The organism is Sorangium sp. So ce363 (genome assembly GCF_051520435.1).
Taxonomy (GTDB): Bacteria; Myxococcota_A; Polyangia; order Polyangiales; family Polyangiaceae; genus Sorangium; species Sorangium cellulosum_B.
The window spans coordinates 4759302-4816592 of record NZ_CP150333.1 but is presented as its reverse complement, the minus strand read 5'-3'; the positions used below and the strand labels follow the sequence as shown (position 1 = coordinate 4816592).

The following is a 57291-nucleotide window of genomic DNA, read 5'->3' as shown; positions in this document are numbered from 1 at the left end:
CTCGCGGCCGCCTACCACTTCCTCGAGGGCGACGCCGAGCGCGGCACCGCCGCGGCGCGCCGGGCCATCGCCGCGCTCTCGTTCGGCCTCCGGCTCGGGCGGCGGGCGCTGCGCCCGGACCAGCCGCTCGCCTGGGGCCGGGACGCCCGCGCGCTGCTGGCGATCGACGCCCAGCTCGCGGCCGAGGCCGGTCACCCCTTCCTCGCCGGCGACCTCTGGACGCTCGTCCGCGGCCTCCTGCCGCCGGACGCAGACGACGCCGCGGTCGCGGCGCTCCTCGATCCGCTCCCGACCGGCCTCGCCGCGGTCCAGGGGCTCGACCCGCTCGTCGCGAGGACCGCGCGCTCGCTCGCCGCGGTCGCCAGGCCGCTCGCGTGCACCGAGGCCAGGGTCGAGCTCGGCGGCTACGAGGAGCCCGCCTGCGACGCCTACCCGCTCGCGCTCTCGCTGCGCATCGCCGACGTCCTCGGCAAGCTGCCGCACCTCCAACGACGGGCGCGCGCGGGCAGCGCGGCCGCGTGCCCTGCCCTGCGCAGCCTCGACGGCTTCCTCACGGCGGCGGAGCGGGGGACGTACGACCCCGACGCGTTCACGGCCGCCGTGGAGGCGCTGCGGCAGAGCGGCCGGCTCTACGACGCCGGCGTGATGCTGGCGCGGCAGCGCCGCGAGGGGCACTGCGGCCCGGTCGTGCTCGCCGCCGCGCGTGCGCTCGGCCGCGCTCCCTCGCTCGGCCCAGCCCTGCGCGCGGATCTGCTCAGCGTCGCGGTGCGCTGCGCGGCCGCGGCGCTCGACGCGAGCGTCGTCGACGACCTGATGGCGCTCGACGGCGAGACGCGCTCCCTCCCCGACCTCGGCCGCAACCTGAAGGTCGTGCTCTTCGCGACGGAGCTCGCCGTGCGCGAGCAGCGCTGGGACGTCCTCTCGCGGCTCTCGAAGCAGCCCGACTTCGTGGGTCGCTTCCGGGGCGAGGACGAAGGCGCGGCGGCGACCGCGCGCCTCATCGAGGCCGCTGCGGCCGTGCTCGCTGGCGAGCCTGCGCCGCGCGACGCCCCCGGCGACGGCGCGCGCGACGCGCCGTGCGGCGCGCCTCTCGCCGGCGATCGCGCCGCGCTGTGCGCCGAGATCCAGCGCCTGCGCCCGGGCGCGCTGCCCGAGCCGCAGCGCCGGCAGGCCGCGCGCGAGGCGCTCGCGAGCCTGCTCGCCGCCGCGCGCGGACAGGCTCGCTAGCCTGCCCGCTTGCGCGGCGCCGAGCGCCTACTTCACGCTGGCAGGCTTCGTCTCGGCCGGCTTCGTGTCCGCGGGCTTCGCCCCGGCCGGCTTCGTGTCCGCGGGCTTCGCCGCGGCGGGCGCGGCGGGGGCAGGCGCGGCGGCGGCGGGCTGCGCTGCAGCCGGCGGCGCGGCGGCGGGCGCCGGTGCGGCAGGCGCAGCGGCGGGCTTCGCGTCCGCGGGCTTGGCGGCGGCCTTCGGGTCCACCGGCTTCGCGTCGGAGGCCTTCGCGGCGCCCTTCGGCGCGGTCGCGGGCACGCCGGCCGGCTTGAGGCCCTTGGTGGCGACCGCGGCGCAGGCGAGCTCGACGCCGGTGTCCTTGCCGTCGAGCCGCATGATCTTGATCTCGACGCGGCGGTTCTTCTCCTTCGCCTCCTCGGTCTCGCCCGGATCGGTCGCGCAGTGCGCCCCGTAGCCGGCGGCCCGCACGCGGTTCTTCTCGACCCCGAGCGCGGTGAGCGCCTTCACCACCGCCTCGGCGCGCTTCTTCGTGAGCGTCACGGAGGCGGCGTCGTTGGCGAGCTTCTCGGAGTAGGCCGCGACCTCGACGAACTGGATCTCCGGATGGTCCTTGAGGACCTGCGCGATGTTCGCGAGGAGCTCCTGCGACGCGGGCTCGATATCGGGCTTGCCGGCGGCAAAGGCGATCTTCTCGTTGAGCTTCACCTCGTTGCCGAGCAGCGCGACCCGCGGGACGTCCGGACAACCGTCGTCGTCCTTGTAGTTGTTCTTGACCTCGGCCTCGGTCGGGCACTTGTCGGCCTCGGCCGCGAAGCCGTCTCCGTCCGGGTCGGTCGACTTGCAACCGTCCTTGGCGTCGGGCGGCAGGCCGTCCTCTTTCTCGGCGACGCACTTGTCAGCGCCGTCGTCGAGCACCCCGTCCGCGTCCGCGTCAGGGGGCGGCGCAGGCGGCGCAGGCGGCGGCGGCGCGGGCGGCGGTGCCGGCGCCTTCGCGGTCTGCTGCTGGGGCTCAACCGCGCAGCCGGCGCTCGCCGCGAGCAGGGACACTGCGAATGCCATTCCAAGCCATCTCGTCGTTCGCATCTCCTGGGCTCCTCTCCTTGGCGTCGTTGATGGCGCCGAGCGCCAGCGTGTTTAGACGACTACGCCGGAAACTGCGAGATGGATTCGTACGGCGGCGCGCGCCGCTCCCCCTCGGCAGCGCGTCGGCCCCCCGCTCCGGAGGCGACGGCGAGCCGTCGAGTTCGGCTCGATCTCGGCGCGTCGTTCGCCCCTTGGCGCGAGCAGCTAGAGTTTCCCCGACGGGAAATCCATCTCGTCGACCTTCGATTTCGGCGCTGCTTTCCTCGACTTGAGCATCTGTTCCTTGAGCATCTGCTCCGCGGGCACCGACGAGGTAGGCTTCTGTACGGGCGGCGGCGCCACCTTCGGGCGAGGCGTCGGCGCGGGGCGAGAGTTGCTCTCGTCCTTCTTGTCGAGCTTCTCGTTGACGGGCGCCGGGGCCTTCTCCGTCGGCGCGCGGAGCGCCTCGAGCGCGCGCTCGCGCGCCGCGGCGACCTCGGGCGCGTCGCGGCCCGCCGGGTCGAGCCGATCCGCCTCGTCGAGCTGGTCCAGGCACCGGCGGAAGGCCGCCTCGTCGCAGGCGCGCAGCGCCTCGGCCCGCAGCGACCGCGCGCGCTCCAGCGCGTCGAGCGGCGAGGGCGGCGCGATGGGCGGCGAAGGCCCGTCGGGCGGCGCGCTCGGCTGCGGCTCGGGCAGGGGCGCGATCACGGGCGCGTCGCTCGTCGATCGCAGGAGCCGGGCGACGAGGATCGCGAGGATGGCCAGCGCCGCGACCGCGGCGAGCTCGGCCATCCAGCGCTCCCGCATCCATCGCCGCATCCGCGACACGCGCTGCCGCACCCGGGCGGCGGGCACCTGCTCCTCGGCGGCGATGCTCTCGAGCTTCTCGCCTTCCCCTTCCCGGGCCATCCACGACAGCGTCTGCCGGGCGTCGCGGCTCGCGGAGGCCTGCTCTTCCGCCCAGCGCGCCAGCTCGCGCGCCTCGACGGGCGGCGGTCCGACCGGCAGGTCGGGCAGCTCCGTCGCGGCCTCCCGCGCCGAGCGCCGGTGGTGGTCGGCCACCTTGTGGCGCGCGATCCCGAGGAGCCAGCGCCGGAGCTCCGTCGGGTCGGCCGGGCGCCCCGGCGACGCGAGCGCGTCGCAGAGAACCGTCTGCACCACGTCGTCGACCTCGCCGCTCGGGACGCGCCGCCGCACGAAATCCTCGAGGGCTCGGCGGAGCCCCGGCTCTGCCAGGGGGTTCGTCGCGGGGCTGCGGTCCTCGGTGGTCATCGGCGTGCTCATCGACCCTGCATCGCGCCGCGGCCGCGGAGTGTGACGCGCCCGATCGAGAATACTGCAGGCCTCGACCGGGCGTCACACTCTCCAGCCCGGCGCCGACGGTCGGGCATGCTCCTCAGGCCCCCTCTTGTCCTCGCCGCGGCGTTGCTCGCCGCTTCCCTCACCCACACGGTCCCCTCCCTGACCGCCGCCCAGGGCGGTGCCCCGCCGGTCACCGAGATCCGGATCGACAAGAGCGAGCACACGCTCGATCTCGTCGCGGGTGGCAAGATCGTCCGGTCCTACCGGGTCGCCCTCGGGCCGGGCGGGCCGGGGCCGAAGCGCTACGAGGGCGACAGGCGCACCCCCGTCGGCACGTACCGCGTCGCGGGCCGCATCAACGGCCTGTTCCATCGGTTCCTGATCGTCAGCTACCCGAACGAGGAAGATCGCGCGCGCTTCGCCGAGCTCAAGCGGCGCGGCGAGGTCCCGCCGGGCCGCGGCGTCGGGCACAGCATCGGCATCCACGGCGTCGGAAGCGGCGGTGGGCGACAGCTCGCCGGCGTGCACAAGGAGAGCGACTGGACGCTCGGCTGCATCGCCCTCGACGACGACGAGATTGACGAGATCGCGCGTCGAACGCCGGACGGCGCCAAGATCGTGATCACCGACTGAACGGGCGGTGCTAGGGTAGCCGGTCAAATCGACGGGCTGTCCGTCGAGGATGAGAGCGCGACGGCGAGGCCGGCGCCGCCCTCGCGCCTGCCCTGGAGATCGTGCATGTCTCGCCGTTACTGGCTGATGAAGAGCGAGCCGCAGAAATATTCGTTCGCGCAGCTCGTGCGCGACGGCCAGACGATGTGGGACGGCGTCCGGAACTTCGAGGCCCGCAACAACATGCGGGCCATGAAGCAGGGGGATCTCGTGCTCTTCTATCACTCGAGCGAGGGCAAGGCGGTCGCGGGCGTTGCGCGCGTCAAGCGCGAAGCGTACCCGGATCCGACGGCCGACGCCGACGAGGACTGGAGCGTGGTGGACATCGAGCCGGTCGCGCCGCTCAAGGTGCAGGTGAGCCTCGACACGATCCGCGGCGACGAGTCGCTGGCCGAGATCTCGCTCTTGAAGCGGTCGCGGCTCAGCGTGGTGCCCGTCTCGAAGGAGCACTTCGATCGGGTGCTGAAGCTGGGCAAGACCAAGATCGCTTGACGCGCGGACCCGGGGAAACGACTAATCCCGTCGTGAACCTCCGCCCCGGAGCCCGACCCCTCGCCGTCTTCTTCCTCGGCAGCTTCCTCGCCAGCGCCGCGTGCGGCGGCCCGCCCGTGCCGTCCCCGATCGACGGGGAGCCGATCTGCCCCGATTTCGAGATCGGCGCGACGCGCGCGCACATGCGCGGGAGCCTTCGCTTCCCGGTCACGCTGACGGTGCGCGAGGGCAAGGAGCCGATCACCCGGACGACGCTCACCGGGCGCCGGTCCAAGGACGATCCGCCGAGCCGGATCCTCCTCTCCGACGAGGACGCCGAGTACGAGATCGAGTGGGCCCAGTGCGAGAACCAGCGCGCGCCCCGGACGCGCGTGGTGGCGCGCGAGTCGAAGGACGCCGCGGAGTACGCGTGCGGCAACGCGACCGTGTACAAGACCGACAAGCTCGTCACCCGGAAGGGCGACGCCGCGTCGCGCGCGGTCCACTTCGCGGCGCCCCCGAAGCCGGAGTGCTGGGAGAGCGAGCTCCCGCCAGCGCCCCCGCCGCCCGCGCCCCCCGCGGCACCCGACCAGCCGCCGCCGGACGCGGGCGCCGAGGCCGACGCGGGCGCCGCGCCGGTGGACGCGGGCGCGCCCCGAGACGCGGGCGCCGCGCCGGTGGACGCGGGCGCGCCCCGAGACGCGGGCTCAGGCGGCGCTGCGAAGCCTCGCCGCGCGGGGGCCGCGGACGCCGGCACGACCCCGCCGGGCCCCTAGTTCCGCCCGCCAGAGGTCCGGCCCGGGATCCGGAGAGAGTTTTCAACGCAAAGACGCAAAGACGCAAAAAAGAACAGATTTTTGTATTTCGCGTCTTTGCGCTCTTGGCGTCTTTGCGTCGAATCTCTCTTCGTTTGCGAGACAGATCCCTGGCGGGATTTGTGGCACGCGGAACCAGGGCCTGTTCGTATACCTCATGAGGCGATCGATCGGCGGGCTTGGCCGCCGGCGACACCCTAGCTGCCTTGGCCCTTGCGCGACGCGAGCAAGGCTTCACAGGCCCCCTCCGATCGCGCGAGGCCCGCGGGAGAGGCGTCGTAGGGGAGCGGACTCGACACGGGAGGCACGCCGGGCGCCCATCCTTGAGGCCATGACGTCGAGAGCCGGCCACGAGCTCCCTGTAGTGCCGCTTTTTCGCCCCGCGAGGCGGGCGATCTCGTGACCGATCAGGCGGCGCACGAGATCGTCGTTGCGCATCCCGAACACCGCATCATGGTCAGCGGGGCCGTGGGAGCGCCCGCGGGCCCGGCGCGCCTCCGCGGCCACCTGGACCTCGGCGGCGCGCCGTCGCCGCGCCGCACACGACCGCTGTTCTCCGGGGCGCCCGTTCCCTAGAACGTGGTCCACCGGCGCTTTCACCCCGGCGCTTCCACCGTCCTTCCAACGTCCCTTTCCGCCCCGGAACCACACACCGTCTCATGTCCGCTCCGCCCATGCCACCGCCTCCGGCGCCCCGCCCGTTTCCTTCCCCTGATTCCCCTGATTCACACGAAAGCTCCGGTGAAGCTCCCCGCGAGCCCTCTCCCCGCCTCGCGCCGCCCTCGTCGCGCGGCGGCGGGCTCGCGTCGCGCCTCGCCGAGCTCCAGGTGAAGCGGCCGGCGCTGCCGCTGCTCGCGACCGGGGTCCTCACCGTCATCGCCCTCTTCCTGGCGACGCGGCTCCATGTGCTGACCGGGTTCGAGTCGCTGCTGCCGGCGTCGCGGCCCAGCGTGCAGGAGCTCGACCGGGTCGCGGCCAAGACGGCCGGCGTCTCCACGCTCTTCGTCGTGCTCCAGGGCGGCGAGGGCACGCCCACCGCCGCGCTCCAGCGGGCCGCGGACGCGCTCGTCCCGGAGATCGAGAAGATCGGCCCCCCGTGGGTCGGCAGCGTCGAGGACGGGGTGCACGAGGCCTACCGCTTCCTCTCGCCGCGCGCCGGGCTCTACGTCGACCGCGACAGGCTCACCAAGCTCAGGGACGACATCGAGGCGCGCTACGCCTACGAGGTCAACAAGGCGACGGGCGCGCTGCTCGACGACGACGAGCCGCCCCCCGAGATCAACGCCGGCTCGATCGAGCAGAGCCTCGGCCTCCAGGGGGTCGACACGGGGCGCTACCCCGACGGCTACTACCAGTCGAAGGACGGCAAGACCGTCGTCGTCGCCATCCGCTCGAAGGTGATCGCCAGCGATTTCGCCGCCGGCTCCGAGGCGATCCGGCGCGTGAGCGAGGTCGTCGAGCGCGTGCGCCCCGCCTCGTTCGAGCCGGGCATCACCTACGGCCTCTCCGGCGATCTTCAGACCGGCATCGCCGAGTACGCGGCGATCAACGAGGACCTGACCGACGTCGGCGTCTCGGGCGCCGTGCTCATCGCCGCTGTCGTGTTCCTCTACTACCTGCGCCTGCGCACGCTCGTCGCCATGCTGATCACGATCGGCATCGGCGTCGCCTGGACGTTCGGCGCCACCCAGCTCGCGCTCGGCCACCTCAACATGGCGACCGGGTTCCTCTTCTCGATCGTCGCCGGCAACGGGATCAACTTCGGGATCATCTACATGGCGCGCTACCTCGAGGCGCGCCGCGGCGGCGCGAGCCTGCTCGAGGGCGTGCGCGTCGCCCACCGCGAGACCTGGCTGCCCACGCTCACGGCCGGCTGCGCGGCCGCGGCCGCCTACGGCTCGCTGCTCGTCACCGAGTTCCGCGGCTTCCATGACTTCGGCCTCATCGGCAGCGCCGGCATGGTGCTCTGCTGGATCGCCACGTTCGTCGCGCTGCCGAGCATCCTCGCGGTGATGGACCGGATCGTCCCCCTCGAGCAGGAGTCGCCGGGCCTGCTCGGCAGGCTGCGGCGGCGCGCCCAGGGCGGCGTCGCGTTCGGCGCGCCGTTCGCGCGGCTCGCGTCGCGGAGCCCCGTCACGCTCACGCTCGCGGGCCTCACCCTGGCCGCGGCCGGCCTCGTCGCCGCGGTGAGCTACGTGCGCGCCGATCCGATGGAGTACAACCTCCAGAACCTCCGCAACGACGAGGGGGCCCGCGCGGCGCAGATCCGCCTGAGCTCGCTCGCGGAGGAGATCACCGGCTACGTCGGCACCGACGGCATGGCGATCCTCGTGGACCGGCCCGAGCAGGTCGAGCCGCTCCGCGCCGCGCTCTACGCGAGGCGCGACGCGGCGCCCGAGGGCGAGAAGCCGTTCAAGGAGATCTACGCGCTCCAGGATCTGGTCCCGCGGGATCAGGCGGCGAAGCTCCCGCTGCTCCAGGAGATCAAGGATCGCGTCCTCAGGGCGCGGAAGCGCGGCCTCGTGGGCGACGAGGACTGGCGCCGCATCCAGGCGGTCATCCCGCCGGACGATCTCGCGCCGTTCGGGATCGACGATCTGCCGGCGGGCGTGGCGCGCGCCTTCACCGAGACCGACGGGACGCGCGGGCGCATCGTGTACATCAGCCCGATCACGCCCGAGAGCGTGCACGACGCGCACTACCTCTTCCGGTGGGCGGACGCGTACCGCGAGACGCGGCTCCCCGACGGCAGCGTCGTGCGCGGCTCGGGGCGCGCGGTCATCTACGCGGACATGTGGGCGGCGGTCATCGACGACGTGCCGCCGGCGGTGCTCTTCTCGCTGGCCGCGACGGTCCTCGTCGTGCTCGTCGCCTTCCGCGGCGGCCGCCCGGCGTTCGCGGTGCTCGGCGCGCTGCTCGTCGGCGTCTCGTGGATGGCGGGGTTGCTCGTGCTGATGGACGTGAAGCTCAACTTCCTGAACTTCATCGCCTTGCCGCTGACGTTCGGCATCGGCGTCGACTACGCCGTGAACATCGTGCAGCGGTACGCGCGGGAGGGCGCCGGCGGCGCGCTGACCGCGGTGCGCGAGACGGGCGGCGCCGTGATCCTCTGCAGCCTCACCACGACGCTGGGCTACCTCGCCCTGGTCCGCTCGCAGAACTACGCGGTGCGGAGCCTGGGCGTCGCCGCGGTCATCGGCGAGCTCGCGTGCCTCTTCGCGGCCGTGCTGGTCTTGCCCGCGGCGCTCGTCTGGCGCGACCGGCGGCGCCCGAAGGGCGAGGAGGCCTTCCTCGCGGTCGGCCGCCCCACGACCTGAGCGCGCCCGGCGTGCAGTGCGCTCGGGCGGCCGCCGTGCCGCGATGTTCGCGGCGCGGCGGCAGGATCACGCAGCGCGGCGGCGCTTCGCGAAGTACGCCTTGATCGCCGCGACCTCCTTCGCGGTGAGCGCGGCGATGGTCGGGACGACCTGCGCGGGATCGTGACCTGCCGCGACCCCGAACTCCCGTGGAAACTCGAGGAAGGTCTTACCCGGCTCGGTCGTGATGCGCCGGAGCCGGTAGGTCCCGGTGTATCGTTCGATGCCGAAGAGTTGCCCGTAGAGCCGGTAGGTGACGGTGTGCTTGGTCTCGGAGCGCGCGACCACCTCTTCCAGCGAGCTTTCCCCCGAGACGAGCGTGAATGCGAACCGCGAGGGCACCTTCTCCGCGGAGCCGCCCTCCACGTAGCCGTACTCCTTGACGTTGTCCCCGAAGACGACGGGGATGAGCTTCGTGATATCGCGGACCTCTTGCCAGACCTCCTCGATGGGGGCGTCCAGCACCGCCGAGTCGTAGACGTGATAACGCGCGTCGATCATGGCTCCCTCCTCCCGATGCCGCAGGCGCGACACCGCCATGCGCGGCGGAGCGATGCTATCAGGGGATGTCGCGGCCTCTCGAGCGCGCCCTCGTCACGGCGGCGTGCGCTCGGGAAGGCGAGATGCGCCGTCGTGAACGGACGACCCGGGTGGTCGCGCGCCAGCAGGCCCGAGCCCTGGCCGCCCCCAGCGGAGTCGATCCGTCGCGGACCCGTCGCTCGCGCCCGCTCCAGCGCACGCGATCCGTTGCTGCCGCCCGGGCGCAGGCCCCTCGCGCGCACTCGATCCGTCGAAGACCTCCGGCTGCGGGTCCCTCGCGCGCACTCGATCCGTTGAAGACCCCCGGCGGCGGGTCCCTCGCGCGCACTCGATCCGTTGAAGACCCCCGGCGGCAGGCCCCTCCCAACGGTTGCGGTCCGTTGAAGACCCCCGGCGGCAGGCCCCTCCCAACGGTTGCGATCCGTTGAGGCCCCCCGGCGCAGGCCCTTCCTAACGGTTACGATCCGTTGAGGCCCCCCGGCGCAGGCCCCTCCCAACGGTTGCGATGCGTTGAGGCCCCCCGGCGCAGGCCCCTCCAGCGGTTGCCATCGGACTCCGGCCCCCTGCTGCCATCCCTCGCGGAACCGTGGGGCTCCACCTCGGCCCCGCGCGCTCGGCCGAGGCCGCTGTGCATCACACGGAGCGGCGGCGCAGCGCGAAGTGCTCCTTGATGGCGACGATCTCCTTCGCGGTGAGGGCCGCGACCGACGGGACGACCTTCTCAGGCTCCTGGCCCGGCGCGACGCCGAACTCCCGGGGCCACTCGAGGAACGTCTTGCCCGGCTCGGTCGTGATGCGACGGAGCCGGTACGTCGCGATGTACCCCTCGATGCCCAGAACCTGCCCGAGCAGCCGGTACGTGACGGAGTGCTCGGTCTCGGATCGCGCGACCACCTCCTCCACGGCCTTGTCTCCCGACGGGTGGAGCGTGAACTCGAAGCGCGACGGGATCTTCTCCGCCGAGCCGCCGTCCACGTAGCGGTAGTCCTTGACGGCGTCACCGAAGACGATCGGCAGGAGCTTGACGATATCTCGGAGCTCTCTCCACGCCTCTTCGATGGGGGCGTCCAGCACAGCTGAATCGTAGACGTGATATCGGGCGTCGAGCATCGGTGTACCTCCTCGCGGCGTCGCACGGGCGCGTGCAGATCTCCCCGCAGCGGTCGATGCTACCAGAGCGTTGCGTGTCGCCTCGAGCGCGCCCTCACGGGGCCGCGCGCAGATCCGCGCAGCAGCGGACGCCGGTCGAGTAGTCGAAATACGTGAAGTCGTGCGACGCGACGCGCGCCATGCACCCCTCGCGTGTCGCGCGCGCATAGAACCCGCCGACGAACGTCCCCTCCGGATCGTCGATCCACTCGTCCAGATTGCCCACCATGTCGGCGACCGCGTCGTCCTCCCATGCGCTCGCGCACGTCGCGGTCTCGCCCGTCCGCCGCAAGAGCGGCGCCCCGGCGACGCGCACCAGGTTGAGCCGAGGATCGCTGTGCCCGAGCGTCACGTCGCGGTGGAGCACGCCGGCCGGGTGGTGCTCGCGGAACACGTTGCACCGCCCGTCCGCGTAGGTCGGCCCGTACGGGAACTGCTCGTCTCGCTCGCCGCGGCACGCCGTCCGCCACTCGTCGAGCGAGCAGAGCCGCTTGCCCGCGTTCCGGCACGCGAGATCCGCCTGCGCGCCGGTCGTGTAGCCCTGCGGGAGCACGCCCTTGCGCGACACCGCGCGCGGCTCGAACTCGCGCTGCTTCTGCCAGCCGGGCAGGAGCGGCAGCTCCATGCGGCGCGCCTCGTCGTCCCCGAGCTGCAGCCGCATCTTCGACCACACACGCTCGACGGACGCGGCCGCCTGGCGCGACGGAGGATAGAACGCCGAGATCTCGAGCCCCGTCTCCTTGTCGAGCAGCACCGCCTCGTAGCGATCGACGCAGAACCGGCGCGCGATCCGCACCATCTCCGGCGGACAGCGCGGCTCCGCCGGCGGCGCGAGCGCCCTCGGCCCCGGAGGCGCCCCCACGAGCGGCGGCGCCACGTCCGACGCCCCGGCCCCCGCGTCCGCCGCGCCAATTCCCGTGTCCGCCGCGCTCGGCCCCGCGTCCGCCGCGCCGCGCTCTGGCTCCGAGCGGCAGCCCGCGAGCCCCGTCCACGCGAGCGCCGCGGCGCTGACGTAGGCGAGCGCCGCGGCCGCGAGGCGGCGGCAGGCGCGGGGCCGCGTGGAGCGCTCGGCGGATCGCGCCGGCGTCGGGTCAGCGGATCGCGCCGGCATACGGGTCGATGGACGCGGGCTCGCGGCAGAAGAAGCGGCGGAGCACGAGGTAGTGATGGATCGGCAGGAGCCGCGTCTCCTCCTTCATCGACAGCCCCATCCGGCTGATCTCGGCGCCCGGGAACGGCGTCTTCGGATAGCAGCGGACGATCCCGGAGAGCGCCTCGTACTCGTCGAGCAGCCCGAGCACGTGCCCCACCTCGTGGGCGAGCACGGGCAGCGACCAGCCGGCCCGCATCGCGCTGAAGTACGGCGTCCTGCCGCACGTCGGAGAGAGCGGCACCGCGAGGTCGACCCGGAGCGCCCGCGCGCGCGCCTCGTCCGCCAGCACGAAGTCGAAGTCGTAGCGCACCGGCAGCCCGAAGGCGCGCGCGTCGCGGTTCCAGTACCCCTCGGCCTCGTCCGACCAGCGCGCGAGCAGCGCGCGGATCGCGGCCGGCGTCGCCCTCGCCGTGAACACGCCGGAGCCCGGGCAGGCGTCCGTCGATCCCGAGCGCGCATACGGCGTCCCGCGGCACGCGATCGCGCCCCCGAGCCGGGCGGAGAGCCCGCAGTCGGGCAGCTCGAGCCAGCCCGCGCCCTCCGGCGGGTCGACCGCGATCCGCACGTCGACCTCCCAGGCGCCGCTGCGCCGCCGCACGAGGTAGCTCATCGGGCCGAAGAAGAGGCCGTAGTGCGGCATCACCCCGGCGATCCGCCGCTCCCCCTCCGGCACGTCGCCGCGCGCCCCGGAAAAGACGCGGCGCGGAGCCGGCTGGCACAGGTACGCGTCCTTCGCGATCGCGTCGGCCAGGATGTCCCGGAACGTCGCTTCCCGCCCTTCGAGGACCGCGCCGCTCATCGCCTCGAGCTCGGCGGCGATCGCCTCGACCGGGAGCTCGCGCCCGGAGGCCGCATCACCCGCCGCGCCGGCCCCCGCGCGCGGAGCCCCCCCGCAGCCGGACGCCCCCAGCGAGAGCGCCGCGAGCACGGGGAGCGCCCCGCGGCGCGGGGGGACGAGGACACGCCACGGCGCCGGCGCGCCGCGCTGGACGCTTTGTCTTGCGCCTGCCGTCCGAAGCGAGTTACGTCGTGCATGGAACGCTGCACGCTGGCCGCGCGCCCCAGCCGCAGAGGCTACGCCGCCGGACGCCGTGCACGCAGGGGGGGCTCGCGTGGGCGTGGAGGTCAACCCCGCTCACTTACGGGGAGTTGAATGAAGAATCAACGCGTCCGAAGTGAAACCGTGGAACCGGCCGGGCGTAGTGACGCGTAGCCGATGGGCTCAGCGCGGTCGAGAGGCCGGCGAGACCCGACGGGCTCCAGCGTGCGGGCGCGCCATTCTGGCGAGGCGCGCGGTGGGCTCGGTGATCGCGACGAAGACGAGCGTGGAGGATCAGATGACGATCGACATGGGCAAGACGTTGGCGTTGACGGCGGTGTCGGGCATGGTGGCGGGCCTCGCGGGCTGCGCCTCGTCGCCTCCGCCCGCGCCCGAGACGGGCGCCGCCCCCGCGGCCGATGCGCCTCCGGCCGCGGCGCCGGAGAACGCCGCGAAGGCGTGCTGTGCCGGCAAGAACGAGTGCAAGGGCAAGGGCGGCTGCAAGAGCGACAGCCACGCGTGCGCCGGCCAGAACGAGTGCAAGGGCAAGGGCGGCTGCAAGCCGGCCGACTGCTCGTCGTAGGTTCGGCGCGCCCGGCCCGGCGGAATCCGGCGGATCCGCCGGATCCGCTGGGCCGTCGGGCCATGCGACGCGGATCCGCCGGATCCGCTGGGCCATGAGGCGCCGCGGCGCATCCCTCCACCCCTGAGCAAGGCTCGCGGTGAACCATGGTGAACCCCGAACGGATGCGGCTGGGACTCCCCGACCTCGGCGTCGGCGTCGGGCTGCGCATCCCGCACTACCGGCACATCTTCGAGCACCGGCCCCCGGTCGACTGGTTCGAGATCATCAGCGAGAACTTCATGGTGGACGGCGGCATGCCGATCGCCAACCTCGAGCGCGTCCTCTCGAGCTACCGCCTCGTCCAGCACGGCGTCTCGTTGTCGATCGGCAGCACGGATCCGCTCGATTTCGACTACCTGCGCCGGCTGAAGGCGCTGCTCGCCAGGGTGGGCTCGCCCTGGGTGAGCGATCACCTGTGCTGGACGGGCGCGCACGGGATCAACCTGCACGACCTGCTCCCCTTGCCGTACACCGACGAGGCCGTGCGGCACGTCGCGGCGCGGGCGCGGGTGGTGCAGGACTTCCTCGAGGTCCGGCTCGCGCTCGAGAACGTGTCGAGCTACCTGACCTTCACGGCCAGCCGGATGAGCGAGTGGGAGTTCCTCTCGGCGGTCGCGGAGGAGGCCGACTGCGGCATCCTGCTCGACGTCAACAACGTCTACGTCTCCTCGTACAACCACGGCTTCGATCCGGAGGCCTACATCGACGGCGTGCCGCACCACCGGATCGTGCAGTTCCACCTCGCCGGCCACACGCACCAGGGCGCGTACATCCTCGACACCCACAGCGATCACGTGGTCGACGCCGTGTGGGCGCTCTACCGGCGCGCGGTCGCCCGCGCCGGCGACGTCTCGACGCTGATCGAGTGGGACGACGACATCCCCTCGTTCGAGGTCCTCGCCGCCGAGGCGGAGAAGGCGCGGGCGATCCGGCAGGAGGTGGCGCGTGCGCGCGCCGCCTGACCCCGCGCCCCCGGCCGGCCTCGCCGCCCTGATGGGCCAGCTCACCCGCATGTTCACGGCCGGCGCGCCGCTCCCGGACGACGCCGAGCTCGCCGGCCTGTGCCGCGAGCACGTCGCCGGGAGCGAGCGGCTCGCGCCCGCCGAGCAGGCCGACATCTACCGGCGGCAGTTCTGGCTGCGGCACAGGGACGCGCTCCGCGAGGACTACCCCGCGCTGGCGCACGTCCTCGGCGACGACGGCTTCGACGCGTTCGCGAGGGCCTACCTCGCGGCGCACCCGCCCGCGAGCTTCACGCTGCGCGACCTCGGGCGATACGTCGCCGATTTCGCGGGCGCCCACGAGGGGTTCCCCCCTGCCCTGCGGGATCTCGCGCGCGACGTGGCGCGGTACGAGCACGCCCTCGTCGATCTGTTCGACGGCGCCTCGCCCCCTCCGCTCGATCCGGCGAAGGTGACGGGCATGCCGGCGGACGGCTGGTCCACCGCCAGGATCGTCCTTCACCCGCTGCTCGCGCTGGTGCGGCTCGGCCACCCGGCGCACGTCCTCCGGAGCGAGCTCAAGCAGGGCCGGTCGCCCGCGCTGCCCGCGCCCCGCCCCGTCCGCCTCGCCGTGTTCCGCGGCGCCGATCTCACGATCCGCTTCGAGGAGCTCGAGCCGCCGGCGTTCGCCCTCCTCGAAGCGCTCGGGCGGGGCGTACCGCTCGTCCCGGCGTGTGAAGAGGTGGCGGCCGGAGCCCACGGAGCGGAGGCCTGCGGCGACGAGACGACGGGCGGCGGAGAGGGGGCGGGCGCGGCGCTGGCCGAGCGCGTCGGCGTGTGGTTCCAGCGATGGACGAGCTGGGGGCTCATCGTCGACGTCGTGCCGGGCGCCCGCGCTGAAGGCGGCTAAGATGGCGCGGTGACCACCATCGTCCAGCGCACGCTCGAGATCCGCACGAACGGCCGGGGTTTCGTCGACATCACGCGCGAGGTCGCGCGCGTCGTCGCCGGCGCGGGCGTCGACGTCGGGCTCTGCGCCGTGTTCCTGCAGCACACGTCCGCGAGCCTCATCCTCCAGGAAAACGCCGATCCGGCCGTCCTCCGCGACCTGGAGCGCTGGATGTCCCGCCTCGCCCCGGAGGGCCGCGAGTACGAGCACGACGACGAGGGCCCCGACGACATGCCGGGCCACCTCAGGAGCGCCATCACCCGCTCGAGCGAGGTGATCCCGATCTCCGGCGGCCGCCTCGCGCTCGGGACCTGGCAAGCCCTGTATGTCTGGGAGCACCGTAGTTCTCCCCACGCGCGCCGTGTGGTAGTGACCGTGACCGGCACCACAGCCGGGGGTTGAGTGGTATACTTTGCGGCGTTCGCGTACGGACGAGCAGTGGACGAGTGCTGGATGAGCCCTGGATGAGCTCGGCGCCCCTCGGGGGCCGCTTGCCCGCCGCGTACGGCAGGGCCTGATCGGTCGCCAGCGCGCCACGCGATCCCCTCACCTTTCAGCGGAACCAGCGGGAAGAGAGCGATGAGCCTTCAGACGACGTTCATGGGAATCTTCGACACTGCCCGGATCTGCTTTCCGACCGTGGTGGACGCGATGATCGGGCGTGTGACCCTCGAGCGCTGCGATGAGCGGCTGGACTGGTGGGCGCGCAAGGTGCTCGAGGACGCGGACGTGGATCTGGTGGTGCGCGGGCGCGAGCACGCCTCGGGCGCGCGGCCGTTCGTCGTGATGTCGAACCACCAGAGCCTCTTCGACATCCCGGTGGTGTTCCGCGCGATCCCCGGGCGGCTCCGGATGATCGCCAAGAAGGAGCTGTTCAACGTGCCGATCTTCGGCCAGGCGATGAAGGCGGCGGGGTTCATCCGGATCAACCGGAGCGATCACGTCCAGGCCAGCGCGAGCCTGCAGGTGGGCGCGTCCATGCTGCAGGACGGGACCCGGGTCTGGATCGCGCCGGAGGGGACGCGGAGCAAGACCGGCGCGCTCCTCCCGTTCAAGAGCGGCGGCTTCCGGATGGCGATCGAGACCAACACGCCCATCCTCCCGGTGGCGATCGACGGCACACGGCACGTGCTCCGGGCCAAGGATTTCGTGGTGCAGGAGCACCACCGGGTGGTGGTCACGATCATGCCGCCGATCGATCCGGCGCCCTACGGCGCCGGGGGCCGCAACCGGCTGATGCGGGACGTGAGGGCGGCGATCGCAGGGGCGCTCGGCCACGATCCTGGGCTGGTCCACCGCGGCGCGGGCGTCGCGACGTCGGCGGCGTAGGGCATCGACCGGTGGGGGTACTTGGCCGAAGGTGATGTTTTTGGGCGTCTTTGGGCGCCTTGGCGGTTCCATGATTCCGGCAGGGCGGAGGAATTCCCCCGTCGGCCGTTCAGCTCGGATCACTCCGACCGCCGCTCCGACACCTGTTCGCCCGGCTTGGCCGCGCTCTCCGGGGCCTCCGCCCGGGAGCGGTGCTCCTCCGGCGGAGACGGCCGGAGCGCCCAGGGGCCGCGCGCCAGCGCCGCCCCGCCTTGGTCCCCGCCGGCCGGGAGGTGCTCCGCCGTGAGCCAGCTCCAGAAGGCCTCGGCCCAGCGCGCGCCGCCGACCTCGTTCGGGTGGATCTTGTCCTTCTGGCGCGGGAGGGGGCCCGGCACCAGCGCGTCGGAGTCGAAGAAGCGGCACGGGGCCGAGTTCGTCCGGATCACGTCGATGATGCCGGTGTCCTTGCGCCAGAGCGGCGGCGACACCCACACGCACGGACGACCGCCGATCGCCTTGACGATGCGGCGGATCGCGCCGGCGTGGGCCGGCGGGTTGACGTTCTCCACCTCGTTGGCGCCCAGGCTGATGATCACGAGGTCCGGCTGGTAGTTCGCGACCAGGAGCTCCATCCTGGAAGCCCACGTCACCGTGTACGAGCTGGTCTCTGCCTTCACCGCGTAGCGCACGCGGTGCTCCTGCATCCTCGGGCGGAGCGCCTGCGCGAAGCCCGCCACCGCGAACGAGTCGCCGACGTGGAGGACCGCCGTGTTGGGCGGAACCGCAAACTCGGGGGGCGCGGCGGCCAGCGGCGCGGCAGCGGCCTCGACCGGCGCGGAGGCCTCGGGCGGGCGGGCGGCGGCCGGCGCGGAGGCCTCCGACGACGGCGCGGGCGTCGGCACGGCCCCGGGGGATGGCGCGGGCGCCGGTGCGGCGCCGCACGCCATGCCCGCCGCGGCAACCCCGGCGAGCGCCCATCTCCTGACCCGGATCTCCCTGCCCATGCTCGCTCCCGGCGCCGCGTCCGCGCGGCCGCGTGCGCGGCGCGCACTCTACGGCCGGCCGCGTCCGCACGGCAATCATTGAGCGAACGGCCCGCACGGCTTATTACATGCGCATGAGCTTCCGTCTGTTTGGAGTCTCGGTCGACGTCCAGCTCGGGTTCTGGCTCTCCGCCGCCTTGCTCGGGTACGGAATCCTGGCCAGTCAGCAGTACCAGCTGTTCCTCGTCTGGATCCTCGTGGTCTTCCTGTCGGTCCTGATGCACGAGTTCGGCCACGCGCTCGCCATCAAGCGGCACCGGATCGAGCCGGAGATCACGCTCCACTTCATGGGCGGGACCACGACATGGCGCTCGCTCCTGCCCCTCGGGCGGCTCCAGCACGTGCTGATCAGCCTGGCAGGCCCCTTCGCCGGCTTCCTCGTCGCCGGGGTCCTCCACCTCGTGCTCAGCTATGTGCCGGCGCTCTACGCCCTCCCGACGCTGGTGCTGAACGGGATGGAGATGCTCATCAAGGTCAACGTGTGGTGGGGCGTCCTCAACCTGATCCCCGTGCTCCCGTTCGACGGCGGCCACGTCCTCGAGCACGCGCTCGGCCCTCGGCGAGCCCGGCTGACGGCGGCCATCTCGGGCATCGCCGCCGTGATCCTCGCCATCTTCTTCCTGAGGGCGGGGTTCTTCTTCTTCTCGTTCATCCTCGTCATGTCCGCGTTCCAGAGCCTGCAGCGGTTCCGCAGCGAGCCGGCGGCGCCGTCGCCCTCCGTGAACCGCCGGCGAGCGGAGTTCCAGGAGGAGTCGATGCCGCCCGAGACGGCCGTCCTGCTCCAGCGGTCGCGCCGGGCCGTGGAGGACGAGCGGACGGGCGAGGCGATGGCGCTCTCGGCGGAGGTGCTCGCGCAGTCGCCGGCGCCGCCGAAGCGCGCGCTCCGGGAGGCGCACGAGCTCATCGGCTGGTCGCACCTGCTCCTCGGCGACGCGAAGCGCGCGGGGGAAGCGCTCGCGCAGGCGCGCAAGCAGGGCGAGCCCGACCCGGCGCTGGTCGGCGCGATTCACCTCGCGCTCGGGGAGCTGAAGCAGGCGCGGAAGGTGCTCGAGGCGGCCCGGGAGGCCGGCGACGACCGGAAGGAGGTCGCGGGCCCGCTGATCCGGGTGCTCGTGGAGCAGGGCGAGGCGGCGCGGGCCGCGGCCGTGGCGCTGGACATCGTGGAGCAGCTCTCGGAGGACGACGCGCGGAGGATGGCGGAGATCGCGTTCGAGCGCGGCGCGTTCGACTGGTCGGCGCGGCTCTACGAGGCGATCTTCCGCCGCGTGGGCCTCGGCGAGGACGCGTACGGCGCGGCGCGCGCGAGCGCCAAGGACGGGAACCTCGAGGGGGCGCTCGATCTGCTCCGGCGCGCGGTGGAGGCCGGGTTCTCGGATCGGGCGCGGGCGTGGTCGGACTCGGCGCTCGAGGCGCTCCGGGGCTCGGCGCTCGAGGCGGTGCTGCCGCGCCCGTGACCGGCTAGGCTCCGCCGCGTGCGCATCCAGGTGCCTTTCCTCCGCGTGGGGCCGATCGAGGTCCCTCCCCCCGCCTACCAGTCCGAGGGAGCCGTCGGGCTCGATCTCTGCGCGGCCATCGAGGCGCCGGTGACGCTCGCGCCCGGGGAGCGGAAGCTCGTGCCCACGGGCTACGCGGTCGCCCTCCCCGACGGTCACGAGGGGCAGGTGCGGCCGCGCTCGGGGCTCGCGCTGCACCACGGCGTCACCGTGCTGAACAGCCCCGGGACGATCGATCCGGACTACCGCGGGGAGATCAAGGTCGTCCTGATCAACCTCGGCGCAGCGCCGTTCACGGTGCACCGCGGCGATCGGATCGCCCAGCTCGTGATCTGCCCGGTCGCCCTCGCGGACGTGGTCCTGGTCCCCGCGCTCGCGCCGACGGCGCGCGGCGCGGGCGGCTACGGATCGACGGGCGTGCAGCGCGAGGAGTGACAGAGCTCACAGCGACCTGAGCTCGTCGATCAGGAAGCTCCACACCGCAGCGACGCGGGGGACGTCGCGCAGGGCGCGGTGGCCGACGAGCCAGAGATCGTCCGTGGGCCACTCCGCCGCGCTCGGCTCGAGCGCGCTCGCGAACCTCAGCGGCGCGAGGGCATGCACCTCCAGGTACGGCTCGGGGACCAGCAGGGCGCCGAGCCCGATCTCCGCGGCGGTGAGCTGCGAGACGAAGAAGCTCGTGCGCAGGGCGATCTCCGCCCCGGGGGCGTGGCGCGCGAGCCAGCGCGCCGCCGGGAAGCTGGTGAGGTCGCGATCCCAGGCGATCCACGGCACGGCGTCCCACGCCTCGACGGGGCCGGCGTGCTCCACGAGCTGCTCCGAGGCGGCGGCGACCCAGCGGGCCGACGCGAGCTTCGTCACGACGAGGTCGGCGCCCTCCGGCCGGATCGAGCGGAGGGCGAGGTCCGCCTCGTGCCGGGTGAGATCGAGCACGCGGACGGACGCGTCGAGCTCGACGCGGATCTTGGGGTGGAGGGCGCGGAGGCGCGGGAGCCTCCGGACCACGAACGAGTCGGCGAAGCCCGGCGCGACGCTGAGGCGCACGACGCCCTCGGCGTCGGCCTCGGCGCCCGAGGCGTCGCGCGCGAGGCGCCGGTGCGCGGCCTCCATCGCCTCGGCGGCGGGCAGGACGAGCTCGGCGACGCGCGTGGGGACGAGGCCGTCGCGGGTGCGGTCGAAGAGGCGCGCGCCGAGCGACGCCTCGAGCGCCGTCAAGCGGCGGCTGACGGTGGACGTGTCGAGGCCGAGGCGCGCGCCCGCCTGGCCCAGGCTCCCGTGCCGATGGACGGCGAGGAAGACGCGGACGTCGTCCCATCGCGTGTCGCCCAGGTCCTGCGGCTTTGCGGGCATGGGCTGCGCTAGCGGTCCGACGAGAACAGCCGGAACACCGCGATCCCGATGCCCAGGACCACGAGGCCCACCGCGACGTGGAAGAGCCCGATCGGGCCCACGCCGCCGATGGGGCCCACGCCGATGCGCTGGCCGCCGAAGAGCAGCGAGGCGGCCGCGAGATCGACGAGGGTGATGACGACGCCCGCGCCGGCGAGCCGCACCGGCAACGCGAACATCGCCATGAGCTCCCCGGTGCTCAGGCTGGGGCGCGCGGGCGCGCGATCCATCATCGGGGGCGGCAGCCGCGACGGCGAATAGGACGGCCGCGCGAAGGGCGCGGGCGCGGGAGGAGACCAGTCGAGCGCGAGCGGCACGACCGGCTCGGTGGGGAGGCTGTGCGGCTGCAAGCGGCCGCCGCCGCGCTCCGGCAGGTGGAGCTCCCGGGCCGTCGCCTCCGCGAACGCCGCCTGCGCCGCGAGGGCGGTGCCCTGGAGGAGATCCTGCGACCGCGTCGATCCCGGCGGCGAGGGCGATGCGGGCAACACCGAGGAGCGGACGCGGGCGGCGGCCGGCGCGTGGCTCCGGCTGGGCACCGCGATCGGCGGAGCGCTCCGCGGCAGCCCGAGCGCCTGCTCGACGTCGTCCCAGAACGCACCGATGTCCCGGAAGCGCTCGCGCGGATCCACGGCCAGCGCCCGCCGGAAGGCGGCCTCCAGCGCGTCGGGCACGAAGATGCCCTCGCTCCTCGGCGTGGGGCGGCGCTTCTCGTCGAGCACCGTGCCCATCATCGCCACGTGATCCCCGCCGATGATCTCGCGGCCGGCGAGCGCCTCGACGACGGTCACGGCGAGCCCCCAGACGTCGGTCCAGGGGCCCGTCTTGCCGAAGCGCTTCGGCGCCCACTGCTCGGGCGCCCCGTAGGCGGGCGTGAACGCCGTCGAGAGGCCGCCCGACGTGGTGGCGGTCTGGCCGGCCATGACCGTCGCGGCGTCGCGGGCGCGGGCGATGCCGAAGTCGAGGATCTTGACGACCTCCGCGCCATGGATCTGGGCGAGGAAGATGTTCGCCGGCTTGAGATCGCGGTGGACCACGCACGTGGGGCCGCTCGGCCCGGGGAAATGGTGCGCCGCCTCGAGCGCGCGCGCGACCGGCGCGAGCAGCCGGATCACCTCCCCCGGCGCGAGCTGCGGCGCTCCCATCGCCGCGCGGGAGGCGATGTGGCTCGCGAGCGTGCGGCCCTCGAGCCACTCCAGCGCGATGAACGGCACGAAGGCGCCGGTCGCGGCCGAGATCACGTCGTGGTGCAGCGGCCTGACGACGGCAGGGATCGCGGCCGATAGCCGGAACAAAAGTTCCGCTTCCTCACGAAATTTTTCAAGAAACTGCACGCGCAGCTGCTCGGGCAGCGTCGCCGGGACCTTGAGGCACTTCAGCGCGACCGGCGCTCGAAACGCCTCGTGGTACGCCCGATAGACGACGCCGAACCCACCTTCGGCGACGACCCGCTCTACCTTGAACGCCCCCTGGGTCGTGCCGACGATCCCGAACACGTCATCGGCCATCCGCCCGAGGGTACACGAGCTCGACGAGGCTTCGAAAGGGCGCGGATGAACGGGCGATGCACGGACCGTGCTCGCACCACCGCCCACCCGCCCAGGCCCCGAGGCGCGCCACCCGCCCAGGCCCCGAGGCGCGCCACCTGCCCCGGCGCCGCCACACCCCCGGCGCCACCGACCGTCCGCCCAGGCCACACTCGGTGGTCCGTTTTACGCCGCATCGCGCTACGCTGGCCGCCATGCCGCCGCGCCGCCGTGAGGTCGATCGACCTCTTCGCAAAGAAGTTCGCCTGCTTGGACGCCTGCTCGGGGAAGTGTTGATCGAGCAGGAGGGAGAAGAGCTCTTCGCCATCGAAGAGCGCATCCGCACGCTCGCCATCCGCCGGCGCCGCGGCCCCAGCGACGGGCGCGCGCACGCGGCCGCGGAGCTCAGCAAGCTGCTCGCGGAGCTGCCCCACGATCGCCTCGAGCCCGTCATCCGGGCGTTCACCGTCTACTTCCGGCTCGTCAACCTCGCGGAGCAGCACCACCGCATCCGCCGCGCGCGCGCGTACGCGACGGATCCCGGAGCGCGGCCGCAGCGCGGCTCGCTCGAGGCCGCGATGCACACGCTCAAGAAGGCCGGCGTCCCCGCGGAGCGCGTGCGCGCCGCGCTCAGGACGCTCGACGTCACGCTCACCTTCACCGCGCACCCGACCGAGGCGGCGCGGCGCACCGTCCTCGAGAAGCTCTACCGCATCGCGAGGAACCTCGAGGAGCGCGATCGCTGCAAGCTGACGCCCGACGAGTCGGCGAGTAAGCTCGCCCAGATCCGCGAGGAGATCACCGCGCTCTGGCAGACCGACGAGGTGCGCCGCGATCGCCCCACCGTCGGCGATGAGGTGAAGAACGTCGCCTGGTACATCGAGGAGATCCTCTGGGATCTGCTCCCCGACCTGCCCGCGGCGATCGGGCGCGCGTTCGAGGCCGCGTACGGCGAGCCGCTGGACGCCGAGATCGTGCCGCTCCGGATCCACTCGTGGGTCGGCGCCGACATGGATGGCAACCCGTTCGTCGTGCCCGCCGTGCTCGAGGACGCGCTGTTCGCCTACCGGACCCGCGGGCTGCGCCGGCTCATCCGGGCGGCGCGCGACCTCGGCGGCGCGCTGTCGCAGTCGGTCCGGCACGTCACGCCGCCGCCCTGGCTGCTCGCCTCGATCGAGGAGGACGCCGCCGCGATGCCCGAGGTGGCCGCGCACTTCGGCCCGCGCACCGAGGGCGAGCCGTGGCGCCGCAAGCTGCACTTCATCGAGGCGCGCCTCACCGCCACGCTCGAGCACGCGGAGCACGGCCGCGCCGAGGCGCGCGCGCGCTCCGGGCAGGGCCCCACGCGCGAGGGGCGCGCCTTCGTGCGCCCGGAGGAGCCGACGCTGGCGGTCCCCTACCGCGAGCCCGCGGAGCTCGAGCGCGACCTCGCGGTCGTCGCGGACAGCCTGCGCGCCGCGCGCTGCGCGAGCTCGGGCGAGCGGCGCGCTCGGGCGCTGCTCTCGCAGGTGCGCGCGCTCGGCTTCGCGCTCGCGGAGCTCGAGATGCGCGCGCCGGCCGAGGACGCGCGCGCCGCGGCGCAGAGCCTCGCGGAGGGCCGCGTCGAGCCGGCGCAGATGACGCCCGAGGGGCGCCGCGTGTTCGAGGCGCTCCAGCGCATCGCCGCGGCGCAGCGCGACGGCGGAGAGTCGTCCTGCCGCACGCTCATCCTGTCGATGACCCAGAGCGAGCACGACGTGCTCGCCGCGCTCGCGAGCGCGAAGGCCGCAGGGCTGTGGGACGAGGCGCGCTCGTGCGCGCGGATCGACGTCGTCCCGCTGTTCGAGTCGCTCGGCGCGCTGAACGACAGCGCGAGGATCCTGCGCGCGCTGCTCGCGCACCCGGAGTACCGGCCGCACGTCCTCGCCCGCGGCGTGCAGGAGGTGATGATCGGCTACAGCGACTCCGGCAAGGAGGTCGGCCTGCTCGCGGCGAGCGCGGCGCTCCGGCGCGTGCAGGAGACGCTGCCGAAGATCGCCGCGGAGGCGGAGCTGCCGCTCCGCGTCTTCCACGGCCGCGGCGAGTCGGTGGCGCGCGGCGGCGGACCGGCGCACCAGGCGCTGCTCGCCCTGCCGGCCGGCAGCGTCGGCGGCCGCTACAAGGCGACCGAGCAGGGAGAGGCGCTCGACCACAAGTACGCGCGCCCCGAGCTCGCGATGCGCACGCTGGAGATCATGCTGAGCGGCGTGCTCCTGCACACCCTGGGCGCGCAGCCGCGGCCGCCCACCGCGTCCGAGCTGCGCTACGCCGCTGCGTTCGACGAGCTCGCCGAGACGGGCCGGCGCGCCTACCGCGCGCTCGTCTGGGAGGAGCCCAAGTTCGTGGAGTTCTTCACGGCCGTGACCCCGATCGACGAGATCGCGCGCCTGCCGCTCGGCTCGCGCCCGAGCAAGCGGCGCGCGGGCGGCCTGGAGTCGCTGCGCGCGATCCCGTGGGTCTTCGCGTGGACGCAGAACCGGGCCATCCTCCCGGGGTGGTACGGCGTCGGCAGCGGCCTGGAGGCGATGGGCCAGCGCCCCGAGGGCGCGGAGCTGCTGAAGGAGATGATGGCGTCGTGGCCGTTCTTCCGGGCGGTCATCGACAACGTCGAGATGGTGCTCGCGAAGGCCGACATGACGATCTTCGCGGGCTACGCGGAGCTCGCGCCGGCCGCCGCGCGCAAGGCGGTCGCGCCGCGGATCATCGCGGAATACAAGCGGACGCGGTCGTGGCTCAAGCGGCTCACGGGCAACCGGCGGCTGCTCGAGGGCAACCCGACGCTCCAGCGGTCCATCTCGCTGCGCAATCCTTACGTCGACCCCCTTTCATTCCTGCAAGTCGAGCTCCTGCGGGCGAGCCGCGGCGGCGACTCGGGGCGCGATCGCTCGCTCCTGCTCACGCTGAACGGCATCGCCGCCGGCATGCGCAACACGGGGTGAACGGCGCGCCCTCGACGCCACGCGCTCGCTCGACGCCGCGCGGAGCGCCACGCGGCGCGGCGCGCTCGCTCGACGCCGCGCGGCGCTGTCGTCCAACGCCGGGCGTCGTCAAACAACGAGTGCGAACGTGTGACAATCGCTCAGCCAACCTCGTCGTCGCGTGGTAGAAGGCCGGCGCCATGACCAGCATCGTCGAGTTCGGACGTCCCGACACCCTCCCGGCATCGGACAAGCGCCTGCTGCTCGTCTTCGACGGCGGCAACGCCCCTGGCTACTCCTCGGTCGCCGTCGCGCTGACCGAGGAGGCGGCGCGGCGAGGCTACGAGGTGTGGGCCGCGACCGAGGGCTTCCGCTCCCTGACCGCGGACGCGCGCGCCCAGCCCCAGTTCGAGCGCCTCATCATGAGCCGCCGCCAGCGCTACGATCTGCTCGCGCAGGGCATCCCTGCGCGCTCGATGGGGCGGCGTGTGCTCGACGCGGGCAGCGATTTCCGCAGCGAGCGCTACTCCGGCTTCCTCGATCGCGAGAAGCGCAAGCAGGCCGCCGCGACCTTCAAGGCGCAGGGGTTCACGCACCTCATCTGCGTCGGCGGCAACGGCACGTTCGAGGGCATCAAGGCGTGGCTCGACGAGTTCGAGGTGCGCCCGCAGGCCGGCTTCGTGAACGTCTCCATCGACAACGATCTGGAGGGCGATCGCGCGATCGGCTTCCTGTCCGGCGTGGAGACGGGCGCGACCATCGCGCGCGGGCTCTACGAGGACGCTTATACGCACAAGCGCATCTACATCCTCGAGATGATGGGCAATCGCAGCGGGCGGCACGCGCTGCACTGCGCGGTCGCTGCCCGGGCGCACCTCATCGTGCTCCCCTTCTTCCGCTTCCCGCAGGACGTGCTGAGCGAGCTCGCCGACGGCCTCAAGCGCGCCGACTACGCGCTCGTGATCGTCGCCGAGGGCTACGAGGCCGAGCGCCGCCGCAAGGAGCACCCCGGCATGTCGGCGAGCGACTACCTGAAGATGCAGCTCGAGGGCGCGGGGCTCCGCGACTCGCCGGACAAGCGCGTGATCGCGGAGCCGTTCAGCCGGTACATCCGCGGGATCCGCCCCGCCTTCCTCGACGTCTCGGCCGCCTTCCTCAAGGGGTCGCTGCTGCTCGCGGCCTTCGACGAGGGGCGCACCGAGGTGATGCCGTACGTGCTCGCCGCGAACGACGTCGGCGTGCTCGACTTCGCCTCCGTGCGCCGCGAGGACGGCGTGGAGCGGGCGTTCCTGCCGCTGCTCGACCGGCTCGACCTGAGCCGCTTCAAGACCTGGATCCTCGACCACTTCATCAGCCTCGGGGCGGCCCGACCGAGCCGCGCTCCGTAGCACGTCGGATGAGCTCCGCGCGCGGGCCGGGTGGACCACGCGCCGGATCGACGCGGCGCCCTCGCAGGCTCACGCGACCGCTCGGGTCAGCGTGCCCGCGAGGTGCTCGCGCGCCCAGTCCTCGAAGCGCCGCCACCCGACCTCCGGGTAGGCGGCGTGGAGCGCCCCGAGGTCCACGCCGTGACCGCCGCGCGTGAGCCAGCGGAACATGGCCGCGAGGTCCTCGCTGCGCGCGCGCACCTCGGCGAGCGGCACCTCGGCGTAGCGGATCTCGCGGCCGGCCACGCGGGACAGCGCCGAGACGGCCTCGGCGCCGGTGAGCTCGTCGGACGCGAGCTCGATCCGGTGCCCGAGGAAGTCGCGCCGGCGCTCGAGCACGAGCGCCGCGAAGCGCCCCACGTCGTCGGCCGCGATCTGCTGTAGCGGGCAGCCCGCCGGGAGCGGGGCGGCGTACACGCCGCGCCGGAGGCCGAGGAGCGCCGCGGGCGTGAGCAGGTTCTCCATCAGGCACACCGGGGCGAGGATCGTGCAAGGGACGCCGAGCGCGGTGATGTGCCGCTCGACGGTCGCCTTGCTCTCGAAATGGGGGACGCCCGTGCCCCGGTCGGCGCTCGCGACCGAGGTGTAGACGAGGTGCGCGCCGCCCGCGGCGCTCGCGCCCTCGGCGGCGGCGAGGCCGAGCCGCAGCTCCGCCTCGACGGCCGCGAGCCCGCCCTCGATCGGCGAGCCCATGGCGAAGACCGCGTCGACGCCGGCCGCCGCGCGCGCGATCGAGCGGGGCTCGTCGGCGCTGCCCTGGACGACCTCGACGCCGAGCTCGATGAGCCGCGCCGCGCTCGGATCGCCAGGCCTGGCGGAGAACGCCCGCACGCGGTGCCCGCGGGCGAGCAAGGCCCGCGCGACCGCCCCTCCCGGCGCCACCGTCGCCCCCGTCACGAGCGCCCGCATGGTCGCGTTATGGAGATCGGCGGCGCGCTTGGTAAGTCCCAGGGCGGGCCGCGCGAGCGCCGCCGCCTGGCGCGCGAGCGAGGCGCTTGCTCGCCTGCATGGCGTCACGCCGCGCGGCGCGGCGCCGCGCTCGCCTGCCCGGTCAGGGCTGGCCGCTGATGACGCTCGCGATGGTGTAGGCGACCGCGGCGAGGGCGGCCGAGGCGGGGATCGTGAAGATCCAGGCCCAGACGATGCGCCCGGCGACGCCCCAGCGGACCGCGGAGAGGCGCCCGCTCGTGGCGCCGACGCCGACGATCGCGCCCGTGATCGTGTGGGTCGTGCTCACGGGGATGCCGAGCGCCGTGGCGCTGAACAGCGTCGCCGCGCCGGCCGTCTCGGCCGCGAAGCCGCCCACCGGCTTCAGCTTCGTGATCTTCATCCCCATGGTCTTCACGATGCGCCAGCCGCCGGAGAGCGTGCCGAGGCCCATCGCCGCGTGGCAGACGAGCACGACCCAGAGCATCGGCTCCGGATCCTTGCCGCCCTCCTGGAGTCCCGCGGAGATGAGGAGCGCCGTGATGATGCCCATCGTCTTCTGGGCGTCGTTGCCGCCGTGCCCGAGCGAGTAGGCGGCCGCGGAGAGCAGCTGCAGCCGCCGGAACCGGGAGCTCACCTTCCCGGGCGTCCAGCCCCGCGCGAGCCACCGGATGGCGTGCATGAGCGAGAACCCGATGACCGCGCCGAGCAAGGGCGACACAAGGATGAACGCCGCCGTCTTGCCGAAGACCGTCGCGTCGAGCACCGACAGCCGCCCCGCGCTCTTCACCGCGGCCCCGGCGAACGCGCCCATGAGCGCGTGCGACGACGACGACGGCAGCCCCCACCACCACGTGAGCAGGTTCCAGATGATCGCGCCGAGCAGGCCGCCCAGGATGACGTTCGGCGTGATGAACCCCGGCTCGACGCCCTTCGCGATGTTCCGCGCCACCGTGGGCTCGAACAGCGCGAACGCGATGAAGTTGAAGGCGGCTGCCCAGAGCACCGCGGTGCGCGGCGACAGGACGCGCGTCGAGACGACCGTGGCGATCGAGTTCGCGGCGTCGTGAAAGCCGTTGATGTAATCAAACACCAGCGCGATGATGAGGATGGCGAGGATGTAGGTCGTCATGCGTGCTCGAGCACGATGCCCTCGATGATGTTCGCGACGTCCTCGCAGCGGTCGGTCGCGTGCTCCAGGAGGTCATAGATGTCACGCCACTTCATCACGAGGAGCGGGTCGTTCCCCTTCTTGAAGAGCGCCGCCAACCCGTTGCGGTAGTGCGCATCCGCCGCGTTCTCGATCTTGTTGATCTCGACGCAGAGCTCGAGGAGGTTCGGCTGTTTCTTCAGGTCCCTGAGCGACTGGATGGCGGAGCTCATGACGGTGCACGCGTCGACGACATCCTGCGCGAGCAGCCGCGCGTCCGGCAGGGCGCTGGTGATCTCGAAGAGCACGAGCCTCACGCTCGCCGCCTCGATGCAGTCGAGCACGTCGTCGAGGCGGGTGATGAGCGCGTGGATCTCCTCACGATCGAGCGGCGTGATCCACGTCTGGTGGAGGGCGGCCAGGCACTCGTGGGTGATCTTGTCGGCCTCGTCCTCGAGGTCGGAGATCCGCTGCACCAGGGCCGGGGCGTCGTCGAGCCGGTCGAGCATCTCCAGGAGGAGCTCGCTCGCTGCGACGCTCTTTCGCGCATGGTTGGCCAGCGCGTCGAAGAAGACTGCGTCACGGGTCAATCCCATGGGGCCGGGCGTTTACCCGTCTCCCCGCATCACGTCAACGAGTCGTCATGGAACGGACAAAACCAGGTAACGTAAGGATCTTCGCCCACGTCGCGCGCGGCGTGAGCCCGGCACGCTGGTGACATGGGTATACGAAGCAAGCTCATCGCGTTCGCGGTGGGGATCGCGATCCTCGCGGCGTTGGTGTTCGACGGCTATGTCCTGAAGACGCTCGGGGCGCAGCTCTCGGCGCAGACCGAGGACGACCTGGCGACGCGGACGGCGCTCGTCACCGAGGTCGCCGCGAGGTCAGGAGACCTCGCGGCCGAGGCGCCCGCCCTCGCGACGGCGCTGTCGAAGATCGCCGGAGCGCGCGTCACGTTCATCGATCCGCAGGGCGCGGTGCGGGGCGACTCGTCGGTCGCGCCGGAGGGGCTCGGCCAGCTCGACACGCACGCGACGCGCGACGAGGTCGCCGACGCGCGGCACCAGGGCACGGGGCGCAGCGAGCGCGTGAGCAAGACGACGCGGATGCGGATGCTCTACGCCGCGCAGCGGCTCGATCGCCCGGACGGGCCGTGGGTGGTGCGGGTCGCGTTCGAGCCGGTCGCAATCGACCGCAGCCTGTCCGCCGCCCGCACGCGCGTGGTGGAGGGCACCCTCCTGGCCCTCGCGCTCGCCGTCGCCGCGGCGCTCGCCGGGGCGCGCGCCCTCTCCGGGCGGCTCGTCTACCTGACGGGCGTCGCGCGGGAGATGCGGGCCGACCTGGGCCGGCGCGCGCGCATGCAGGGGCACGACGAGATCGCCACGCTGGGCGGCGCGCTGGACGACCTCGCCGAGAGCCTGGAGGTGTCGCGGCGCGAGCTCGGGGGCGAGGGAGAGCGCTTCGGCGCGGTGCTCGAGTCGATGCGCGAGGGCGTGCTCGTCACGGACGAGAAGGGCGACATCACGCTGGTCAACCCGGCGCTCTCGCAGCTGCTCGGCATCCGCAGGGACCCGGTCGGCCGCCCGCCGCTCGAGGTGCTGCGCTCGTCGAGCCTGCACGAGCTGCTCGAGGAGGTCGCGCTCGCGCGCGCGGCGGCGACGCGCGAGATCGAGATCTCGCCCGCGGCGCCAGGCGTGGCCGGGCCTCCGGGGCGCAGGATCCTGCTCGTGAACGCCGCGCCGCTCGCGCTGCCGGCGCAGAGCCGCGGGGCGGCGGGGGTCGTCGCCGTCTTCTTCGACGTGACCGAGCTGCGGCGCATCGAGGGCCTGCAGCGCAACTTCATCGCCAACGCGTCGCACGAGCTGCGCACGCCGGTCGCGTCGATCCGCGCGAGCAGCGAGACGCTGCTCGGCGGCGCGCTCGACGACCCGGAGGCGGCGCGCGATTTCGTCGAGGTGATCGAGCGGAACGCGACCCGGCTGCACCGGCTCGTGGACGATCTGCTCGATCTGTCGCGCATCGAGGGCGGCGAGCGGCCGCTCTCGCCGGGCACGCTCGACCTCTCGGTGCAGGCCGAGGCGGCGGTGGCGCTCCTGCGCGGGCGCGCCATGGAGAGGGACACCGACGTGAAGATCGACGTGGCGCCGGGCACGCTCGTCGCGGCGGATCCGCGCGCGCTGGACCAGATCTTGACCAACCTCGTCGACAACGCGATCCATCACACGCCGAACGGCTCGCACGTGGTGGTGCGCGCGCGGGCCGCGAACGGGCGCGTCGTCCTGGAGGTCGAGGACGACGGTCCGGGCATCCCTGCGGCGCACCAGGCCCGCGTCTTCGATCGGTTCTACCGGGTGGATCCGGGCCGCTCTCGCGCGTCGGGCGGCACCGGGCTCGGCCTGTCCATCGCGAAGCACCTCGTCGAGGCGATGAGCGGCGACATCACGGTGACGACCGGCGCGGCCGGCGGCGCGCTCTTCCGGATCACGCTGCCGACCGGCGCCCAGAAGAAGTAGGCTCGGCGGCGCTGGAGCCGGCCTCGCCGAGGGGGGCGGGAGCTACGGCGCGCAGGCGGTGCGGCAGGAGTCGAACGAGCCCTGGCACGCCGCCGGATCGGCGAGCGCGGGCAGGCCGCCGTCCGCGGGGAACTTCGGCGTCAGGCAGGTCTGGAGGATCGACTGGCACTTCGCAGCGCACGCCGCGAGCTTGGTCGAGAGCGCCCCCGCGTCGGCCGGGGTGCCGGTGCCGCCGTCCTTCGGCGCGCCGGCGTCCGCCGGCGCGCCCGCGTCCGGCTTCGGGGTCGCCGGGGCGGCTGGGGTCGGGGCGGCCGTCGTGGTCGCTGGAGGCGCGGCCGGGGTCGGCGTCGCGGCCGGCACCGTCCCGGTCGCCGCGGGCGGCGGCGCCGTCGCGGTCGGCGCCGTGACGGCGCCTGGCGCCGGGACGACCTCCTCCGGCTCGTCGCTGGATTTACATGCCGCGATCAGCAGCGCTGGCGAGGCGATCATCACGGCGAAGGCGGCGAGGAGCTTGTGAGCGCGCATGGGTGCTTCATGCTGCGCCTCCGCCGAGAACGCAACCCTTGCGCGCGCGGCCCGCGAGGCGCCGTGATGTGGCCTGCGAGGAGAGGCCGCGCGCGGGCAGGCAGAGAGGTCTCCGGCGGGAGGCTCGCTCTCGGCAGGAGGGCTATTCCGTCCTGAAGATCACGTGGAAGCCATAGCGGGTCTCCACGACGTCGCTGAGCTGCTGGATATCGAGCTCGAACGCCGCATCGGCGAAGGGCGGCAGGACGTCGGCGCGCTCCACGGTGCCGAGCGAGCCGCCGCGCGACGCCGCGCCGGCCTCCTCGCTGTACTGCGCCACCGCCTCGCCGAATTCGGCGCCGCCGCGGATCTTGTCGCGCGCCTCCATCGCGCGCAGGCACGCCTCCTCGCGTGTGCGCGTCGTGCCCTCGGCGCGATCGGCGCCGGCGTAGCGGACGAGGATGTGCTTCACGCCGATCCGCGGCGGCTCGTCGGGGCGGGCCTGCCGCGGTGCGCTGGCGGCCGCGAGGCACGCTGCGGCGCTCGAGGCGCTCTCCTCGGCAGGGGCGGCGCTGTGCGAAGGGGCGTGCGGCGCCGCCTGAGGCGCGCTGCACGCGGCGGCGAGCGCCGCGCCGAGGAAGGTGAGGAAGCCGAGAGGAGCGGATCGCTCGATCGGGCGCATCGGCCGCGGAGCATATCCAGGCGTTCACGAGATCGGAACACTGGATGGGGCGGTGGATGGGGCGGTGGCAGCGGGTGTGGCGGCCCGGTGACGGGCACGGCATAAGGAGCCGATCCACCCGCAAGCACCCTGCGAGAGGCGGCGTGCCGCCGGGTCGGCAGGCGTCCCTGGTGCACGTCGGCTGCGTCCATGATGCACGGGGTTTGCATCGCGCGTCGCATCGCTGGTAAGAAGGCAACATGCAGCGCCTCCTCCTCTCGGCGGCCCTGGGTGCCGCGTTGATCGCCGGTTGCAGCACTCAGTTCCGAGACAAACGCACGCCTTCCGGCGAGTTCTGCAGCGACATGCACGTCATTCCGGCGGGCCAGCTGCCCGATCGCGAGTACCATCGCCTTCAGCCGATCGCGAGCGATCCGACGGCCCGCACGGAGGCGGAGCGCCTCGAGTCGCTCCGCAAGGCCGCGTGCGGCGTCGGCGGCGACGCGGTCATCGAGGCGGTCAACGAGGAGATCCGCACCGAGGACGGCCGCTATGCCAGCGTCGCGAGCGGGACGGCGGTGATCTGGGTCCGCCGCACCGAGGGAGAGGCGAAGCCGTTGACGTTGCACCCGACGACGCCGCCCGCCGACTCGGCGGCGCCTGCCGAGCCGGAGGCGCCGCCGGCGGACCAGCCTGCTGCTCCTCCGGCTGCAGCCGACGAGCCGTACGAGGACTCGCCCGCTCCTGCGACCTCGGCCAAGCCAGGCAAGCCGGGGGCGAAGCCCGCGTCGCCCACCCCGCTGTCGTCGGCCAAGCCGGCCTCCTCTGCCCCGCCGTCGTCGCTCCCCCCGTCGTCGTCGGCCAAGCCCGCCACGTCATCGGCGCCCGTGAAGCCCGCGCCGAAGAAGTAAGCGCAGCAGAAGACGTCAGCGTCGCGCGGCTCCTACCGCTGTGACGCTGACGTCCGTTTGACCTCTCCTCCCCTGAGGCGCTCGGCGCTCGGAGCTCGGCAGCCTCGAGTTACGCCTGCGCTTCTCGCATGCGCGCTCGATCGCCATCGAGCCCCCATCCATCCATCTCCGCAGGCCCGAGGATCGACGCCCTCCTAGCGAGTCCCCCCGCCTCCGGGAGCAGGCGGCTGGCTCGACGAGGACGGCGCCGGTGCCGGCGGCGCGGGCGCGGGCGTACCGGATCGCGGCAGCACGCCCGTGTTGCTCGGGAGGCCGCCCGCGTTGCCGCGGTTCGGCAGGGGTGCCGCGCCGCCGGGCGCCCCGCCCGCGGGCGGGAGAGAGGATCCGCCGCTCGGCAGCACGTTCGACTTGAGGACCCCCTGCCCCGGCAGCGTGCCCTGACTGGGCAGCGTGCCCTGGGTCTTCTGCGGCAGCACGCCACCGGACGGCAGGAGCTGCTCGCCCCCCTCGGGCGCGCCGGTGAGCGGCTTCGCCCCCGCGGCGCCGTAGCGCAGGATGCGGAAGACGACGCGCCGGTTCTTCGACGTCATGAACTGGCAATCGGGCGACAGCTGGTCGTCGTGCCCCTGGCAGCCGGTGTCGTCGTAGATCGGCTGCGTGTGCCCGTAGCCGACCGCCTGGAGCCGCGCGGCATCGACGCCCTTCGCGATCAGGTACGCCATGACGCTCGCCACGCGGCGCTGGGACAGCGCCATGTTGTACAGATCGGTCGCGCGCACGTCGGTGTGGCCCTCGATCCGCACCTCGCGGATGTCGGGGTTGTCGATCAGCACCTGCGCGACCGCTTCGAGCGTCGAGTTCGAGTCCTCGAGGATGATGTCCTTGTCGGTCGCGAAGTGGACCTGCTCGGTGATCACGATCTCGTCGCCCCGGATGAAGGCGAGCGGACAGCCGTCCTTCCCGTGCGGACCGGCGGGCTTGTCGGGGCACTTGTCGTCGCGATCGAAGATGCCGTCGCCGTCGGTGTCGAGGTCCGGGCAGCCGAAGTTCTCGGGGCTCCCGGGCACGTCGGGGCAGCGGTCCGCGGCGCCGATGAGGCCGTCGCGATCCGGATCGTCGTTGTCGCGCTGCTGCAGGCGGTTGATCTCCTCCTGCTCCTGCGAGGTCTTCGGCTGCCACGTGATGACGTTGAAGAAGCGGATCGAGGGCGCGCCGAAGCCGCACGCCGCGCCGAAGCTCCCGCCGAAGGTGATCGTGATGCCGTGCTTGGTCTGCCAGCGCAGCCCGAGGAGCGCCTCCGCGGGGATCTGCCCCGGGTCGTCGGGGTAGCTCGTGAGCGAGGGGTAGCCGTACACCTCGCCGATGACCGACAGGCCCCAGCTCTGAACGACGTACTGCTCGGCCGCCACGCCGAACTGCGCCATGTCGCCGACGCGCACGCCCGCGAACTGGTTGTCGGGCCGCAGCCAGATGCCAGCGTTCGCGGCGAGGAGCAGCCCGAAGTTGAACCGGTAGTCGCCGATGAGCGTCGCGCCGCCGCTCAGCGCGCCGTCGCTGGTGAACGCGTTCTGGTCGCCCGTGGGGAAGTTGAGGTTGCCCGCGATGGCCATCCCGAACCCCTCCTTGACCTGCTCCTTCCGGTTCAGGTACGGGAGCGAGATCTTCGTGGACAGGCGGAGATCGCCGACGGAGGAGCTCTTGACCGACCCCTCGGTGCCAAAGCGGCGGAGGTTGCCGCCCTCCTGGAAGAGGACGAGCGGCATGGCCATCGTGACGTCGAACACGTCGAAGAAGCCGATGCCCGCGAGCAAGGCGAGCTCGAGCCGCCCGGAGATGGCGTCGACGGCCTGCCTCGTGTCGTCGCCCGCGACGAGCAGCACGAGCGGGTCGGCCGCGATGTCGCTGTAGAGGCCGACGGTCGGCGAGAGGTTGCCGATGACCTCGGACTTCTGGACCATCACGAGATCGCGCGGCGCCGCTGCCGGGCGGAAGACCTGGGCATCGAAGCGCCCCTCCTCGGCGAGCGCGGGGCGCCCGGCGAGGAGCGCGGACAGCGCGAGGAGCGGGGCGAGGAGTGGACGCGTTCTCACGAGGCACCTCCGCTGCGCCGGCGGCGCTTTCGCTCGATCAGGGCCAGCGCCGCGAGGGCGACGAGCCCGGCGGCCCGCGGATCGGCGCCCTTCTGGCCGACGACCGAGACGCTGCAGATCTCGGCGAGGGTGCCGCCGCACGCGACGTTGTCGGGCATCGGGCCGAGCGCGCACTCCTTGGCGTCCGCCTCGTCGGTCCAGCGGCAGTGCTCGTTGCCGAGGCAGTCGAGGTTCGTCTTGCAGGAGATGTCGCAGGTGTTCGTCGCGAGGTCGCACGTGTTGCCGCACGGACACTGCGTGTCGGCGTAGCACTCGACGCACTTCTCGCCGTCGCAGTACGGGGTGTCCTCGCCGCAGGTCGCCATGCACCCCGGCGGGTCGCACTCGTGGGTCTCGCGGTTGCAGGTCGTGCCGGCGCACTGCTCGTCCGACGTGCAGCGCACGCACGCCGCGAGCTCGGAGAACTGGCCGAGGCAGAACGGCGTGTCGCCGCCGCAGCTGTCGCAGCGCGGCCCGCAGCGCCTATCCTTGACGCATTCCTTGCACTCACCGCTCAGGCAGTACTGCCCCTCGGCGCAATCCATGTCGTTGCGGCACGCGGCGCACGCCGTCCCGACGGGCCCGGGGAGGCAGAACGGCACCGGGGGCGACTGCGGGTCGCTCGGGTCCTCGGGGTGCATGCAGTCGACGCAGCCCTCACCGCAGCAGTTGGGCAGCGCGTTCGTCGGGAGCGGCCTGTCCATGCAGTGGCCCGTGGGCACGTGGCACACCTTGCCGTCGGGGCACTGCTCGTCGGTGAGGCACTCGACGCACATCTCGATGCCGCCCGGCTCGACGGCCGCGCAGTCCATCTGCGTGCCGTTGATGCCGTTGGGACAGCAGTTGCACGAGTTGCCGGCGCAGCGGTCGGCCGTGTCGCATACGACGCACGTGTTTTCGACGCAGATCTTGCCGCGCGGGCAGTCCGGGTCGATCTCGCACTCGTTCTCCTCCTCGCACTCGTGCGTCTCGGGGTCGCAGCTGAAGCCGTCGCGGCAGTCGGCGCTGGTGCGGCACTCGGCGCACTGAGACCTGCCCTCCAGGTTGATGCAGAACAGCGTGTCGCCCGTGCAGGCCGAGCAGGATTCGCCGCAGAATTGTGCGGTGTCACACGGGGCGCACAGGGCCGCCTCATTGCAATAGTAGCTTCCAGGACAGCCGTTGGTCCCGGCCTGGCCGGCGAACTGGCGATTGCACTGCTGGCACTGGTCGAGATCGGGGAACGACGGCGACCCGCTCAGCGTCTGGAAGAACTGCGCGGGCTGGAAGAGGGAATAGCCAGCCGCCTTGAGGCTCTCGCTGCCCTCTACCCGCGCGCCGAGCTCGAAGTCCTCGAACTCGCCGACGAAGTAGGACATCTCGAGCGCCGCGTGCTCGGCGATTTCGACGTAGAGGATCTCGAGCGGGTACAGGCCTGGCTTCTCGAAGATGACGGTGTTCGTGAGGCGCCATGTCGGAAGGCCGAGCCGCGCCGGACGGACCATGACGGGCTTCACGCCGTTGAGCTTGTCCCAGAAGGTGAGGCTTATCGCATCGTCGGCGTAGAAACCGATATGAACGGGTCGACCCACGATCTCCTCGGGGACGAGCAAGAACCCGCGGAGCCTGGAGCCGAACGGCTGGCTGGTGCCGTGGCTGTTCCAGGGGAAGTCGCACCCGCCCTCCTGGCACGTCGTCGACATCAGTCCGGTGAAGTCGCCGTAGCTCAACGGGCCTTCTTGGTCCGGGTCCTGGTCATCATCAAGGTCGCTGTTGTTGTTGCTTAGATCCAGGACGGTCCGAACGACGTATTCGTGATACTCTGCCTCCGCGCCCTGGCCACGCGTGCGCTCGATGAACGCATTGACCTTGTCGTTATAAGCCAGACGCTCGCCAGGGTTGTCGGTGGCGAGGGGCACATAGAAATCGATATCCACGTTCTCGGACAGGGCCGATGCGGCGCAGAGGCCGGTCCCCTCGACCTCCGGCAGCGTGTCGATGGTGGGCTCATAGATGGTGACCGGGCCGAATGGCTGCGATTGTGCGCGCGCCGGCGCCGGCAGCAGCCCGAGCAGGGCCGTGGCGACTAGAGCAGCTCGTCGAATGCGCATGGCTCGCTCGCGGGTCCTTTGCATCGCTCGCGGGTCCTCAGCACCCGAGCTCCGGAAGTACGAGCTCCAGGCTAGCCGCTCCGCGACGTGATCTGCAAGAGGAAGGCTGCGAAAGCCCGCTCCGCATGTAGGCGACGGTCCTCTACCACCCCTACCGCCCCATGGTCCGATGCTGTCATGCGCGCGGGACGGCTGGCAAACTGCACGGGCGATCGGCCGCACACGCCTGGAGCGGATGGTCGGGTGACGGGAACGGCACGAGGTCGACACCTACGCGCGACCTTCGGCTCCCCAGAGCCGATGACGCGCCCGAGGCCCTCGCGCGATCTTGCTGCGTTGCGGCAAGATCGCGCGGAAAGATGGCTGACCAGGGCCCCCGCAGATCAGGGGCACGGCCCGCTCGCGATCCTGGACGAAGCAGCATAAAAGGCTCGCTCCATGACCACGACCTCGGGCCTCGGTATCGTCACAGGCGCCTCGTCCGGCATCGGCGCGGAGATCGCGCGGCAGCTCGCGGCGCGCGGGCAGCCGGTGCTCGCCATCGGCAGGCGGGCGCACCGTCTGGAGGAGCTCTCAGCAAGGGCGAGCGCCGCTGGGCACGCGCCCATCCACCCTCTGGAGCTCGATATCACCAGCGAGGGTGCTGCCCTCCGCGTGCGGGCTCGGGCGCGCGAGCTGGGCGGCGCGGCCTGGCTCGTCAACAACGCGGGAACGACGCGGTTCGGGCCCTTTCTGGACGGCGATCCCGCGGCGCAGGCGATGCTTGTGCGGCTCAACTGCGAGAGCGTCGTCGCGCTCTGCGCGGCGGTCGTCCCCGACCTGGTGGCCCGCGGCGGAGGGCGCGTGCTCAACGTCGCGTCGCTCGCCGCGTTCCAGCCGACCCCGGGACATGCGGTGTATGGAGCCACCAAGGCGTTCGTGCTCTCGCTGTCCGAGAGCCTGGCCGTCGAGCTCGACGGGACCGGCGTCACGGTGACCGCCCTGTGCCCGGGGCCGGTGACCACCGAGATCTTCGACGCGGGCGCGCCCGGCGTGCCGCGCAGGAAGATGCCGTTCGAGCTCACCGCCGAGGACTGCGCGGCCTACGGCATCGCGGCAGCGGATCGGGGCGACGTGGTCGCGGTCCCGACCGCGCTGAGCAAGGCGACGGCCCAGCTCTCCCGCTTCCTCCCTCGCGCGGCGATTCGCCGGCTCTCGTCGCGGATCGGGCTCTCGGTCCTCGGCTATGGCGCCCCGACGCGAGGCGTCCGAGGCTAGCGAGAGAGCGCGCGCCGCGCCCCGTGGCGCTCGATCCGGGGACGCGGCGCCGGCGGCTCTGTCGCTGTGATAGCCTCCGCTCTGGCGCCCGCGTGGCCGCTCCCGCGGTCGGTAGATGGCGAGCGCGCAGAACATCCCATGCGAACACGAGCGTACGTCGTAAATTGTGTCGTCGCACTGCCCCTGTGCGCCGGTGGGTGCGCGGCACTGCTCGGCCTCGACGAGTTTGCCGATCAGTCGCCGGGCGGCACGGGCGCTGGCGGAGCTGGGGACGCCGGCGGGGTTGGGGGTGCGGGAGGTGAAGGTGAGCCCACCCCATGCACGTCTTCCACGTCGGAAGCGTGCTACGGTGGCCCGCAGGTCACCAGGAACGAGGGGATGTGCCGGGAAGGGAGGCGCACCTGCAACGTCGACGGGACCTGGGGCGTATGCGAGGGAGAGATCCTGCCGGCGGTGGAGCGCTGCGACGCGGCGGACGATGAGAACTGTGACGGCCTGGAGTGCGTCGTCTGGACGACGGCGTACAAACAGACGGGAGACGTCCACCTCATGGCCATCGCGGGTGATGCCGACGGCAACGTGTTCGTCAGCGGCGCGTTCTTGGGCACCATCAGGATCGGCGACGATACACTCTCGTCTGCCAGCACCACCGATATACTGCTCCTCAAGCTGAGCCCTACTGGAGAGCCCCTGTGGTCCAAGAAGTTTGGTGACTTTTACCCGGACGAGCCATGGGCTCTCGCCGTCGACTTCAAGGGCAACCCGATCCTGAGCGGTACCAGCGATAGCAGCATCGATTTCGGCGATGGGCCGCTTCCGGCGGGGCCATTCATCGTGAAGCTCGATGCATCGGGCAAGCTCACCTGGAGAAAGGGCCTGGAGAGCGGCGGGATCAGCGCCATCGCGATCGATGCCAACGATGATGTGATCGTGGCGGGAAGTTTCAGCGGCCCGATCGACTTCGGCGGCGGGCCCATCGAGCCCGACGGTGACTCGGACATCTTCGTGGCGAAGCTCGACGGTGCCACAGGCCTCGCGACCGCGCCGGGCTGTTGGGCCCGCCGCCTCGGCAGATCAGGGGCGTCAGTATACGCTGCGGCCATTGCGACCGATCGTTCGAACAATATCTTCATGGCCGGTTCGACGCTTGGAGCCGCCGAGCTCGATAGGTTCACGCTCGATCGAGGCAGCTTCGTCGTGAAGCTGACGCCGGCCGGGGTACCGGACTGGATCAGGACGATGCGCGCGATCGGGCCGAGCCCGGCAGGCGTCGACGTGATAGGTATTGCCGTAGATTCCTCGGGAAGGCCTGTGTTGGCCGGAGATCACCGCGGCGAACTGCAGATAGGTTCACACACGATGACGTCGGTCAACATGGACGTCTTCGTGGTGCAGCTCGAGGCAAACGGCGCAGCGGGATGGGTGCGCACGCTTGGCGGGACGAATGATCAGACGGCCAGCGGCGTCGCGCTGGATCCCTTCGACAACGTCGTCGTCGTCGGAAACGCGAGCAAGCAGATCGACTTCGGCAACGGCCCGCTCGCGCTGGAGGAACGCTCCGGCTTCGTCGCCAAGCTCAGCCCCGACGCGGAGCTCGTTTGGAACCGCCTCCTGGGAAAGGACGCCGTCGCATACGACGTCGCCGTCTCGCCGGACAGCGAGACGCTCGTTACTGGCTGGACGAGAACACCAGGCGCTGATTGGGGAGCGGGGCCGCTCCCCGGCGTCGGAGACGACGGCCACCAGCACCTCGTCATCGCCAAGCTCGGTCGATAGGGCCGCCGTCGCCCCGGCTGCCTGGCCTCAGCGTAGCGCCGGCGGCCCGAGCCTCCAGCGTAGCGAAACGCCCCACTGTGACGCGGGCGCTGTCGTCCCCCCGACGCCGAGCGAGCGAGGTCCTCGCCCTCCAGCCCGAGAATCCGCCCCGCTCGCGGTGGCACCCACGTTGCTTTGCTCACCGGGCACCCCGACACGGGGCCGGAGGTCGTTCGATGAGCAAGATTCTGCGTGGGATCGCGGCGGGTTACGGCGCGAAGAAGCTCGGCGGCGGGTGCTTCAGCACCATCCTCATCTTCGTCCTGCTCTGGTGGGCGCTCGGCCACTTCGGCATCTTCCGCTGAGCGCCGCCCGCGCGCCGCTCAGCGCGATCGGCCCTTCTTCCGCTGCGCCTTGCGGGCGAAGAACGCCCTCCGCGCGTCCGAGGACTTCGCGCTCTGCCGCTTCTTCACCTTGGGCGGGAGCTTCGCGAGCGGCACATCGCTCACGACGTCGCTCGCGCCGCGCGGCCCGCCGAGGAGGCCGCGCGACGTGAGCGATGCGCGCTGGTACGTGATGAGCTCGCCCGCCTTCTCGAACGAGTCCTCGCGCACGCAGACAAGGCCAGCCCGCACGAGCCCGCCGAGGAGGTGCTCGAAGTCGCGCCGCTCTAGCGATCCGTCGGCGAACGCCTCGCGGTAGAGCCGGCCGGTCGGCTGCTCGCTCTCGCGGAGCGCCGCCAGGATCTTCGCGATCGCCTGCGCCTCGTCGCGGCTCGGCGCCCGGAACTCCCGCGCGGCGCAGGCGGCCGGCGCGCAGACGTCGCAGAGGCCGCAGGGCTCGCCCGTGTCCTCCTGGTCGCCGAAATGGCGGACCAGGTGGAGCATGCGACAGCCATGGCCCTCGGTGAACCGCGCCATCTGCACGAGCTCGGCGAGCTTGTGGCGCCGCTGCGCCTCGTAGGGCCCGCGCCAGCCCGGCTCGCCCAGGGCGACACCCCCGTCCGGATCCACGCGCGCACCGCCGTGGATCCAGAGCTTCTCGAGGGCCTTGTCCGCCACCTCGGGATCGATGCCGAGATCGCCCAGGATCGCCTCCTTCGGGCGGGGCTCTTCCGACAGGACCTCTTCGATCCGCTGGAGCATCGCCGGATCAGGGTAGTCGCGCTCGTGGAAGAACTCGTGCATTCGCCGGTCGACATACGAGTGCATCAGCACGGCCCGCGAGGGGTGCCCGTCGCGGCCAGCCCGGCCGATCTCCTGGTAATACCCCTCGACGCTCCCGGGCAGCCCGGCGTGGACGACCGTGCGGACATCGGGCTTGTCGATGCCCATGCCGAAGGCGATCGTGGCGACGATGATCTCGGTGCTGCCGTCCAGAAAGGCCGCCTGGATCCGGTCGCGCACCGGGGGGGCGAGGCCCGCGTGGTACGCCTCGGCCGGGAGATCCTCCGAGAGGCCGGCGGCGAGCGCCTCGGCGTCCTTCCGCGTCCCGGCGTAGACGATGGCCGGCGTCCGGCCCTCCTGCCCGAGCAGCGCGCGCACCCGGGCGAGGCGCTCTCCCGGGCTGACCTCGAGGATCTCGATACCCAGGTTGCTCCGCCTGAAGCCGTGAATGAACCGCGCCGCGGACGCGAGGCCGAGCTGCTCGACGATATCGTCCTGCACGACCGGCGTGGCGGTGGCGGTCAGCGCGATGACCGGCGCGGGCCGGAGCGCCGGGAGGCGCTGACCGAGCATCCGGTAATCAGGTCGGAAGTCGTGGCCCCATTTCGAGATGCAATGGGCCTCGTCGACGGCGACGAGCACGGGCTTCCGGCGGGCGAGCAGCTCGGGGAACCCGGGCACGCGGAGCCGCTCGGGGGCGATGAAGAGGAAGTCGAGCGCGCCGTCGAGGTAATCGATGCAGGCCTTCCGCGACTCGGCGCGGCTCCGGCCGGAGTGGATTCGCTCGGCGGCGAAGCCGCACGCCCGGAGCTTCGAGGCCTGATCCTCCATGAGCGCGATGAGCGGGCTCACGACGAGCGTCGTGCCGCCTCGGGCGATGCCGGGGAGCTGGTAACAGAGCGATTTGCCGGCGCCGGTCGGCATGACGAGCAGCACGTCGCTCCCCGCGGCCGCCGTCCGGCAGACGGCCTCCTGGTAGGGGCGGAAGGCGCTGAAGCCGAAGCATTGGTGGAGCAGCTCGACGAGATCCTCCGGCCGGCGCGCTGGAGACGAGGCGACCGCCGGCGAGGACGCCGTGCCCGCCCCACGCGCCGGGAAGGACCCGATGGCCGCCGCACGCGCGGGCGACGGCGCTACGGCCGCGGGTCGCGCCGGCGGCGACGTCGCTGCCGCAGGTCGCGCGGGCGCCGGCGCTACGGCCGCGGGTCGCGCCGGCGGCGACGTCGCTGCCACAGGCCGCGCAGGCGACGGCGCTACCGCCACACGTCGCGCCGTCGCCGCCGCGGGTCGCGCAGGCGACGGCGCCGCCGCACGCGACCGCGCCTGCGCCCGAGCCGGCGGCGATGCTGCAGCCGCCGCTGCGACCGCCTGCAGCGTGCCAGCCGATGCGTCGCCCGGCACGACCCCTGCGCTGCTGCCCGGAGCGCGGTGAGGCGTCGCCTCGCGGCCTCGAGCGGTCCCCGGCGCGGCGGCCGCGGCGCGGCCCCCCTTCGCGCGCGACCGCGCCTCGCCGCGCTCCCGAAACGGCGACGCCCCGGCCTCCGGGGAAAGCGCACCGTCCCCGGCCGCGCGCCGCCCCGCGCTCACCTCCGCCACCACCTGGCGCACGTACGACTCGATGCCCGCCATGAACGACGGCAGATCGCCCCCGCCCCGGGCCATGCGGGCGAGCTTCGCCTCCCAGGCGCCCGTCATCGCGGGGCTCTTCACGTCCGCGTGGACGACCTCGATCAGCCCGACGCCCTTGTCGGTCGCGTGCAGCAGCTTGCCCTTGCGCACGATGTACTCGCGCCGGAGGAGCGTCTCGATGATCGCGGCCCGCGTGGCCGGCGTGCCGAGGCCCGAGTCCTTCATCGCCTCGGAGAGCTCCTTCTCTTCGAGGCTGCTGCCCGCGGTCTCCATGGCGGTGAGCAGCGTGGCCTCGGTGAAGCGCGGCGGCGGACGCGTCTTCTTGGCCTGCGCCTCCGCGTCGAGCACGAGCTGCACCTGCCCCCTCGCGAGGCCCGGCGGGAGCCGCTGATCCGCGGTCTCGCGCTCGCCCTCCCCGCCCTCCCCGTCGCGCGCGTCGCGTCCATCGCCGTCCGATTCGCCCTTCTTACGCGGCTTCGCCGGCGGCTTGCCGAAGCCGATGTCGAGCACCTTCCACCCGACCTTCTCCACGACGCTGCCCGCGCTGTGGTAGCGGTCCACGATCGGCTCGCCGCCGCGCGCGCCCGCGCCGCCGCGCGTGGTGATCGCGGTGATGACGGTGGTGATCGACGTGACGTGATCCTCGTGCCACGCCGAGAGGAGGCGCCGGCAGATGAGATCGAAGATCTTCTGCTCGTCGGTCGAGAGCTCCGCGCGCGAGGACCGAGCCCCCGTGGGAATGATGGCGTGGTGATCCCCGACCTTGCCGTCGTCGACGAAGCGCTTGCCGAGCGGCCGAGCCCCCGTCCCCGGGGCGAGCATCCCCCGATACGAGCCCTCGATCGCCTGCACCACCGCGCCGAGCGTGGCCGCGACGTCCGTCGAGAGGTGCCGGCTGTCGGTGCGCGGATAGCTGATGAGCTTCCTGCGCTCGTACAGCGCCTGGGCCACCTCCAGCGTCTTCTGCGCAGAGAAGCCGTAAAGGCGGTTGGCGTGCCGCTGGAGCTCGGTCAGGTCGTAGAGCAGCGGCGGCGGGAGGCGGCGAGACTCCGACCGGACCGCCTCGATGCGCGCCTCGCCGCGCCGGGCCCGCTCGACGATGCGCCGCGCCTCCTCGCCGTCCGGGGGCAGGCGCCTCCGCGACGGCGCGGTCTCGGGTCGCTCGCCGGCATTCGGCCGCTCGCCGGCATTCGGCCCCTCGCCGGCGCCCGGCGGCTGGCCCGGGAGCGGTTTGTCGTTGAAATACGTGCCCTTGTAGGACTCGTCGGCCGCGCCCGAGCCGTCCTCCCGGAGCGGGCAGAAGGTCGCGACGACCTCGAGGTACGGCTCGGGGACGAACCGCCGGATCGCGAGCTCGCGCTCGACGACCATGGACAGCGTCGGCGTCTGCACGCGGCCGACCGAGAGATCCTGGTCGAAGACCAGGCTGTAGGCGCGCGAGAGGTTCATGCCGACGAGCCAGTCCGCCCGGCTGCGCCCGCGCGCCGCGTCGGCGAGGCCGTCGTAGCCGCGCGCGTCCCGCAGCCGACGGAGCCCGTCGCGGATGGCGTCGGGCGTGAGGGACGAGATCCAGAGCCGCTCGACCGGCTTCTTGCATCCGGCCGCCTCGTAGAGGTACCGGAAGATGAGCTCGCCCTCGCGGCCGGCGTCCGTGGCGCAGACGACGCGCTCGACGTCGCGCCGGCCCAGGACCTTCCGGACGATCTCGAACTGGGCCCGCGTCCCGGGGAGGACGACGAGCGGAAACTGCCCGGGCAGCATCGGGAGGAGGTCGAGGCGCCAGCGCTTCCAGGCGGGGTCGATCTGGTGCGGCTCGGCGATGGCGACGAGGTGCCCGATCGCCCATGTGACGACGTAGCCGCCGCCCTCGAGGAAGCCCTCGGCGCGCTTCGATGCCCCGAGCACCGCGGCGATGTCACGGGCGACGGCGGGCTTCTCTGCGACCACGGCGATCATGCGGCGACCATGCGAAACATGTGAAACGCGCGAAACGCGCGAAACCGAGGGCGGCGAGCGTCGCCCGCGCCTCACGCAGGTGCGTTGATAGCGCGAGCCGCGGGCGGGCGGTATGGGGAAGCGAGCGGGCAGCGAGGCCCGCGCCCGACCGGCGCCTTGACACGCTGGCGCCGAGCGGGTTCACGTAGTGCCTGGACGCTTGCCGCCGCGCGAGGGCGCGCGACGGCTCAGGGAGAGGGGCATCGAGATGCGAGACCTGAAGGGGATCGTCGAGGTGGAGCTGCTCGTCGAGGAGGGCGGCGCGCTCACGCCGACGCGGGAGTACGTCCATCGAGAGTCGACCTATGTCGAGGGACGGTCAGGCCAGCGCTATGCGCTGCGCGTGCGGAACCTGACGGGCGCGCGCGTCGAGGTGGTGCCCACCGTCGATGGCCTCGACGTGCAGAGCGGCAAGGACGCGTCGTTCGACGCCCGCGGCATGGTGATCAGGGCGCACGAGTCGTTCGATTTCACCGGGTTCCGCATCAGCCACACCGAGGTCGCGACGTTCCGGTTCGGGAGCATCGAGCAGTCGTACGCCGCGCAGATCGGCAAGCCCCGCAACGTGGGTGTCATCGGCCTGGCGGTGTTCGAGGAGCTCGCGCCCCCGCCGCCGCCACCACTGCCTCCCTTCACGCCACCTCCGCCGGCGTTCGGCGGGCCGCAGGGCGGCGGGCTGCCGCCACCGGCTCCGGGGTTTGGGCCGCCCGCGCCCGCTGGTCCGCTGCGCGCCCCCGTGCCGGGCGCCGCGCCGGCCCCCGCGGCGCCAAAGGGGCTGGGCACGAGCTTCGGCGAGCGGCGCGAGTCGCGCATCACGTCGACGCAGTTCACCCGGGCGACCCCCAAGCCCGCCGCCGTGCTGGTGATCCGCTACGAGCAACGCGACGGGCTGAGGGCGCTCGGCATCGACGTGGACGGGCTGCACCAGCGCGAGACCGCCAGCCCCTTCCCCGCCGAGACCGGCTTCGCCAAGCCGCCGCCCGGCTGGAAAGGCTGAGCGCCCTCCCTGTGAATCCTCCCGAAAAATTCGAGGGGATACGTCAGACGGGAGTCGTCATTGCCGTCAAGCACGTCAACCCGTGGTTGACGTCGCGGCGCTACGACGCGCCGTCATGAGGACGCCCACGCCACGAGCGCTGCGCGGGCTCCCGGGCACACCGTGAACCGGCGGTAGGCGGTTCCAGGCAAGTGGCATTGTCGTTGCCTATGTCGCGGCGGAGGCGCAGCGCCGGCCCAGTTCGGCGGCCGCCACCGCCGGGCCGCGGGTCGCCCATCATGATTCCAGAACGAGAGGTAGCGACATGAGATTAGGAATGAAGTCAGCTTTCACTTTGCTGCTCGTGATCGGCGCCGCCGGAGCCATCCAGCTCGGCTGTTCGGACGACGCGGCGACCCCGGACGACGGCCAGGGAGGCAGCAGCTCGAGCAGCAGCACCGCCGCGACCGGCGGGAGCACCAGCACCACAGGCGGCGCCGGCGGCGGCAGCACCGCCGCGAGCACCACGAGCAGCGCGACCACGAGCAGCGCCACCACCACGAGCAGCTCCAGCACCACGGCCGCGAGCACCACGAGCAGCTCCAGCACCACGGCCGCGAGCACCACGAGCAGCGGCACGGGTGGAGAGGAGCCGCTCGGCGACGAGCTCCCGATGGAGATCCCGACGCCCACGAACGGCAACGGCGAGATCAGGACCCAGACGACGGTGCTCAAGAACGCCGCCCACGGCGGGCAGGACGTCTACGACTTCAACAACCAGAAGATCGGCGTGAACAACACGGAGGACTGCGACGACGGCGAGGGCCAGAAGACCGTGTTCGAGGTCGAGGACGGCGTCACCGTGAAGAACCTCATCATCGCCGGCGGCCTCCCCGGCGGCAACGGAATCGTCTGCAAGGGCGACTGCACGCTCGATCACGTCTACTGGGAGGACGTCTGCGAGGACGCGGCGACCAACAGCGCCGACGGGGCGACGATGCACATCAACAGCTCCATCGCCTTGCACTCGGCCGACAAGATCTTCCAGCACAACGCCAAGGGCGGCTCCACGACCATCGTCACGAACTCGTACATCGCCGACTTCGGGAAGCTCTGGCGCTCGTGCGGCGACTGCACCGCGAACGGCGGGCCGCGCCACCTGATCATCGACAACGTCAGGGTGGACCAGGTGAAGACGACGGTCGCCGGCGCGAACCAGAACTACGGGGACACGGTCACGATCACGAACCTCTACGTCAAGGGGGGCTACGACGCGGACGACGACAAGCCGAAGATCTGCCAGGAGTACAGGGCCGTCACCGATCACATGGGCGAGTCCGAGAAGCTCCACGGGGGCGCGAGCCAGTGGGACACCGCCACGTGCCGCGTGAGCAAGAGCGACGTGAAGAGCTGGTGATCGCGCGAGGGGCAGCGCGCGCCGGCGTCGCTGCCCCCCTGCACCCAGGCGCGACCCGGCGGCGCGGGCCGCCGCGCCCGTGACGACCGCGCCGTCCACCGACGACCCCCGTCCACCGACGACCCCCGCGCAGCGCCGCTACGCGCCCGCGTCGAGCTTCCGGCGCAGGTTGTCGCGCGCGCTCGCCTCGAGGCGGGCGTGGAAGTACGGCGAGAGGAAGATCCGCTCGGTCGCGAGCAGCTTCTCGAAGAAGCGCCGCCGGCCTGCGGTGTAGAGCTCGGGCGGCACGGCGCTGTACTCCGCGGCGATCGCCCGGTCGTACGCGTCGAACGCCGCCGCGTCGCTGCCCAGGATGGCCATGTCGCAATCGAGGAAGAGGGCCTCCTCCTCGCCGACGTCCGCCGGCCCGAGGGCCCCGTGGCGCGCCGTGAGCAGGATGAGCCGCTCGATGAGGCCCTCGTCGAGCCCCTCGCCGGGCAGCCAGCGCGCCACCGCCTCGCGCGCGAGCTCCGCGCTGCGCGCCTCGTTGTCGTGGCGGCCGGGCACGTACACGGCGTCGTGGAAGAGCGCGGCCAGGAACACCTCCCGCGGCCTCCGCCAGCCGACGTCGCGGGCGACCTCGCCCGCCCGGCGGAGCACCTCGCCCACGTGCGCCAGGTCGTGGTACGCGCGCCCGGGCTCACCGTAGGCCGCGCGCACCGCGCCCCACAGCGGCTCGGGCAGGACCAGGCCGTCCGGGGCCTCCGGCGGCGCGTCGCCGTCGGCGCGCGCCTCGCCCGCCGCGATCCAACCATCCGGCCTCACGCGAGCACCAGATCCTCGGGGCGGAACAGCTCCCCGTCGTACGTGGCGACGCTGCCCTTCTCCGTGGCCTTCGCGTGGTTCTTCGCGAGGTTGGCGCGCCCCTGGATCTCGCGATCCGTCAGGAAGCAGTCGACGTCGGCGACGCACAGCCCGGCCGAGATCGTGGGCGACCGCTCGACGCGGCGGTAGCGGCGGCGGGCGAGCCGCTCCTGGAGCGCGCGCAGGAAGTCCACCGCCCACGCGCGCGTCGCGTTGGGCAGCGTGATCATGTACTCGTCGCCGCCGAACCGGTACGCGTGCCCGTGCGCGAAGACGTGCGCCTCGATGCTCTCCATGAGCGGCGGGAGCACGTGGAGATCGACCGCGGTCTCGGTGTGCTGGACGTTGAACGCCTTGAAGTCGTCGATGTCGATGAACGCCACGGCGATCGAGGCGCCGCGCAGCGCGCAGCGCGCCCGGTAGTGCGCCAGATCGGGCAGGAAGAGCCCGGGCGCCTCGAGGATGTGGAACTTCTCGTCGTACTCGCGCGGGCGGAGCGGCGGCGCCTCCGGCATCACGGCCTCGGCGTGCCGGATCGACATGTAGTCGGTGAGCTGCGGCACCTTGAGCGCGCGCGTGGCCGCGAACCAGGGCGCGGCCATCAGCTGCTCCAGCCCGTGGACCTCGCGCCGGAGGTGCCGGATCGTCTCGGCGTTCACGGCCTTCTGCAGCGGCTCCTCGATCGCCGTGGCGCTGTCGCGCCGGAGGTCGATCAGGATGCGCTTGAGCAGCGGGCCCTGCGTGTCGTGGATCTGCGCGTGCGGCGGGCGCAGCTCGAGCTGCCGCCCGAGGAGGCTCAGCTGTCCGATCAGCTCCGTCACCTCCGGCGGCTCGTAGCCGCGGAACTCGTGCCGGATCACGTCCGCCACGTCGCGGCGGAACGCATCCGTGAACCGGGTGACGCACTGAGACAGGATCTTGGCCTCGGACTGCGTGAACTCGAGCACCTCACGAGGATACCCTGGGGGCGGTGCGCCCAGCGCCCGGGACGCACCGCGCGCTGGAAATCCGCCAGAAATTCGGAGATGCTGCCCCTTCCCCCTCCCGCGCGATCAATGCACGACCCCACCCGGACGATCACGACCCTCCGAAGCGACGCGGTCGAGCTTCCGGACCTGCGCATCCTCGTCACCCCGCAGAAGAGCCCGCCGATCGAGGCCGCCCTCGGCGTCGCGCCGCTCGTGCTCGGAACGAGCGGCGAGTGCGACGTCATCATCCCCGACTCCCGCGTCTCACGCCGCCACTGCCAGCTCCGGTTCTCGCCGCGCGGGGTCGTCCTCACCGACCTCGGCAGCAAGAACGGCACGTTCATCAACGATGTCCTGATCGTCGAGGGCTTCCTCACCCCGGGCGCCATCGCCTCCCTGGGCGGCGTGCCCCTCACCGTGCGCGTCGGCGGCGCCCCGGTCGTCGTCCCGCTCTCCACCTCGGCCAGCTTCGGCGAGGCCCTCGGCAGCAGCGTCCCGATGCGCGCGCTCTTCGCCCGCCTCGAGCGCGCCGCGGCCACCTCGGAGACGATCCTCCTGCTCGGCGAGTCCGGCACCGGCAAGGAGGTCCTCGCCCGCGCCATCCACGCGGCGAGCCCGCGCCGCGGCGGCCCCTTCGTCGTGTTCGACTGCAGCGCCGTCGCCCCGAACCTCATCGAGGCCGAGCTCTTCGGCTACACGAAGGGCGCGTTCACGGGCGCCCAGGGCGCGCGCGCCGGCCTGCTCGAGGAGGCGAGCGGCGGCACGCTCTTCCTCGACGAGATCGGCGAGCTCCCGCTCGATCTCCAGCCGAAGCTCCTGCGCGCGCTCGAGGCCCGCCAGGTGCGGCGCATCGGCGCCGCCGCGTACACGTCGTTCGACGCCCGCGTGATCGCCGCCACGCACCGCGATCTCCAGGGCCGCGTCGCGTCGGGCGCGTTCCGCGAGGATCTCTACTACCGGCTCGCCGTCGTCGAGACCGTCGTGCCCCCGCTGCGCGAGCGCAAGGAGGACATCCCGCTGCTCGTCGAGCGCTTCCTCGCGGCGCAGGTGCCTCCGCGCTCGCTCGCCGACCTGCCGCCGAACGCGCTGGAGCTGCTCCGCGGGCACCACTGGCCGGGCAACGTGCGCGAGCTCCGCAACACCGTCGCGCGGCTCATGCTGTTCCCGCACCTCGCCGAGGAGGCGATCGTCAAGGTGGCGCCGCGGCCCGCCGACATGGGCGTCGGCCAGTTCGTCGCGCTGCCGCTCCGCGAGGCGCGCGACATGGTCGTCGAGCAGTTCGAGCGCACGTACATCGCGATGAAGCTCCGGGAGAGCGGCGGCAACGTGGCGCGGGCCGCCGCGTCGATGGGCGTCTCCCGGCAGCTCGTCCACCGGCTGATGGAGCGCTACGGCATCCGCAGCAAGGGCTGACGGGGCGCGCGGCGCGGCGCTCAGAACGCGCCGCGGAGCGAGAGCCCGGGGCCGCCCGGCGAGAGCGAGAAGCTCGCGACCGGCGCGGCGGGCGCGACGGGATCGAGCTGGAAGTAGAGCACCGCGCCCAGGCCGGCCGCGAGGAACCCCACGCCCGCGGAGATCGCGCCGGCCTTCCACGTGAGATCGATCGCCTCGACGTCCTCCGCCGGGCATCCGGGCGCGCACCGCGTGCGGAGCTCGCTCCGATCGAGGTGCCCCTTGACGCCGAGGAACGCGCCCACGCCGAGCCCCGCCGCGCCGACGCCGACGAGCACGAGCGGCCAGCGCTGCCGCACCGGCGGCGCGTCGGCGACGGCCGCGGGGCGCGACGGCGCCGGCGTCGGGAAGCGCACCGCGATCGGCAGCGCCTTGTCGCCCGGCGGCAGCGTGACAACGGCGGCGACCCGCGTCCCCGCCGCGTCCTCGAAGGTCAGCGTATGGCGCCCGGGATCGAGCTCGATCGGGTCCTTCGGGAGCGCGTCGAGCAGCGGCGCGCCGTCGAGGAGCACCCGGACCCGGCCCGGCGCGCGGCCGTCCGCGGACGTGGCCGACAGCGCGACGCTGGGCATGTCGCGCTCGAGCTGCTCGCTCCAGCTCTGGCAGTCGCGGGCGAGCGTCGCCGGGCACGAGCTCACGCAGACGCGGAGCTCGGCGCGGGCGCGCAGCAGCGCCCTGTCGCGGAGGAGCTGCTGCGCCTGCTCGTACGAGGCCGCGCACGTCTCTCCCACGCCCTGAGCGCGGGCGCGTGGGCCCGCAAGGAGCGTGGCAGCCGCGGCGAAGGCGGCGAGGAGGCGCCCTTTCATCGCAGCGCAGGCTACACGCTTCCGTCGTTCACAGGCACTCTCGCTTGATCCGCCGGATGCCGTTGGCGTCCAGATAGTACGGAGGCACGCAGCGCGATCGCGGCCGCGCGCTGCGCGCGGGGGAAGCGGCGCGCACGCCCGCGGCGCGATCCGGCGCGGCCGCGCGCGCGGTCGGCGCCGACGCCACGACGGCGCTCGCGGAGGCCCCCGGCGCGGCCGGCACCGGCGAGGCCGCCGATGCCTCAGCCGCCGCGGACGCCGCCGACAAGGCCGCTGGCGCCTCCGCAGGCACCTCCGGCGCCCCCACGCTCGCGGCAGGCGGCGCGAGCGCTGACGGCGGCGCGACGGACCGCGAGGACTCGCCGGCGCCAGCGCGCTCGTCCTGCGGCGCATCGGGCTCTGGACGCACGCTACAGCTCCTGCCGAGGGCCATGGCGAGCACCAGCGCGCTGGCCCCGAGCGCGAGCGTGGAGGCGCGGACGAGCTGCGCGCTCGCCAGCCGCGGCGGCGCCGCCGCGGCGACCGGCGTCGCGAGCGCCGACACCACGGGCCGCGCCATGTCCTCGACCGTCCTCGTCATCGTCGGAACCGTCACCGAGGTCCGCAGCGCGCGCCCGCGGCCGCCAGACGGCTGCGCGAGGCGCGCCTCGACGTCCCGCGGCGACGCGTCGTCCACGGCGGCGGGCCTCGGCGGCGGCGGCGCTGGGGCCGCGCTCCGCTGCGACGTCTCGATCGCGGCGAGGCTCTTCGCCCGCGCCTCGAGGAGCGTCCCCGCCGTCGCCTCGACCCACGCTCCCACCGCACGCGGGCTCGCCGGCGGCAGCGCCTCCTCCAGCGCAGCCGCCATCTCCAGCGCGGTCGCGTAACGCCGAGCAGGATCCCTGTCGAGGCCGCGGAGCACCACCTCGTCGAGCGCCTTCGGCACGTCGCCGTACACGCTCGGCGGCTGGACGACGCCCTCGAGGATCCGCCCGAAGATCTCCGCGTCGCACTCCCCCGTGAACAGCCGCCGCCCGGTGAGCACCTCCCACAGGACCACAGAAGCAGCGTAGATGTCGGCGCGGCGGGTCAGGGGGGCTCCGCGCAGCTGCTCCGGCGCCATGTAGCTGAGCTTGCCCTTGAGCTGACCGACGCGGCTCACCTGGCTCCGCACCGCCGCCCGCGCGATGCCGAAATCGAGCACGCGCGCGATGCCGTCCTCGCCGACGAGGAGGTTCTGCGGCGACACGTCGCGGTGGACGATCTGGAGCGCGGCGCCCTCCTCGTCGGTCGCCTCGTGCGCCGCGTGCAGGCCCGCGAGGGCGCCGGCGATGATGGCCGAGCCGACGGGCTGCGGCACCCGAGCCCCTCGCCTGCCGGCCTCGCGCAGCAGGCTCGAGAGCGATTCCCCCGCGATGTACTCCATGACCACGAAGAGCTCGTCGTCGGCCTGGACGCTGTCGAGCGTCGTGACGACGTTCGGGTGGCGGATGCGCACCGCGAGCCGCGCCTCGTCGAGGAGCATCGACGAGAACTCGGGGTCCCTGGCGAACTGCGGGTGCAGGCGCTTGATCGCGACAGTGCGGGCAAAGCCATGGGCGCCCACGAGCCGCCCGAAATGGACGGACGCCATCCCCCCGGAGGCGATCACGCCATGGAGCGTGTATCGATCGAGGGTCCGCCGCTCGCGCTCCTGAGCAGGTGCCATGGTGGCTCTGTTCTACAACATCTCGGCAGCGTTGCTGGACGGTAACCTGCGCGCCGCGCTCGCGTCAGGCGGCCAATGACGCCGGGCAGCGGCGAGGGCGCTCGACGCGGCAGATGGGTGTCTGACCGCCCCTGCCGAGGTGGGACCGGTGGAGAAGCAACTGGGTGTGTCCACAGTGTCAACTCACCGTTGACATGGGTCGGGCTGGCGGCGCGCGCGCCGGTAGGCGAGGCCGAGCGCCCCGCAGGCGCGGCGCGGCAGAGGCGCGGCGGCCTGCGGCTACAGGGGAACCTCGATCACGCTCTCGCAGGTGAAATCGACGCTCAGCTTCGCCACCATGTCCGCCTGGACCGTGGTGCACGCGTCGGCACACAGCACGATCTGCGTCGGACTCGCGGGCTCGTCGTAGCGCCAGGCGCCCTCGGTCGCGCAGCTCTGGTCGTACACGAGCTCCGTGGTCGCGCTCGATCCGCTCGTGTAAAGCACGCGGACCTTCTCCTTGTCGAACGCGCTCCCGTTCGGCGGGAGCGGGATCGCCATCGTGCACGAGACCGAGGCGCCGCGGATCCGGTCGACCGCCGCCTTGAAAGCGGCCGTGGTCTGCGACGGATCGCCGGTGTCGATGAGCACGGCGCCCTCGGTGCCGCCGGCTGCGGCGATCTCGTGCAGGTCGTCGAGGGTGTCCGGCGCGCCCTCGATCGGCGGGTTCTCGACCCCGATGACGTAGGTCGGGACCCCCTCCGCCAGCGCCGCCTGGGCGTCGGCCACGACGGCGTCGATCGTGTCGGAGGCCTCGTCGCAGCCCTGCGGGTAGCCGTCCGTCACGAGCACGATCGCGTATTTCCCGGGGTTCTGCTGCCGCTGCGCCTCGATGAACCCGCTCGTGCCCCGCATCACCCACGCGGTCGGCGTGCCGCCGCGCCAGTCGTCCGAGCTCGCCGGCTCGATCGCGGCGATCGCCTCGGCGAAGGCGTCCGAGGGGAGCGGCGTGAGCGGCACGTCCGGCGTCGCGTAGATCTCGACAGAACACTTGTCGTCGTCGGCGGGAAAGAACGAGAGCGAGGCCGTCAGCCCTTCGGACCCGGGATCCGAGAAGAACTGCTTGGTCGCAGCGACCACAGGATCCCACTTGAGGGCCTTGTCGTGCCAGTCCTTGTCGCCCTTGCCCATGCTGCCCGACACGTCGAACGCGAACGCCAGGTACACGGGCTGGAGCGATGCCGCCGCCGTCTGGGTGGCGCACGCTCCGCCTCCGCCCGCGGGGCTGGCGCCGCCCGCGCCGCTCGATCCGGGCCCGATCCCACCGCCGATGTCCAGCGAGCCTCCCTCGCCGGAGCCGGAGCCGAAGCTGCCGCCGGAGCTCGCCCCTTCACCTTCTTCTCCCCCGTCGCTCGGGCTGCTGCCGCACCCGAGCCCGACCGCAGCCACGCTCAGCACCGCCAAGGCAATTGGAAGCAATTTCATAAGTCGTCGGCTCCTTCCACCGCCGCGTCCCGGCCTCGCGCCGCTGGCATCGAGTCATCGGGATGGCGCGTGGTCATGGGCCTCCGAAGCACGCGCGGTGCCAGGGCGCGGGGCTCTGCGTCGTCGATGAGGTGTGCTGTTCGCAGGCGCCGCTATCTCGGACCAGCGCACCGTGTCACGACGTCCTTCAGCGAGGCGTCGGCCGTGCCCAGAGCGACGGTGTAAGGCGGGGCGAACGCGCTCCCCTGCCCCGCGTCCTTCCGGGTGGTGTCCGACATGCCGATATAGGCGTTCCCGCTCGCCACGATCTGCGCGGTCGGCTCGCCGTCGTAGAAGACGTGCGGGTCCTTCACCCCGTCGAAGTAGTTGTTCTCGATCCGGAGCCTGGCCTGGAGGCCGCCCCCGATGGCGTAGTTGTTGCCGGCCGCCGAGTAGTAGTTGTTGAAGACGTGGACCTCGCCGAAGCGGACGCGGGGCATGCGCTCGATCACGCCGTCGGCCCACCAGTTGTGATGGAACGTGACGCGGAGCCTCCCTGTGTCCTCGTCGCTGTTGTTGTTGCTGTGGCCGACCAGGTTCGAGAAGCGGTGCGCGGGATCCGGCGCGTTGCTCGTGTAGTGGAACTTGCACCACGAGACGGTCACGAGGTCCGAGCCGTGGACGACGTCGAGGTTGCCGTCTAGCCCGTCCCAGATCTCCACGTGATCCACCCAGACGTGGTGGGCGAAGTGGATCTGGATCCCGTCGTCCGTGGTCGAGCTGGCGTCGATCTTGAGGTTCTGGATGATGACGTTCTGGATCGGGGTGTCGATCGACTTCCCCCGGATCTGGAGGCGGCCCCGGAGGGTCGCGTCGGGGCTCGCGCCGATCAGCGTCTTGTTCGACGCCACGTCGACGTCCACGCCGCTGATGTCGATGTCGCCGGAGATCTGGATGATCAGCGGCTCGGGGCTCTCGGCGTACTCGACGAGCTGCTCGGTCGTGGTCGCCGTGACCGTCATCCCGCCGAGGCCGCCCGTCGTGGTGGCCACGCCGTGGCCGCTCTCGCCCGCCCACCCGATCGGCGCGCTGGCGGGACAACCGTCGACGGTGCCCGAGCCGCCCGCACCCTGGCCGCCGCCCCCGCCCGCACCCCCGCCGCCCGTGCCGCTGGTCGCGCCTCCCCCGGTGCCCGTGGTCCCGCTGCTGCTCGTCGTGCCGCCGCCGGTCGTGCCGCCGCTGCTCGTTGCGCCGCCGCTCGTCGACGACGGCCCGCTCGTCCCGGCCCCGGACGACGACGCGCCGCCCGCGCCGGTTGCATCGCCGTCGTCCCCCGACGCCGCGCAGCCTCCCGCGCCGCAGAGCGCGACGAGGGCCGCCGCAAAGGGGGTGAAACGATTCGACCTCTCATACCGCATGATTGCCTCCTGAAAGCGTGAAGAAAGACCATTGCGCAGTCGCCCCCGCCCGGGCCGCCTCTGGGCTCACTCGACCTCGAAGGCGCCGAGGTCGGGCGCAGCGCCGGCGAAGGGCAGCGCGAGGCCCTCGGCCGACCCCGCGTCGACGAACTGGCTCCCCGGGGCGAGCCGCAGGAAATCGGTCGCGGGGAGGCTGCCGTCCGGGTTGCGTGGGGCCTTGGCCAGCGCGCGATCGAGGCTGAGGAAGTCGGCGTCGGTGGCGCCCTCGAACGCGTTCGAGACCGCGTTGCCGACCGGCTCGTCGCTGGATTTCCTCGCGTGCGAGATGTTGTTGATGAACGTGTGGAACCCGCCCTCGCCGAACGCGAAGTTCATGGATCCGTTCAGCCATCCGGTGCAGTTCTTCACCGTGATGTTGCCGACGTTGTTGTTCTCGTCGAAGCCGCGGACCTTGTTGCCGAACGCGACGGAGCGGGTGATCACGTGGTCGGACGCAAGGCCGTTGCTCCCGCCCATCTTGAAGCCGTTGCCGTTGCCCATGTACGGGACCGGCGGCGGCGCGCTCATGTACCCGCCTTCCTCGTAGCCGTTGTCGAAGGCCCAGCACTGGTCCAGGAGGACCGGCTTGAGCGGCTTGCCGTTGCGGTTGAACATGTCCCAGCCGTCGTCCGAGTTGTTCCAGGCGCGGCAGCCGCGGAACTCGTTCCCTTCGCCGACGTTCAGCTTCGGGGCGAAGCCGTCCGCGTCGCCGCCGTCGGGCGGGTCGAAATTGCTGTACGAGTCGCAGTTGATGATCTTGTTGTGGGACGGCCACTCCTCCTCCGGGGTATCCAGCTCGCCCAGCCGGCCGCCGAGCTGGAGGCCCGAGTCCCGGTTGTGGTGGAAGACACAGCGCTCGATGACGTTGTGGTGCCCCGAGATGAAGAGGCCGTTGTCGCCGGCGTTGGCGATCTCGATCCTCTGGATGTGCCAGTAGCTGCCGTGCAGCTCGACGCCGCGCGGGCTGGCCGGGTCGCCCTTCTTGTAGTACTGGTCCTTGAACTCGAGCACAGGCTTCTCGCCGGGATAGGCGAACAGGCGCTTCCGCTGCTCGGGCGTCCCGTCGTTCCCGTAGGCGATCTCCACCGTCGGGACGTAGAGGTACTCGCCCCCGCGCAGGTAGATGGTCTGCCCC

At 72.6% G+C, this 57291-nt stretch carries 46 protein-coding genes and 1 pseudogene (2 of these 47 running past the window's edge); 22 read left to right on the top strand and 25 right to left on the bottom strand.

Annotated features, from left to right (window positions below; translation table 11 throughout):
• Positions 1-1227: the final stretch of a hypothetical protein gene (locus tag WMF12_RS18340; protein WP_437872848.1), read on the top strand. 3195 nt of this gene lie to the left of the window's left edge; only the last 1227 of its 4422 coding nucleotides appear in the window; the start codon falls outside the window, past its left edge; it ends in the stop codon at positions 1225-1227.
• Positions 1228-1254: 27 nt separating this feature from the next.
• Here the strand turns inward: WMF12_RS18340 and WMF12_RS18335 are convergent, their stop codons facing one another.
• Both WMF12_RS18335 and WMF12_RS18330 read right to left on the bottom strand, forming a co-directional pair.
• Entirely contained in the window at positions 1255-2286 is a 1032-nt protein-coding gene (locus WMF12_RS18335; protein WP_437872847.1) for an OmpA family protein, read from the bottom strand.
• Between the two features lie 228 nt (positions 2287-2514).
• The gene (locus tag WMF12_RS18330; RefSeq protein WP_437872846.1) at positions 2515-3573 is read right to left on the bottom strand and encodes an RNA polymerase sigma factor; all 1059 of its coding nucleotides are present in this window, start codon (positions 3571-3573) and stop codon (positions 2515-2517) included.
• A gap of 105 nt (positions 3574-3678) precedes the next feature.
• On the opposite strand from WMF12_RS18330, the gene WMF12_RS18325 reads away from it, so the two are divergent.
• The 4 genes from WMF12_RS18325 (at position 3679) to WMF12_RS18310 (ending at position 8866) form a co-directional block, all read left to right on the top strand.
• Positions 3679-4224: a L,D-transpeptidase family protein gene (locus WMF12_RS18325; protein WP_437746940.1), complete on the top strand. Its 546-nt coding sequence runs from the start codon at positions 3679-3681 to the stop codon at positions 4222-4224.
• A 105-nt stretch (positions 4225-4329) separates the two neighbouring features.
• Positions 4330-4755 (top strand): EVE domain-containing protein, encoded by a 426-nt coding sequence (locus tag WMF12_RS18320; RefSeq protein WP_437746939.1) that lies wholly within the window; start codon positions 4330-4332, stop codon positions 4753-4755.
• A gap of 32 nt (positions 4756-4787) precedes the next feature.
• Entirely contained in the window at positions 4788-5510 is a 723-nt protein-coding gene (locus WMF12_RS18315) for a hypothetical protein (RefSeq protein ID WP_437746938.1), read from the top strand.
• Between the two features lie 866 nt (positions 5511-6376).
• A complete protein-coding gene (locus WMF12_RS18310; protein WP_437872845.1) occupies positions 6377-8866 on the top strand; it encodes an efflux RND transporter permease subunit in 2490 nt (829 codons plus the stop codon).
• Positions 8867-8932: 66 nt separating this feature from the next.
• Here WMF12_RS18310 and WMF12_RS18305 read toward each other — a convergent pair whose 3' ends face one another.
• From WMF12_RS18305 to WMF12_RS18290, 4 genes are all read right to left on the bottom strand, one after another.
• Positions 8933-9406 (bottom strand): SRPBCC family protein, encoded by a 474-nt coding sequence (locus WMF12_RS18305; protein ID WP_437872844.1) that lies wholly within the window; start codon positions 9404-9406, stop codon positions 8933-8935.
• 672 nt (positions 9407-10078) lie between these two features.
• The gene (locus tag WMF12_RS18300) at positions 10079-10555 is read right to left on the bottom strand and encodes an SRPBCC family protein (RefSeq protein ID WP_437872843.1); all 477 of its coding nucleotides are present in this window, start codon (positions 10553-10555) and stop codon (positions 10079-10081) included.
• A gap of 94 nt (positions 10556-10649) precedes the next feature.
• Entirely contained in the window at positions 10650-11705 is a 1056-nt protein-coding gene (locus WMF12_RS18295) for a hypothetical protein (protein ID WP_437872842.1), read from the bottom strand.
• A complete protein-coding gene (locus WMF12_RS18290; RefSeq protein WP_437872841.1) occupies positions 11686-12675 on the bottom strand; it encodes a hypothetical protein in 990 nt (329 codons plus the stop codon). Before WMF12_RS18290 ends, WMF12_RS18295 begins: the two co-directional genes overlap by 20 nt.
• Before the next feature lie 367 nt (positions 12676-13042).
• Here WMF12_RS18290 and WMF12_RS18285 point away from each other — a divergent pair, with 367 nt between their 5' ends.
• The 5 genes from WMF12_RS18285 to WMF12_RS18265 all read left to right on the top strand — a co-directional run bounded on the left by WMF12_RS18285 (position 13043) and on the right by WMF12_RS18265 (position 16630).
• The gene (locus WMF12_RS18285) at positions 13043-13369 is read left to right on the top strand and encodes a hypothetical protein (RefSeq protein WP_437872840.1); all 327 of its coding nucleotides are present in this window, start codon (positions 13043-13045) and stop codon (positions 13367-13369) included.
• Between the two features lie 146 nt (positions 13370-13515).
• On the top strand, positions 13516-14373 hold the full coding sequence (bufB, locus tag WMF12_RS18280) for an MNIO family bufferin maturase (protein ID WP_437872839.1): 858 nt from the start codon (positions 13516-13518) through the stop codon (positions 14371-14373).
• On the top strand, positions 14357-15262 hold the full coding sequence (locus tag WMF12_RS18275; protein ID WP_437872838.1) for an HvfC/BufC family peptide modification chaperone: 906 nt from the start codon (positions 14357-14359) through the stop codon (positions 15260-15262). Before bufB ends, WMF12_RS18275 begins: the two co-directional genes overlap by 17 nt.
• A gap of 9 nt (positions 15263-15271) precedes the next feature.
• Entirely contained in the window at positions 15272-15703 is a 432-nt protein-coding gene (locus tag WMF12_RS18270) for a secondary thiamine-phosphate synthase enzyme YjbQ (RefSeq protein ID WP_437872837.1), read from the top strand.
• Positions 15704-15880: 177 nt separating this feature from the next.
• Positions 15881-16630 (top strand): lysophospholipid acyltransferase family protein, encoded by a 750-nt coding sequence (locus WMF12_RS18265; RefSeq protein WP_437746926.1) that lies wholly within the window; start codon positions 15881-15883, stop codon positions 16628-16630.
• A 119-nt stretch (positions 16631-16749) separates the two neighbouring features.
• Here WMF12_RS18265 and WMF12_RS18260 read toward each other — a convergent pair whose 3' ends face one another.
• Positions 16750-17613, bottom strand: a complete 864-nt coding sequence (locus WMF12_RS18260; protein WP_437872835.1) for an SGNH/GDSL hydrolase family protein — start codon at positions 17611-17613, stop codon at positions 16750-16752.
• A gap of 113 nt (positions 17614-17726) precedes the next feature.
• On the opposite strand from WMF12_RS18260, the gene WMF12_RS18255 reads away from it, so the two are divergent.
• Both WMF12_RS18255 and dut read left to right on the top strand, forming a co-directional pair.
• Positions 17727-19106: a M50 family metallopeptidase gene (locus WMF12_RS18255; RefSeq protein ID WP_437872834.1), complete on the top strand. Its 1380-nt coding sequence runs from the start codon at positions 17727-17729 to the stop codon at positions 19104-19106.
• 18 nt (positions 19107-19124) lie between these two features.
• Complete coding sequence (dut, locus tag WMF12_RS18250; protein ID WP_437746923.1) at positions 19125-19580, top strand: dUTP diphosphatase; 456 nt, start codon at positions 19125-19127, stop codon at positions 19578-19580.
• Between the two features lie 6 nt (positions 19581-19586).
• Here dut and WMF12_RS18245 read toward each other — a convergent pair whose 3' ends face one another.
• Positions 19587-20495: a LysR family transcriptional regulator gene (locus WMF12_RS18245; protein ID WP_437746922.1), complete on the bottom strand. Its 909-nt coding sequence runs from the start codon at positions 20493-20495 to the stop codon at positions 19587-19589.
• A gap of 662 nt (positions 20496-21157) precedes the next feature.
• A pseudogene (locus tag WMF12_RS18240) lies at positions 21158-22039 on the bottom strand (serine/threonine-protein kinase); the annotation flags it as partial.
• A gap of 233 nt (positions 22040-22272) precedes the next feature.
• Between WMF12_RS18240 and WMF12_RS18235 the strand changes: the two are divergent.
• Together WMF12_RS18235 and WMF12_RS18230 are read left to right on the top strand one after the other, a co-directional pair.
• Positions 22273-25014 (top strand): phosphoenolpyruvate carboxylase, encoded by a 2742-nt coding sequence (locus tag WMF12_RS18235; RefSeq protein WP_437746921.1) that lies wholly within the window; start codon positions 22273-22275, stop codon positions 25012-25014.
• Positions 25015-25193: 179 nt separating this feature from the next.
• Positions 25194-26381 carry a 6-phosphofructokinase gene (locus tag WMF12_RS18230; protein WP_437746920.1) on the top strand — a complete coding sequence of 396 codons (1188 nt, stop codon included), beginning with the start codon at positions 25194-25196 and terminating at the stop codon, positions 26379-26381.
• 69 nt (positions 26382-26450) lie between these two features.
• On the opposite strand, the gene WMF12_RS18225 is transcribed toward WMF12_RS18230, so the two are convergent.
• The 3 genes from WMF12_RS18225 to WMF12_RS18215 all read right to left on the bottom strand — a co-directional run bounded on the left by WMF12_RS18225 (position 26451) and on the right by WMF12_RS18215 (position 29093).
• Positions 26451-27329, bottom strand: coding sequence for an NmrA/HSCARG family protein (locus tag WMF12_RS18225; protein ID WP_437872833.1), 879 nt, complete (start codon positions 27327-27329; stop codon positions 26451-26453).
• A 142-nt stretch (positions 27330-27471) separates the two neighbouring features.
• Positions 27472-28479: an anion permease gene (locus tag WMF12_RS18220; RefSeq protein ID WP_437872832.1), complete on the bottom strand. Its 1008-nt coding sequence runs from the start codon at positions 28477-28479 to the stop codon at positions 27472-27474.
• Positions 28476-29093: a DUF47 domain-containing protein gene (locus WMF12_RS18215; RefSeq protein WP_437872830.1), complete on the bottom strand. Its 618-nt coding sequence runs from the start codon at positions 29091-29093 to the stop codon at positions 28476-28478. The genes WMF12_RS18220 and WMF12_RS18215 overlap by 4 nt, the downstream gene beginning before the upstream one ends.
• Positions 29094-29216: 123 nt before the next feature.
• Between WMF12_RS18215 and WMF12_RS18210 the strand changes: the two genes are divergently transcribed.
• Entirely contained in the window at positions 29217-31010 is a 1794-nt protein-coding gene (locus WMF12_RS18210; protein ID WP_437872829.1) for an ATP-binding protein, read from the top strand.
• 42 nt (positions 31011-31052) lie between these two features.
• On the opposite strand, the gene WMF12_RS18205 is transcribed toward WMF12_RS18210, so the two are convergent.
• On the bottom strand, positions 31053-31535 hold the full coding sequence (locus WMF12_RS18205; protein ID WP_437872828.1) for a hypothetical protein: 483 nt from the start codon (positions 31533-31535) through the stop codon (positions 31053-31055).
• A 142-nt stretch (positions 31536-31677) separates the two neighbouring features.
• Entirely contained in the window at positions 31678-32196 is a 519-nt protein-coding gene (locus WMF12_RS18200) for a peptidylprolyl isomerase (RefSeq protein WP_437872827.1), read from the bottom strand.
• Positions 32197-32435: 239 nt separating this feature from the next.
• Between WMF12_RS18200 and WMF12_RS18195 the strand changes: the two genes are divergently transcribed.
• The gene (locus tag WMF12_RS18195; protein ID WP_437872826.1) at positions 32436-33086 is read left to right on the top strand and encodes a hypothetical protein; all 651 of its coding nucleotides are present in this window, start codon (positions 32436-32438) and stop codon (positions 33084-33086) included.
• 194 nt (positions 33087-33280) lie between these two features.
• Here WMF12_RS18195 and WMF12_RS18190 read toward each other — a convergent pair whose 3' ends face one another.
• Positions 33281-35176: an OmpA family protein gene (locus tag WMF12_RS18190; RefSeq protein ID WP_437872825.1), complete on the bottom strand. Its 1896-nt coding sequence runs from the start codon at positions 35174-35176 to the stop codon at positions 33281-33283.
• A complete protein-coding gene (gene traA / locus WMF12_RS18185) occupies positions 35173-37305 on the bottom strand; it encodes an outer membrane exchange protein TraA family protein (protein WP_437872824.1) in 2133 nt (710 codons plus the stop codon). Before traA ends, WMF12_RS18190 begins: the two co-directional genes overlap by 4 nt.
• A 438-nt stretch (positions 37306-37743) precedes the next feature.
• On the opposite strand from traA, the gene WMF12_RS18180 reads away from it, so the two are divergent.
• The 3 genes from WMF12_RS18180 to WMF12_RS18170 all read left to right on the top strand — a co-directional run bounded on the left by WMF12_RS18180 (position 37744) and on the right by WMF12_RS18170 (position 40682).
• Entirely contained in the window at positions 37744-38562 is an 819-nt protein-coding gene (locus WMF12_RS18180; protein WP_437872823.1) for an SDR family NAD(P)-dependent oxidoreductase, read from the top strand.
• A 378-nt stretch (positions 38563-38940) separates the two neighbouring features.
• The gene (locus WMF12_RS18175; RefSeq protein ID WP_437872822.1) at positions 38941-40338 is read left to right on the top strand and encodes an SBBP repeat-containing protein; all 1398 of its coding nucleotides are present in this window, start codon (positions 38941-38943) and stop codon (positions 40336-40338) included.
• A gap of 215 nt (positions 40339-40553) precedes the next feature.
• The gene (locus WMF12_RS18170; protein ID WP_437553583.1) at positions 40554-40682 is read left to right on the top strand and encodes a hypothetical protein; all 129 of its coding nucleotides are present in this window, start codon (positions 40554-40556) and stop codon (positions 40680-40682) included.
• A gap of 18 nt (positions 40683-40700) precedes the next feature.
• Here the strand turns inward: WMF12_RS18170 and WMF12_RS18165 are convergent, their stop codons facing one another.
• Positions 40701-45068: a DNA topoisomerase 3 gene (locus WMF12_RS18165; protein ID WP_437872821.1), complete on the bottom strand. Its 4368-nt coding sequence runs from the start codon at positions 45066-45068 to the stop codon at positions 40701-40703.
• Positions 45069-45315: 247 nt separating this feature from the next.
• On the opposite strand from WMF12_RS18165, the gene WMF12_RS18160 reads away from it, so the two are divergent.
• Entirely contained in the window at positions 45316-46104 is a 789-nt protein-coding gene (locus WMF12_RS18160) for a hypothetical protein (RefSeq protein ID WP_437872820.1), read from the top strand.
• A gap of 276 nt (positions 46105-46380) precedes the next feature.
• On the opposite strand, the gene WMF12_RS18155 is transcribed toward WMF12_RS18160, so the two are convergent.
• On the bottom strand, positions 46381-46722 hold the full coding sequence (locus WMF12_RS18155; protein WP_437872819.1) for a hypothetical protein: 342 nt from the start codon (positions 46720-46722) through the stop codon (positions 46381-46383).
• Between the two features lie 34 nt (positions 46723-46756).
• Between WMF12_RS18155 and WMF12_RS18150 the strand changes: the two genes are divergently transcribed.
• Positions 46757-47500, top strand: a complete 744-nt coding sequence (locus WMF12_RS18150) for a pectate lyase (protein WP_437872818.1) — start codon at positions 46757-46759, stop codon at positions 47498-47500.
• A 138-nt stretch (positions 47501-47638) separates the two neighbouring features.
• On the opposite strand, the gene WMF12_RS18145 is transcribed toward WMF12_RS18150, so the two are convergent.
• Positions 47639-48304, bottom strand: a complete 666-nt coding sequence (locus WMF12_RS18145) for an HD domain-containing protein (protein ID WP_437872817.1) — start codon at positions 48302-48304, stop codon at positions 47639-47641.
• A complete protein-coding gene (locus WMF12_RS18140) occupies positions 48301-49290 on the bottom strand; it encodes a diguanylate cyclase (RefSeq protein ID WP_437872816.1) in 990 nt (329 codons plus the stop codon). The genes WMF12_RS18145 and WMF12_RS18140 overlap by 4 nt, the downstream gene beginning before the upstream one ends.
• A gap of 108 nt (positions 49291-49398) precedes the next feature.
• Here WMF12_RS18140 and WMF12_RS18135 point away from each other — a divergent pair, with 108 nt between their 5' ends.
• Entirely contained in the window at positions 49399-50724 is a 1326-nt protein-coding gene (locus tag WMF12_RS18135) for a sigma 54-interacting transcriptional regulator (protein ID WP_437872815.1), read from the top strand.
• Positions 50725-50744: 20 nt separating this feature from the next.
• Here WMF12_RS18135 and WMF12_RS18130 read toward each other — a convergent pair whose 3' ends face one another.
• From WMF12_RS18130 to WMF12_RS18110, 5 genes are all read right to left on the bottom strand, one after another.
• On the bottom strand, positions 50745-51569 hold the full coding sequence (locus tag WMF12_RS18130; RefSeq protein WP_437872814.1) for a hypothetical protein: 825 nt from the start codon (positions 51567-51569) through the stop codon (positions 50745-50747).
• A gap of 28 nt (positions 51570-51597) precedes the next feature.
• Positions 51598-53256, bottom strand: a complete 1659-nt coding sequence (locus tag WMF12_RS18125) for a serine/threonine-protein kinase (protein WP_437872813.1) — start codon at positions 53254-53256, stop codon at positions 51598-51600.
• 279 nt (positions 53257-53535) lie between these two features.
• Positions 53536-54720 (bottom strand): vWA domain-containing protein, encoded by a 1185-nt coding sequence (locus tag WMF12_RS18120; protein ID WP_437872812.1) that lies wholly within the window; start codon positions 54718-54720, stop codon positions 53536-53538.
• A gap of 152 nt (positions 54721-54872) precedes the next feature.
• Entirely contained in the window at positions 54873-56117 is a 1245-nt protein-coding gene (locus tag WMF12_RS18115) for a pectate lyase family protein (protein ID WP_437872811.1), read from the bottom strand.
• A gap of 66 nt (positions 56118-56183) precedes the next feature.
• Positions 56184-57291: the 3' portion of a right-handed parallel beta-helix repeat-containing protein gene (locus tag WMF12_RS18110; RefSeq protein WP_437872810.1), read on the bottom strand. It continues 386 nt past the right edge of the window; only the last 1108 of its 1494 coding nucleotides appear in the window; its start codon lies off the right edge, out of view — the gene reads right to left on this strand; it ends in the stop codon at positions 56184-56186.

Coding starts and splice junctions, on each gene's coding strand:
- WMF12_RS18235 (WP_437746921.1), top strand. CDS start 22,273: ATGCCGCCGCGCCGCCGTGAGGTCGATCGACCTCTTCGCAAAGAAGTT.
- WMF12_RS18220 (WP_437872832.1), bottom strand. CDS start 28,479: ATGACGACCTACATCCTCGCCATCCTCATCATCGCGCTGGTGTTTGAT.
- WMF12_RS18215 (WP_437872830.1), bottom strand. CDS start 29,093: ATGGGATTGACCCGTGACGCAGTCTTCTTCGACGCGCTGGCCAACCAT.
- WMF12_RS18260 (WP_437872835.1), bottom strand. CDS start 17,613: ATGGGCAGGGAGATCCGGGTCAGGAGATGGGCGCTCGCCGGGGTTGCC.
- WMF12_RS18245 (WP_437746922.1), bottom strand. CDS start 20,495: ATGCCCGCAAAGCCGCAGGACCTGGGCGACACGCGATGGGACGACGTC.
- WMF12_RS18135 (WP_437872815.1), top strand. CDS start 49,399: ATGCACGACCCCACCCGGACGATCACGACCCTCCGAAGCGACGCGGTC.
- WMF12_RS18115 (WP_437872811.1), bottom strand. CDS start 56,117: ATGCGGTATGAGAGGTCGAATCGTTTCACCCCCTTTGCGGCGGCCCTC.
- WMF12_RS18205 (WP_437872828.1), bottom strand. CDS start 31,535: ATGCGCGCTCACAAGCTCCTCGCCGCCTTCGCCGTGATGATCGCCTCG.
- WMF12_RS18210 (WP_437872829.1), top strand. CDS start 29,217: ATGGGTATACGAAGCAAGCTCATCGCGTTCGCGGTGGGGATCGCGATC.
- WMF12_RS18305 (WP_437872844.1), bottom strand. CDS start 9,406: ATGATCGACGCGCGTTATCACGTCTACGACTCGGCGGTGCTGGACGCC.
- traA (WP_437872824.1), bottom strand. CDS start 37,305: ATGCGCATTCGACGAGCTGCTCTAGTCGCCACGGCCCTGCTCGGGCTG.
- WMF12_RS18265 (WP_437746926.1), top strand. CDS start 15,881: ATGAGCCTTCAGACGACGTTCATGGGAATCTTCGACACTGCCCGGATC.
- WMF12_RS18295 (WP_437872842.1), bottom strand. CDS start 11,705: ATGCCGGCGCGATCCGCTGACCCGACGCCGGCGCGATCCGCCGAGCGC.
- WMF12_RS18160 (WP_437872820.1), top strand. CDS start 45,316: ATGCGAGACCTGAAGGGGATCGTCGAGGTGGAGCTGCTCGTCGAGGAG.
- WMF12_RS18320 (WP_437746939.1), top strand. CDS start 4,330: ATGTCTCGCCGTTACTGGCTGATGAAGAGCGAGCCGCAGAAATATTCG.
- WMF12_RS18150 (WP_437872818.1), top strand. CDS start 46,757: ATGGAGATCCCGACGCCCACGAACGGCAACGGCGAGATCAGGACCCAG.
- WMF12_RS18225 (WP_437872833.1), bottom strand. CDS start 27,329: ATGCGGGCGCTCGTGACGGGGGCGACGGTGGCGCCGGGAGGGGCGGTC.
- WMF12_RS18255 (WP_437872834.1), top strand. CDS start 17,727: ATGAGCTTCCGTCTGTTTGGAGTCTCGGTCGACGTCCAGCTCGGGTTC.
- WMF12_RS18230 (WP_437746920.1), top strand. CDS start 25,194: ATGACCAGCATCGTCGAGTTCGGACGTCCCGACACCCTCCCGGCATCG.
- WMF12_RS18125 (WP_437872813.1), bottom strand. CDS start 53,256: ATGGCACCTGCTCAGGAGCGCGAGCGGCGGACCCTCGATCGATACACG.
- WMF12_RS18325 (WP_437746940.1), top strand. CDS start 3,679: ATGCTCCTCAGGCCCCCTCTTGTCCTCGCCGCGGCGTTGCTCGCCGCT.
- WMF12_RS18330 (WP_437872846.1), bottom strand. CDS start 3,573: ATGAGCACGCCGATGACCACCGAGGACCGCAGCCCCGCGACGAACCCC.
- WMF12_RS18120 (WP_437872812.1), bottom strand. CDS start 54,720: ATGAAATTGCTTCCAATTGCCTTGGCGGTGCTGAGCGTGGCTGCGGTC.
- WMF12_RS18165 (WP_437872821.1), bottom strand. CDS start 45,068: ATGATCGCCGTGGTCGCAGAGAAGCCCGCCGTCGCCCGTGACATCGCC.
- WMF12_RS18130 (WP_437872814.1), bottom strand. CDS start 51,569: ATGAAAGGGCGCCTCCTCGCCGCCTTCGCCGCGGCTGCCACGCTCCTT.
- WMF12_RS18175 (WP_437872822.1), top strand. CDS start 38,941: ATGTGCCGGGAAGGGAGGCGCACCTGCAACGTCGACGGGACCTGGGGC.
- WMF12_RS18180 (WP_437872823.1), top strand. CDS start 37,744: ATGACCACGACCTCGGGCCTCGGTATCGTCACAGGCGCCTCGTCCGGC.
- bufB (WP_437872839.1), top strand. CDS start 13,516: ATGGTGAACCCCGAACGGATGCGGCTGGGACTCCCCGACCTCGGCGTC.
- WMF12_RS18300 (WP_437872843.1), bottom strand. CDS start 10,555: ATGCTCGACGCCCGATATCACGTCTACGATTCAGCTGTGCTGGACGCC.
- WMF12_RS18335 (WP_437872847.1), bottom strand. CDS start 2,286: ATGGCATTCGCAGTGTCCCTGCTCGCGGCGAGCGCCGGCTGCGCGGTT.
- WMF12_RS18170 (WP_437553583.1), top strand. CDS start 40,554: ATGAGCAAGATTCTGCGTGGGATCGCGGCGGGTTACGGCGCGAAGAAG.
- WMF12_RS18200 (WP_437872827.1), bottom strand. CDS start 32,196: ATGCGCCCGATCGAGCGATCCGCTCCTCTCGGCTTCCTCACCTTCCTC.
- WMF12_RS18195 (WP_437872826.1), top strand. CDS start 32,436: ATGCAGCGCCTCCTCCTCTCGGCGGCCCTGGGTGCCGCGTTGATCGCC.